Source organism: Vibrio sp. Vb0937 (assembly GCF_033338855.1).
Genome location: NZ_JAWOTK010000002.1, coordinates 1 through 57,671, shown reverse-complemented (window position 1 = coordinate 57,671; position 57,671 = coordinate 1). Strand labels below are relative to the sequence as shown.

Genomic DNA, 57,671 nt, shown 5'->3' with positions numbered 1-57,671 from the left:
ACGAATGCCTGCGGAGAAGACAATCACATCCACTTCGAGAGGATCTTTGTCTTTAAACACCATACGATGCTTAGCCGTTTCACCATCGCAGATTCGTTCCGTACCCGTTGAGGTGTGAACGGTTAGCCCTAGTGCTTCAATCTTCTCTTTTAGCACTAAGCCAGCACCATCATCTAACTGCACGGGCATGAGGCGAGGTGCAAACTCAATAACATGAGTTTCTAGCCCCAATAGTTTGAGTGCGTTTGCCGCTTCTAAACCCAACAAGCCGCCGCCAATCACTGCGCCTGTTCTTGCGCCTTCACATGCCTTTTTGATTTGTGAAAGATCATCAAGCGTGCGATAGACAAACACGTTGTCTCGGTCTTTACCTTCAATTGGCGGCACAAACGGGTAAGAACCGGTCGCGAGCACAAGTTGGTCGTAACCCAGCACATCTTCACCATCAAGCAGAATGCGCTTTTGCTCTCTGTCGATGCCTGTTACTTGGCTGCCAAGTACGAGTTGGATGCCATGCATGTCGTACCATTCTTGGTTACTCAGCATCAAATCATCATGAGACTTACCCGCAAATAAAGAAGAAAGTTGTACACGGTCATACGCGATAAAGCGCTCTGCACCAATCACGGTAATTCGGTGCTCCAAATGCGCGTTTTTCTGCACTAATTGCTCGACGAGGTGTTGCCCGACCATACCGTTGCCTACCACAACGATGTGGCTCAATGCGTTCTTTACTGGAATCGTTAAAGGACTGTTCATCGCTGCCTCCTTATGCCGTTTGCGCTGCGGTTTTGGGTTTGTCTTCTTTCGAAGCAGGAATCTCGACTTTGGATTGCTTCTCGTAAAGGAACTTCAGCACCGCTTGTCGACACTTCTGATACTGCGCATCATCCGCCAGTGCGACACGCTCACGAGGGCGAGGTAGATTCACTTCTAACACTTCACCAATGGTTGCTGCCGGTCCATTAGTCATCATCACGATTTTGTCGGATAGCAGCACCGCTTCATCCACGTCATGGGTAATCATGATGACGGTATTGTTTAGCTCGGCTTGAATCTTCATCAGTGCATCCTGTAAGTGCGCACGTGTTAACGCATCCAACGCGCCAAATGGTTCATCCATCAGCAAAACCTTTGGTTGAAGTGCCAGTGCTCTCGCAATGCCGACTCGCTGCTTCATACCGCCCGAGATTTCATCCGGCTTTTTGTGCGCAGCATGCTGCATTTGAATCAACTCCAAGTAGTGATTCACTTGTTCCTGAATCCACTCTTTGCCCTTTTTGACGGCAATTTGTTTTACAGCTAACTCAACGTTTTGATACACGGTTAACCAAGGCAATAATGAATGGTTTTGGAACACCACTGCGCGGTCAGGTCCCGGCCCTGCCACCTCTCGTCCATCGACGATCACGCCGCCGTCTGTTGGCATGTGTAGCCCTGCGACTAAGTTCAATACCGTTGATTTACCGCAGCCAGAGTGGCCAATCAGCGATACAAACTCACCTTTATTGATTTGTAAATCAACGTTCTTAAGCGCGATGAACTCGCCATCTGGCGTTGGGAATCGCATCCCTAAACGCGTCAGATCTAATAATGCTTTTTCCATGATCGTTTCCCTTATCTCAACGCTTGTTGTTTATTCCAAGACAGCCACTTTTGAAGTTGCAACATGCCTCTATCGAGCATCAAACCGATAAAACCAATGGTGATGACTGCCACCATGATGCGCCCCAATGATGCCGAACTGCCGTTCTGGAACTCATCCCAAACGAATTTGCCTAACCCTGGGTTTTGCGCGAGCATCTCTGCCGCAATCAATACCATCCAAGCGATACCTAAAGAGAGACGTAAACCGGTGAAGATCATTGGAATGGCAGAAGGTAAAACGATGGTGCGTATGTGCTGCCACCACGAAAGTTGGAGCACTTTGCTCACGTTGATTAAGTCTTTATCAACGCTCGTTACACCCACAGCGGTATTAATCAGCGTCGGCCATAAGCTACATAGCGCTACTGTGATCAGAGAGTTAATGAACGACTTAGCAAACATCGGGTCATCACTCACATAAGTGGCACTTACAACCATAGTAACGATAGGCAGCCAAGCTAGAGGTGAAACAGGCTTAAGCAATTGAATGATTGGGTTGAACGCTTGATACAGCCCTTGATTAAGACCAAGCACGATGCCAAGCGGAATCGCGATAACCGTCGCCAGCAAAAAGCCCGCAGTTACGGTCACTAAGCTTGTTATGATTTGGTCGAAGAACGTCGGTTTACCTGTGTAGGGACGAATCTTCACTTCCGCGTCCGGATTCTTGGCTAACTTCGCAGCATTACGTTTTTCCTGACGTTCGATAAACGCTTGTTCCTTTTCTCGCTCTTGCCAATGCTCATCGACAAGGTTGCTGAACTGCTGAAAAGTTTGCACAGGTCCCGGTAGCGTACCTAATGAAGTTTGCACTTCTCTCGCTGCTAAGTGCCACATTGCCAAAAAGATCAGCAAGCCAATGACGGGCAAAAGCACCAGCCGACTTCGGTTCACTACCTGCTTAGCAGGAAACAGGGAAATGACATTACTAGACATACTCACTCCTAAGAAATTTACATCCTTGTTGCCACAAGCGAATTCCCTCGCCTGTGGCGTTTATCGTTATGGTTAAACCTTGTCTTTTCCTTTAAGCCCGATAGAGAACTTCTCTAGATATTTATTTGGCTCGCGACCGTCATAAACGATGTTGTCGATAAAGTGTGTTTGTGGCGCACGGAAACCATCTTCAGCACTGAAATCTGGGAAGTCTTTTTTGCTCAACACTCCATCTTCAATTAGCGCTTGAGCTGCTTGTTGGTAGATATCTGGACGATACACCTCTTTCGCCACATCCATGTACCAATCATCGGATTTCTCGCTTGAGATTTGCCCCCAGCGACGCATTTGGGTCAGGTACCAAATCGCATCGCTGTAGTACGGGTACGTGGCGTTATGACGGAAGAACACGTTGAAGTCTGGCACGTCTCGTTTGTCGCCTTTCTCGTATTCAAATGTGCCCGTCATCGAGTTGGCGATAACTTCGGCATCGGCTCCAACGTATTCGCTTTTTGATAGCATCTTCACTGCTTCTTGGCGGTTGGCATTGTCGTTTTCATCCAACCAATGTGCCGCTCGAATCAAGGCTTTCACTACGCGAATGTGCGTGTTTGGATACTTCTCAGCCCAAGCTTTGGAAACACCAAACACTTTCTCTGGGTTGTTCTTCCAGATCTCGTAATCGGTCACGACTGGCGTACCAATACCTTTGAATACGGCTTGTTGGTTCCATGGTTCGCCTACGCAGTACCCTTTGATCGTGCCCGCTTCCATTGTTGCTGGCATTTGTGGTGGCGGTGTAACACTCAAAAGAACGTCAGCATCCAACTGGCCACTGTTGTCGCCTGAGTCTGGTGCGTAAAAGCCTGGATGAATCCCACCTGCCGCTAACCAGTATCGCAACTCATAGTTGTGCGTCGATACAGGGAACACCATCCCCATGTTGAACGGTTTGCCTTTATCCAGATAGCTGTCGACCACAGGCTTCAGTGCATCCGCTTTGATTGGGTGAACTGGCTTGCCATCTGGTTGCTTTGGAATGTATTGCTTCATCTGCTCCCAAGTATCATTGGAAACCGTGATTGCGTTGCCGTTCAAATCCATACTGAACGCAGTAATCACTTCTGCTTTTGTGCCAACACCAATCGTTGCGCCCAATGGCTGACCAGCAAGCATGTGCGCGCCAGCAAGCTCACCGTCGATGACTCGGTCTAATAGCACCTTCCAGTTTGCTTGCGCTTCTAAAGTGACGTACAAGCCTTCGTCTTCAAAAAAGCCTTTCTCATAAGCAACCGCCAGCGGTGCCATATCGGTTAACTTAATAAAACCAAACTTCAGGTCTTCAATTTCTGGTTCACCCAACTCTGCCTTTACGCTGACCGTGGTGAATACCGATAACGAAATTGCTGACACTTTCAGCATCGAACTCCATTTCATTGGTTTGCTCCCATAAAAAAAGCGCCACTACTCCGAAGAGCAGTAGCGCCGTTGCTAAGTCTACAATTACCGCCGTTGATAATTGAGATAAGCGATTCAACAATAAACCCAATTCTACTAATCCAATTACTGTGCCAACTTATTTTTCACAGTAAATACAATAAATTAGTATATATTGCCGTTTGTTATTCCCTGTTATTGCTTGCTGATAGTGCAACACGCACCACGTTAGAAAACGCACCCTAACCCCAAAGTGGTAGAGCAACTAATCCAACACTTCCAAAGTAGTTATCAAATTCTTGGCAACTTGTGCGAGCGTTTGGCTCGATTGCATGGCCGAATTTCTAAGTGCTTTATAAGCCTGATCTTCATCAACGCTGTGCATCTTCATCAGCAGACCTTTGGCTTTTTCCACCAGCTTGCGCTCTTCAATCTTGTGGGTCAGCGATTCAATTTCCGATTGCATACTTTCGAATTTCGCTCTCACTAATGTCGCATGTTCAATCCAAGGTTGAAGTGCAAACTCACTATCATGTGGCATGAGAACATAGTCCATTTTTTCTGATAACCGATTGATATCATTGGATGATAATTGCTTTAAGACGATAAGAAGTGGTGCCGATTTTCTGCGGCAGAAATCGACGATCAAACGCAGCTCCGCGGTTGGTTGCTGCCATCCAACCACAACGCTTGCTGACGGTTCTCGCTGCATAAGCGTTTCTAATTGTGCCAATTGGCAACCCATGATGTTGTCGTAATCTTTGCTCAATAAGCCGGACAATCGAGCCTGCTCTAGGAGGCTATCGCAGCATACTATGATGGGTGTTTTTGACGTTGATTGAGTCATGCACATTCCTTGTTTATATCTCACTCACTAAGAGAGACATAACAAGGAATGTGCCAACTAAAGTAGACGCGCTTTAACTAGAGGCGAGATGTTCTTTGAAGAAGCCGAGTGTGCGCTCCCAAGCGAGTGCTGCTTCTTCCGGTGCGTAGCGTGCTGTTGAGTCGTTATGGAAGCCGTGGTTGACGTTCTCATACATTAACGCTTGATACTGTGCGTCGGTTGCGATCAATTGCTGCTCATAAGCAGGCCATGTGTCGTTAACACGCTTATCGAGCCCTGCAAAGTGAATCATCAATGGCCCTTTGACTTGCTTTTGGATCTCTTGCGCCGCGGGTGTTCCATAAAAAGGCACACCTGCATCGAGTTCTTCTGGCATTACCGCCGCAAGCATGTTGACAATGTATCCACCGAAGCAGAATCCAACCGCGCCCAATTTACCGTTGCCACCCTCGTATTGTTTGAGAAAGTTAGCGGCTGCGATAAAGTCTTGTTCGATCTTTGCTCTGTCCATCTCTTTCTGCATGGCGCGACCCTCATCGTCGTTCCCCGGATAGCCGCCGAGTGGATAAAGTGCGTCTGGAGCGAAAGCAATAAAGCCATCTTTTGCAAGTCGTCTTGCGACATCTTTAATATAAGGGTTCAGACCTCGGTTTTCATGAATCACCAACACGGTCGGCGATTTTAAGGTCTTCTTCTGTGGCATCACCAAATAACCACGCCCTTCTCCATGCCCATTTGGAGATGGAAAGGTTTCGTAAGTTGCTTTGATGTCAGGATCGTTAAATGAAACTTGTTCTGCGAGTGCGTAATTCGGGGTTAACGCATCGACCAGTGCTGTCATGCTAAAGCCAAGCACAGCAAGGCCACCCAGCCTATTTAGAAACTCACGGCGCGAGATTTTTCCGTGGGCGTATTCGTCGTACCAATCGAAGGCTTCTTGCGGGATCGGATGAGAAGCCTTTTCACTAGGAGTGGTATGCTTTAGAACCATTATCCATGTCCTCTGTGTCTTACCATATGGGATTTTCTCATTCTCAAACGCGAAGCTAAAAACGAACGCGATTGAGGCTAAAACTGCGGTTTCACCACTCTGATACGGAGCAAGGTGGTGAAACACATCATTGGCGAGCTAGGATCTTTTACCTTCTTCAAACAATAGATAATGGATTCAGATTCAACAACTTTGCGTCGTTGGTTTTACATTAATTGACAATAGTATCTTATTGCTGGCCGCAATAGGCTTGCCAGTACGAGAAAGCTCGTTCGAATGCTTTTTCCCTGTCATGCATTTGTGCAAATAGCACCACTGTCATGGTGGCAAGAACCGTATTTGCCATTTGGTTCATGTCGTCTTCTGACGTTCCAAACGGGCAGTTTGCAGGCATTGGCACCTCAGACAGCATTTGTTCCGTCCAGTAATGCGATGTCACGCCGCTTGTTTGGCTTAGCCATACCGTTTGGCTTACTTTCGGGTTGTATTCGGACTCACCCGATTGTCCTTTGAATGACACAACGGCATGAGCGGTTTTGCCAATCTCGAATTCGACTTCAGCATGAAGTTGTTGGAACCCGGGATGAAAGCTACCACGAATACCAACCGTCGCCTGCCCCGGATTCAGTGCTCGTACCACGGTATTAATCGGCGTTCTAAGCCCATAACGATTCTTCCAACCGATCATGGTTTCTGCTTGAGGAGCAAACGCGCTCAGCGACAGATACACGATGTTTTGTGTTTCTAACACACGCTTTGCGTCTTCTGCTGATTCCGCTTTCTTGATAGCGAACTTGTCGAGGTAATCTTCGGCATGCAAACGACCAGATTGACGGTCATGATAGCCGTGCATCAACACTTTATGACCATTATCGGCGAGGATCTTCGCTGCCAACAGGTGCCAAGGTTGACCTGCCGCTTCACGTTTACCTGCATAACAAGGCCAGTCGATGTCTGCACCAATAGCAGGCATGCGGGATTGGAATGCTTTCACAAAGCCAGCGATTTCTTGTTGAGTCTCGTTCTGTACACGGATCAGCATCAATAACATTGCCATCTGATCGTCGTCGCACTCACCGTTTAGGTATTCATTCATAACTCGAAACGCTTGGTCAAAGTTCAGTGGTTTTCTACCACGTTCGCCACGACCGACTGTTCTAATACATTCCAAAATGCTGCTCATATTCCCTCGTATTCCGTCACTGACTGTACGGTTTCTATTAGTTGTTCGCGCAGTTTGACAACTTCTCCCATCACAATCAATGCTGGGCTCACGCCTTTAAGTGTAATCGATAAATCATTGAGCTGATTGAGTTGTGTAACATGCACTTGTTGTTGAGGGCTGCAACCATGAGTGATGGTCGCGACTGGGAAATCTTCTCTCAAACCGGAGTTGATTAATCCCGTTTGTATTTGCGATGACTTTTCTAACCCCATATAGAAGACTAACGTTTGTCCGCTTTGCATCAGTTGGCTCCACGCTTCAAATGCGCCTGTTACCACTTGCCCCGTCACAAAGGTAACGCTACGAGCAACGCCACGATGAGTCAGCGGAATCAAGCTGTTTGCTGAACATCCAATCGCAGCAGTAATACCGGGGATGACTTCGTACGCGATTGAGTGTTTGACGAGTGCTAACGCCTCTTCACCTCCACGGCCGAATACAAAAGGATCTCCCCCTTTTAAGCGTACAACTCGCTTTCCTTGTTGAGCGAGCGATACCATCAAGTCACAAATTTCTTCCTGACCAATGCTAGGTTGTCCGCATCGTTTGCCCACGTAAATCCAATCGGCTTGTGGCGAAGCCAACTCCAAAATATCTTTGTTAACCAAACGGTCGTACAGCAGAATCTCTGCCGACATAATCGCTTTCACAGCCTTTACCGTTAACAAGTCAGGATCGTGCGGCCCTGCTCCTACAATCGAGACAAAACCTTTGTGGTTCGCGTCCAGGTCTACTGAATGGTCTTCTAAAAGTTGGTTCAGTTTGCTTGCTTGATCATGCTTAGAAAAACGAGACGAGCGTTCTTGTTTCTGACTCGCTTGTCCTTTCTTAAACCAAGACTTTTGATAAGGCGCTTCCATGTGCTTATCCTCTTTATGACTTACTTTATTTGAATAGCCAGACTTTGCTGGTTCGCTTGCTGTTTGCCCTTTTGATGCTGATGGCTGTCGACCATTTGTTTGATTTGAGAGACGCACGAGCCACAGTTAGTGCCGCATTTGAGTTTGTTTTGAAGTTGGGTCAATGAAGTGCAGTCTTGTTTCTCCATCGCGTCATGTATTTGTTTATCGGTGACGCGGAAACAACTACAAACCAGTTTGGCGCAGCTTTGCGATTGAGTGATGGTAAGCAGTTGCGATAGCTCCATCGGCTTGCCAATCAAGCCAGTAAAGTTGATGTAGTCAGTTTGAATCGGTTCGCTAGACACCACTAAAACAGAGCGAATGATACGAACGTCTCCAACAAGGTCGTAATCCACCGCGAGCCAACCCTGGGCAATATCTATCGTAATTCTGCGGCTCTTTTCCGTTCGACAAAAACTCTGCTTCTTTGGTCCCTTATCGTGTGCAAAGCGCCAAATGCCCAAATTGCTTTCTGCTTGAAATGCGCTGTAGAGAAACTTGCCGGAATCAAACTGTGTACCGATGAACATACCGTAGGTTTTTACCGCTGCGTCTTGCACTTCAACATAAGATGACTTAAACGCAGGCTGCCCGGAAATAGGGTCTTTTGCACTATTTACTATCGCGTTAACACTGCTTTCACCGCCATATCGACCCGCCCAGTGCATTGACATAAACAGCTCCTGAAAACCTAAACCTTCATCAATGGCAACTTTGGCATAAATACCGGTGTTTGAAGTAGGCTGAAACAGCTTGGTGAGTTGTCCTGCTTTTAAGCGATTTTGAGTAGCAGAGAGTGTGTTCATGTACACGGTTGGTTCTAACTCAGAGGCGGCAAGGTGTGCGATATGCCCTGTGCGCGTCATGGTATGCCATTGGTCGCGTTGTCTGCCCGTATTGAGCCACCAGCCTTTTGTTCTCTCTAAACGCGTTGGAGATTCACTGGTCACGACAAAACGCGCTTTACCATCTGGGTGCGAATAGATGCCATCAGCAAAAGGGCGCTCTCCTCCCCATTGTGTCGGCACCCACTCTTCGTATTCTTGCTCGGTTAAGTTGGCGTATTGAGAAAGATCTAGCTTCAATGGTGAATCTGCATTCATGCCTGTCATCGCTGCATATTCCCTGAATACCGCCCGCTCTGAAGTAAACGAAAAGCCATTTTGTGTCTTTTCCAGTGCACACAGAGCTTGTCCAACTTGGCTTATCGCCCACCAATCTGATTTTGCTTCACCGGGAGGCGTTTGAAACTGGCGCTGCCTTGAAAGTCGACGCTCAGAGTTAGTCACCATACCTTGTTTCTCCCCCCAACCAGCGGCGGGCAGCAACAGGTCTGCGTAATGGGCGACATCCGAATCCGCTGTGATATCGGAAACAATCACAAACGGACAAATCTCTAGTGCACGTTTCACCAATTGGTTATCGGGCAAAGAGACAACCGGATTGGTTGCCATGATCCACAGAACTTTAATCTCACCACGTTCTACCGCCTCAAACAGTTCAACAGCTTTTAAACCGGGCTGAGTGGCAATTTCTGGTGAATCCCAAAACGCCTGCACTTGCTTTATAGACTTTGCGTCAAAAGCACGATGAACCGCTAACTGGTTTGCCAATCCACCGACTTCTCGCCCACCCATCGCATTGGGCTGACCTGTAATAGAAAACGGCCCACAACCTGACTTGGCAATTTTACCCGTCGCCAAGTGTGCATTAATGATTGCATTGCCTTTGTCGACGCCATTTTCGGCTTGGTTTACCCCTTGGCAAAACAACGTAATTGCGGTTGGGCTTTGCGCAAACCATTGGAAGAATGTCGTGAGTTTTTCTTCTGAAATGCCAATGGAAGACGTCAAATTAGTGACATCGTAACGCAAATCAGAAACTTCTTCTCTAAGTGCATTAAATCCGTCGGTATAAGAATTTATGTATTCAGAATCAATCAATTGTTGTTCAATAAGAAACTTGAGCAGCCCATTGAAGAGTGACACATCACCATCGTTTTTAATCGGTAGATGCAAATCCGCTTGCTGTGCGGTGACCGTTTCACGCGGGTCAATGACCACCAGCTTGAGGTTAGGATTGTTTTCTCTCGCTTGTTGAATACGTCGGAATAAAACAGGGTGCGTCCAAGCGGTATTAGCACCGCAAATGATCAATAGCTCAGTCTTATCAATATCGTCGTAATTGACGGGAACGACATCTTCACCAAATGCTCGTACATGAGCCGCAACCGCCGAAGACATACACAAACGCGAGTTCGTATCGATGTTTGCGCTGCCAACATAGCCTTTCATGAGTTTGTTGGCGACGTAATAGTCTTCCGTTAACAACTGCCCTGACACGTACATCGCGATGGAATCCGGTCCAAACTCCGCTTTCGCTTGATGAATCTTTTCAGCAATCAGATCCGTGGCTTGTTGCCATTGCACCTCTTGCCCTTGAGGTCGTTGCTTGGTGACAAGCTTTGGATACAACAAGCGCGAAGGCATATTCAAGCTCTCTGCCAGCGCGACACCCTTCACGCACAGTGATCCCGCATTTGCAGGATGACACGCATCCCCAACGATTCCTTTCGCATTGACCTCGACACCACATCCAACACCACAATAGGGACAAGTGGTTTTTTTGCATCCTTGCGACATAACACCTCCAGTGCGATTCAGCCCAACTTACTAGCAAAAAAAAGCCTCTCCCGAATCGAGAGAGGCAGCAATGCCTTTAACGCTGTTAGTACATTTTCAAAAAGTAATACCCTATACCGCTCTCGCCTGCTATTAAGAGCGGCGCATCGAGTTATCGATGAACGTTTATGTAAAGCAAGTGAGGTGCCAAGATTAAAAACCCTTACCATACAAAGGGTTAGCTTAAAACCAATTATAGCAACGTAATGCTACGCACTGATTGTGTGCAAATTTCGGTCATTATCGTGCAGTATTACTTTACTAATTCCATAACTAACCTGGATTCTTCGTCACCAAAATAATGCGCTTCTTCTTCTAACGTTTTAAAGCCAAGGGAGAGGTATAAAGACAATGCAGGTTGGTTCTTAGGATCGACAGTCAATTTCACGCTTGAGCCTAACGTCAACGACGCAATAACGTTTTCTAGGAGGGAACGCGCAATACCTTTACCTCTATGTTGAATATCGACGGCCAATGACATGATCCAATATTGATGTGCATTTGTGCTAGTCGTTAGCAATATATACCCTGCGACCTGCTCTCCCTCTTTTGCTACCAGTAAACTCTCTCCCCAACAATCAAAAGCTTGCCGAAAGAAAAATTGAGGATAGGCGTGTTCTCCAAATAAAGTATTTTCGAGCTTATATATGGCAAATAAGTCCTCTTTTTGCGCAGACAAGATGTCCATTCAATGACTCCTTCTTTAACATGAATGGCAGCAGTATACCTAAATCTCATCTAAATGACGGGACACAAACATCTCAATTAAGTGCTTAAGAAATGTAATATTCTTCCTGAAAATTAGGCCTAACTCACTTAGAACATACATCCGTGATTAAGTTTTAACCGCAAAATCAAAAACCACACAAGATGAAAATTTCAATACATATAACCATTAAATGCATCACATTTAAGAACTTTATTCTGGTTTATTGAAAAATTCATAGTTGGATAATTTACAACCACCCCAAATTCACAGCATTATTCACCAAGCTTCGCGTGTGATAATAAACACTAAAACCTTTACCATTTTCAGCATTATTATTTTTATAAAAGCGAGTTTTAAAGTGAAAGAATCTCGAAATGCCTTAAATCCTAGTGAAATAAACACAACCACAGCTTGGTCAAAACATGATACACATTGGGTTCTTAGCCTATTTGGAACAGCCGTTGGCGCAGGCATCCTGTTTCTGCCAATTAACCTTGGGATTGGTGGTTTTTGGCCTTTAGTCGCGATGGCAGTACTTGCTTTTCCAATGACCTATCTTGCGCACCGTGGCTTAGCTCGTTTTGTACTATCTTCTAAGATCAAAAACGCAGACTTCACTGATGTAGTGGAAGAGCACTTCGGCGCAAAAGCAGGTCGTTCTATTTCACTGCTGTATTTTCTTTCGATCTTCCCGATCCTGTTGATATATGGGGTTGGAATAACAAACACAGTAGATAGCTTCATGGTAAATCAGGCTGATATGGCTTCTTTACCTAGACCTTTGCTTTCTGGCGTACTAGTGTTTGCACTAATTGCTATTATGATGGCGGGTGAAAAAGTAATGCTACGGGCCTTTGCCATCATGGTGTTCCCACTTGTTGCCATTCTTGCCTTTCTATCATTTTACTTAATACCGAACTGGACCATGCCTGTCATGGATGTGCCAGAAGCGTCAGCTTTTGCTAGCACTATGTGGTTAGCAGTTCCTGTAGTGATTTTCTCGTTTAGTCACGCAGCTGCAATTTCAAGCTTTGCAAATGTACAACGTCGCCATTACGGTAAGCAGGCAGATGCCAAATCCGAAGTTATTCTTCGTCGCACTAGCATTATGCTGATTGCCTTTGTTCTTATTTTTGTATTTTCCTGTGTACTAACACTGTCACCTGAACAATTGGCTCAAGCAAAAGAACAAAACGTATCCGTATTGTCTTACTTAGCGAACGCAACCGATAATCCATTTATTGCAACACTTGGTCCTTTAGTAGCGTTTGTTGCTATCACTTCATCTTTCCTTGGGCATTTTTTAGGTGCGCGTGAAAGCTTAAATGGTTTAATTAACAAGCATTTTAACCTATCTGAGAAGCGTGTTGATCGTATCAGCGTGGCAGCACTGTTCTTCTCAATCTGGGCGGCGGCGATCATGAACCCAAGTATTCTTGGTATGATGGAAGCATTGTCAGGGCCTGTTATTGCAATGATCTTATTTATTATGCCAATGTTAGCGGTGTATAAAATCGAGGCGATGAAACAATATCGAGGAAATATCTCTACTTACTTTGTTCTAGCAGCAGGCATTGTGGCGGTAAGTGCATTGATTTTTAGCTTCTTCAGCTAATAACTAAAGACTAGCTTGGATTTTCAGGGGAATACCTTACACAAAGTTAAGGTGATTCCCTGAATTTTCTTACTCTTTAAAAGGTAATCATCGTTACCCTTGACTCTTAAATAAGAGCGAAAACACCCGCAATCATAAGTACTGAAGCAATGCAGGTACGGCCGATAATGCCGAAGTGCGAAGGTTGAATCATTTCATTATGCATAGTTAATCTCCTATTTATTATAAAAGCCATTTTTTATTGGCTTAATAACACTATGTCTAATATCCAGTTTTTTAACAACCCATACAAACATTAAATATTTATGACAGAAACGTAATTTTTTACACTTCACCCTGATTTCGAGCGATGAATCCGCGGCTTAAACCACTAGATTGAGTCCACCGAATATGCTCACTTACCTTCCATCGTTACCCTACCTATGCCATCTTCCAATCATTACATAAGTTTTCAATAGATTTTGTTTTTATAAATCATAATATTATAGAGATCCTTCTCGTATCTCACTCCCAAAACATTTTGCCACTGGGAATCCATCCGCACTTAACCAACAAGAAATGGTAGACTTAACTGGTATTCGGTTAAGAGATCACATTTTATTAATACGCTCATGCACTTCTCAATTAAAAAACTGGCTTACGCACTTTGTACTGCACTTGGACTTTTCTTGCATCCCACCAACGTACTGGCGAGTACCGAAAAGCAAGCTTATCTGGAAGAACACATTTCAGCAGAAAGCAAGCCCATGTTAAAACTCTACTTTCGCTCGATGGGTAAGCCGCGATCAATTCAAAAAGATGAGTTAAATGCGCCACAGAATGCATCAGCGGAGTCTCTTGCTCTGTATTACTTTGCACGAAAGTACCTTAAGCGTTACGAAGGCGTTCCATTACCGAAAGATATGCCCGATTTAATCGAATTCGGTAAAAAGCACCATTTGGAATGGGTCGTCGCTGAAGCACAGCTCAATAAGGCTGTAACAATGATTGAGCAAGACGATAACTGGAACGCAGAATTGTTACTCCATGACGTTGTTTCTACAGCCCGTGATCTTGGTTATCTAGCATTAGAAGGCCGTGCTTACCGCTGGTTAGGCAATCTAGAAGTATCTCGAAATCAACTACGCAGTGGCCTAAAATATTATCGCAATGCCTATGAGTTATTAGAAAAAACAGTGTTTGAAATACAAGTCGCGATGACACTGAACAACATTGGGACGGTCTACATCGACGCATCAGATTGGGCTCGGGCCAACAGTTACCTAACGCAAGCTCTCGACACTTACCTAGAGAGCGAATATCAATACGATAATAGCTTTTTTATGGGGGTTATCTACGCAAACCTTAGCATCGTTCACTCGAGCCTCGGAGATAACAAAAAAGCGGAATATTATTTCAATGAAGCCATTCGACTTTCAATGCAAACGGGGTCTGACACAGTCAAGCACCACTCTTTATCCAGCTTTTCACAAATGTTGAGCTCGGTAGGAAAAATTGATGATGCATTAATGGTCGCACAACGTTGCGTAGACCTGCCCATTCCAAAAAATCTAGAAATGCTAAAAACGTCTTGTTACGAGGCATTTGCAGAGGCTTACCTCGCAAACAAACAATACGATAAAGCTATTACAACAGCGCTTAACGTTCTAGAACAAACCAAGTCAACCAGTGAATTAGAGCTGCGGCAGCGTATTGATATGCTTTCGGTACTGGTAAACGCTCATCAAATTCTTAATGACTATGAAGCCGCTTTTCATTATTTAACCCAATTAAGAGAGCTGGAGGCTGAGTTTTCTCATCATATTCATGGTGAAGAGATGATTAACATTAAGTTTGATCTCGAAGCTAAGTTAGCCCAGAAAGAACTCAAATTGCTAGAAACAAAAAATGCGCTACAAGCGTCTGAACTGCGTTCGCAGCGCTATCGAGAAATGTTCTACTTTATCGCTATTACGGCAATTGGTGTCGTTGGTTTTCGTTACGTACTGCGCGTTAGACGTATTAATAAAGCACTCACTCAAGAAAATACTACCGATCCGTTAACTCAACTGCATAACCGTCGCTATCTTCACATTTGGCTGGACAAAATGGCTCGTAGAAGCCCAGATAGAACATTTGCCTTAGCAGTTTTAGATGTTGATCATTTTAAAACCTTTAATGATCAATATGGACACGATATTGGCGATAAAATGCTGACTCATATTGCCACGCTATTTAATGAATCCACTCGCTCTGGTGACCTACTCATTCGTTGGGGTGGAGAAGAGTTTGTCCTATTATTCGAAGTACAGCGAGCTGAAGATTGCGCTAAGTTTTTGGAGCGATTGAGATATACTGTTGAAAACACGCCATTGGTGGTTGACTCTAAACCATTAAACGCGACAATTTCCCTTGGAGCAGTGGACAAACTGTCGGCACAAATAATTAAACAAGAATGGGATCAATGGTTTTTCTTGGCAGACCAAGCTTTGTATGATGCGAAGCAAGCTGGTAGAAACCAGTTCGTCATTCATCCTACATCATAAAAAAGCACACATGAAAAAAAATCTAATCATTATTACTTTTGCGCCTCTATTTCTTATGGCGTGTAGTAATCAGCAAGCATCTCAACTGGGAATGCGCAGCAGCAGTGTCAACGTATATGCCCAGCAAATGAGTAACACTCAACTATGTGAAACTCTCTACTACAACCGTGCAACTAACCAAACCAAAGTGGCGATTGGTGCTGAGTTCAATCGACGTGGATTAAACAAAAAGTGGTGTGATAAAGAATTCGATAAGTTGTACATTAAAAAGTGGATTGATAACGTGCTGCCTAAGGAAAAAGCCGAACCTAAGAAACCAATGGCAACTATTCAACCCGCTCCAACTAAATAACCCCCCCTCTTGAAGCAGACGGTACACTCGTATTTTCTGCTTTTCACTTTTCATGCATGTTCGATGCGACATATAAAAACCTCATAGTTTCAGTAAATTAACAAAGACTTATGTTGTCCATCGAACTTTTAATGTAAACAAGTTGTAAATGGTTTTCGTCCTTATTCTTTGTCGTTAGCTTTGTTTGTTCCTGTTAGCGGAATATGAAACAGGAACTAAAAAATTCCAAACAAAGACATGAGGTCAAAAATGGAAATACGCATTAATCGCCTATTTGCTGCTATGTTGGCAGTAGGCATTGCACCTGCCGTCTCGGCGTTTGATCCACTCTATTCTGAACAATGGCACTTAGACAACACGGGGCAAACTGCGTTTGCGGCTAATCCTGCTGTTGCTGGGAACGACTTAAACACTAAGCTCACTCAGGCAATGGGGATTGCAGGTGTTGGTGTGAAAGTTGCTGTTATTGATTCTGGAGTGCAGATCGATCACCCCGACCTTGCAGGTAATATAGTTACAGGTAGCAGAAACTTCGTCGAAGACTCTTCATTCCCACCAAGTTATCCGGTTGATACTAATGGTCATGGCACTGCTGTAGCCGGTTTGATTAGCGCCGTCGGCAACAACGGTGAAGGCGGACGCGGTGTCGCTTATCACTCTTCCCTCATCGGTTTTAACTGGTTAGCCAACCAGACATTAGAAGGCTGGTTAATCTCCCATGGCATGGACCCAGCAACACGCGATGTTCGCGTATTTAACCAAAGTTACGGTTTCAGCCCTATAAACCCGATTACTTTTGATGAAAGCGACCCTCAGCTAAAACTTGAAATGGACGTGATGAAAAACGTCAGCGAGAGTAACGCATGGGGTCGAGGTGCTGTATTTGTAAAGTCAGCAGGTAATGGTTACCGTTATTTCAATGCAGGGCGATTCTTCGTATTGCCAAGTAACTTCTTTGCTGGTGGAGACAATCAAGGCTTACCGATGCACAACTCTGCTCAGTCTTATGATAACGCCAATTACTTCAATCTAGTCACTAGTGCATTGCGAGCGGATGGTACGAGAGCGAGTTACTCATCGGTGGGGTCGAACGTGTGGGTTGCAGCACCAGCAGGTGAATATGGGCAAGATTTCCCTGCTATGGTCACCACTGATTTAATGGGTTGTGAAGAAGGGCAAAATACCAGTGATGGCCTTGGCATTAATGGGTTACACGGCGGAACGGAGCTCGATCCGAACTGTAACTATACCAGTACGATGAACGGAACCTCATCGGCTGCGCCAAACACATCGGGTGCCATCGCGGCAATCATGTCAACCAACCACGCACTTTCTGCTCGTGATGTACGTGCTTTACTAGCGGAAACAGCAAAAGTAACGGATAAAGCGCATCCAGGCGTACAGCTTGAATTTACTAACCATAAAGGTGAACAGGTTAGCTACGAGGCAATTGCCCCTTGGCAAAAAAACGCAGCAGGCGTAGATTTCCATACTTTTTATGGCTTCGGCGCTGTAGATTTAGATGAAGCGATGCAACGTGCTCGCATGACGAATCGTGTTTTGCCAACTCAAGTCATTACGCCATGGGTTAATAACGCTACAGAAGTAAGTGTACCCGATGCAAGTCTAGTTGGTGGTTCTTCAAGTATCGCCATTGCCGATGAGCTGACAGTAGAATCCGTTCAAGTGACATTGACACTGGACCACGCTCGTCTGCCCGACTTAGCTATCGAGCTCATTTCGCCATCAGGGACTCGTTCCGTTTTGCAAACACCGCGCAATGGTCTTGTTGGTCAATCTCTTGATTCATCGATTACTGGCTACAAAGATCAATTAATGTTGTCTAACCAATTTTATGGCGAAGATGCAAAAGGCGAATGGACGTTGCGAGCAATAGATACGAACGGCGATGAAGTCTATTCTTACATTGCATATTTCAACTCTTCCACCATCTATGACGTTCCGATGGCAAACAACGCTCAGCCCGGTGTTATTAAGAACTGGTCGATGCGCATATTTGGACACTAAGGAGTCAATAACATGAAATACAAATCATTTTCTATGCTGGCTCTCGTTATCATGACGTCGAGTGTATACGCTGAGCAACAGCTCTCTCAACAGCCTGCACCAGAACTGTTTGTGCCATCAGAAGCGGTTGAGATTAATGGCCAAGATTATCGAAAAGTGCAAACTGGCACTATTAGAACCCTATCTGAAGACGTAAAGCTTCAAGCGGGTGATGAGGTGTTTAAGAATGCGTTTAGTAACGTATCCAAAGCCACTGGACTGGTTTATATCACCGTAAACAATCCTAACGAAGCGAAAGCAGTCGCCAAAGAGTTAAAATTAGAAGTTATCTTCGCAGAGGGGGAATCAGCGGTGTTAAAAGCATCTCAAGATCAAGATCTGCTAAGTATTAGCGACTACCTAAACGCAGACAGCCGGGTAAAAGCGTCTAAAATTGAACTAAACAGCGGTAAATACCGTGCACAATAATTCTCTAACAAGAGAAGTTGGCCTGTAAAACCATGCCTCAGCGATTGCTGAGGCATTTTTATGGGTAGGAACAGATAGGCTATTATTCTTTAATAACATTTCGCATAACCAGTATGATACCTAAACACCCTACTCGCCTGCGCCTGTCATTTCTTAAACAAAATAATTTCCGTTCTTAGCTCTTCTTCCGTGGTTTCCTTCGGGCTATTCAGATAGCGTTCGATTCCTAAAGGACTGGTTTTGACTTTCATACCACTCTGACGAACCAAGTTCATCGCTAAAGCCCATGCATTTCCCAAAAACTGATATTCACCTCGGTGTTCAACGACAAATGTTTCACTCTCAGGAATGGTACCGGTAACCGCCCCTTGAGGCGCTGGTACTGAGTTATGAAGAGGAAAGCAAGTGATAAACTCGAATGTACCTTTCTGCATATCCATCGACTGGTAATAACAAAACAATTCACCATTCACGGATAGGGTTTCGTCACTAATTAACTGTTCTAGTTGCTGAACATGCTTCTCAATTACTGAACCTAATTCCTGCAAGCTAGCCACACCCTTGATCCCAATGTAATGAATTTGAGGCAACGTTCGGTTACCTATTTCGACTAAGTCTGAATGCACTCTTCCGGTTTCAAGCTTACTTTTGAGCATGCGTAACCCACGTTGATAATCCATCTCTATCATCGACTTAAACATACTTTTCAGAAAGAACAGATACCAAGGGACGCGAGATTGCATTTGCCATTCGACTAAACAGCCATTTTGTGACGGCGTCACGATTAGAGTCACCTTTCCATGGCTCTTGATTGGGCGAAAGAAATGTAGCTCCATATCTAATCGATGCTCTTGAGTACTTTCCAGTACAATCGCGCCAGTCCCAATACGCTGACCATTCCATTGATAACCAGCTCCAACGTGGCCCTGATTATCACTGAATGTCAGCTCGCAGCTTGGTTCAAGAATGATCCATGGTGACCAGCTGGGCCAGTTATTGAAGTTCTTGAGATAGCCAATAATTTCACTTTGATTCTTATTAATTTCAATACTTCGGCTGACCTGATAAGAGAGCATAACGGTTCCTCGAGTTTCCGCTTCACTAACTTCAGTCTAATTCAAATTCCAGTTTTTTCTTGTTTGACTACGGGTTAGATGCGTACGACAAGAAAAATCCAGAGCGTTAATTCTCACTTGAATCAATACGCGCAAAGCTAAGAGCAGAACTCCACTTTTGCACTAAATCGAACACCATCATCGTCCAGTACTAACGCCCACCCCATCCGTTCACATATTCGTTGTACGATAACAAGCCCACAACCATAACCAGCGTTGTACGTCTCGTTGCCATCGTGACGGTTTAGGATCTTAAGCGCATGACCTTTCAACTCAATTTCAATATCTCCCACACTATAGCTAAAGGCGTTTTTAATCAGATTGTTGATAACAATGGTCACAAAACTCTCTGGTGCCTTCACTACACCACTATGTTGTTCGTGCAAAGCGTAGTTCGAATCTTGCTTGGCAAATAAAGGAGCCAGCTCTTCCAGTTGTTTTTGTAAACAAGTAAGAAGCTGATGCTCTCCGTAATGTTGAGGCTCTATTTTCTCTTTACCAAGTAAGAGAAACGCTTCTGTCAGTACACGCATCTCGTCACAAGCTGACTGCATCCTCGTGATGGCTTTTTGCGCAACTCGAGGTTGATCAGGGAGACGCGTCAGAATGTCTGTTGAGCCTTTAATCACCATGATTGGCGTTCTCAACTCATGCGATGCAAAACGGCTAAATTCTTGTTCTCGTTTGAAATAGCCCGCGATATCGTTCTTATTATCCAGCAAAGTCTGCTCTATCTGGCGTGTTTCGCTGAACTTAGTTTCAACTTGGAAAGCGGGTTGATCCGGTGACATTTGGCTAATTTTGTCTTCAATTTGCGCTAATGGCCGAGACAATATTCGCACCATGTAAATGCCATACCCAACCATGACAAATGAAAACAAACCACCGAGCAGCAGCGTAAACTGATGCAGCGAGCTTTCGTATTCGTCCAAGTAATCATCGGAGTCATCTTGAAATACAATGTACATAAGCCCCTTCCCTGAGGGGTGGTTCAATACAACAAAGTGTTTGTCTTCTTCACCAAGCAGGTATTCGTAAAAACCAGGTGAAGTAAAAGAGAGCAACCAATCGGGTGTCGGTGCTTCACTCCAATATGAGTTGAATTCCAATACGTTTGGCAATGGCGCATCCCAGCCCTGTTTCTCGAAATTCTCACTATAAAGCGCAGCTTCAGTATCTAGCCAGTGATGTAAACTCAGCACTTCCAGTTTGTTTTCTGCCACATAAATCAGCGACCAAAAAAGAGTAAACATCACAAACGTCATGACCCCAAAACCCCAACGGATCTTGCGATAAATGCTTGGATATTCGTTATGCTTTAAGTCGGTAACCTTGTCCATGAATAGTCTCTAATCGTGATTCTTCAAAACCTTTGTCTAGCGCGGTTCTTAAACCGTAAATATGGCTACGAAGTGCATCACTTCCGGGTGGTTCGTCTCCCCACACACTATCGATCACTTCTGTGCGCGAGACCGCTGCTGGAGCACGTTGGAGGAGCAATTTTAAAATTTTAGTTTGAATTCGACTCAGCTTAATTTCTTTGTCTTTTCTCGTTACTTTTCCTGTCCGCGCATCTAAACAAATATCTGCAAATTTGAGCGTTCCGATATCTTGTCTTGGACCACGATTAGCCAAAGCATGAACACGCAAACTGAGCTCTTCCATCGCAAATGGCTTCATTAAATAATCATCTCCCCCCGCTTTAAAAGCCGCGATTTTGTCCTCTAGCGTATCTTTTGCCGTTAGGAAGAGAATTGGCGTTCCACATAACTTATCTTGTCGAAGCTTCTGTACCGTACTGATGCCATCGAGCTTCGGCATCATGATATCCATGATGATTACATCGTAATGATTTTCCTCGATTAACTTAATCGCAGCCTCTCCATGAAACGCACAATCGATAATCATGCCTTCTAGCTCAAGATAGTCTGCAATCGTCTCCGAGACGTTATGGTTGTCATCTACAATTAAAATTTTCATAAAATCACATTTCTTCACGATCTCTTCACGATATGCCCAATAAGATACAGGCAATTTCCTAAACTCGCTCGTAAATTGAGGTTAATACAATGAAAAAACTCGCTCTTATTTCTGTAGTAGGTTTGGCATTGTCTGGTTGTGGTGGTTCAGGTGGTGGCAGCAATAGCGATAGCACATCAACTCAACCAGCAGTGAAACCAAGTGTAGCGATTGGCTCTGTTGAAGCGGTCAACGCTGAAGAAAGCACGTTAACCGTCAATGGACATACGTATCGTGTGTCTGAGGTGGTTTATGACGACACACAAGTGCAACTGGCCGATGTAAAACCAAAAATGGTGGTTCGCGTGGGTTCAGATATTCGGCAAACTTCGGACAATGGCGTCCGAGTCATACTTGAACCAACCATTACTGGACGTGTGACAGCAATTGATCATGTGAAGAAAAAATTCACGGTAAACGGCGTAGAGCTGCAGTTTGACGATTTAAGTGATGATATAGAGGTCAACGACTGGGTGATGGTGTCATCATTGCCAACTGCTGATGCGGGTTATCGAGTGTTGTCTGTGGTCGAGCTCGACGTAGATAACGATTACCCAGCACTTGATAACGACTACGAACTGGAAGGCCGTATTACCAGTATCGATGCAAATGCTGGAACATTTAAGTTAGGTGGAAAAGTAACGGTGACATATAACAACGTTAACCAGCTTAGCATTGGTCAATGGATTGAAGCCGAAGGTGAAATGCAAAACGGTATCTTCATGGCACATGAGGTAGAAGTTGAAGGCTACGACGTCATAAGCAATGACAGCGATGTGGAAGGCATCGTCACTTGGGTTGCAAATGACTACAGTGAGTTCTCACTAAACTACCGAGGTGCATTCTTCATCGATAACGCAACACGATTTGAAGATGGCAGCAAAGCGAACCTAAAACAAGGCCAAGAAGTGGAAGTAACGTCTGTCATGAAAAATGGCAAACGCATCGCTACCGTTATTGAGTTTGAGCAACCAGACTTTGACGATAACAACCAATGGCAAGGTAAAGAATTTGAATGTGAAGGATACGTATCAAACTACGATGCTGAAGCAAGAACATTTGAAATCGAGCATTGTGAGAATGATGCTGATCAAGTACTAACTAACACCACCGTTGTGATTGATGCACAAACACGCTTCCAAGGCATTGAAGAACTTAACCTAAATGGTGCTCGTGTCGAAGTCGAAGGTGTGATCATTAACGAGCAAAATATTGCCCGTGAAGTGGAGTTAGACGTTTACGACAACTAATCCCTTCTACGCTTAAGAAAAAGTGTCACTTCGGTGGCACTTGTTCTTTTCACCTTACTTTGCTTCCCAAGCTCAAACCAACAAATTCTCAGTCAAAGCCTTTTCTCTCCGTTACACTTTACCTATGTTTCACAACATTGGTGACGAATATGAAAAAACGCAACCTCATTTTGTTAATCTTGTTTTTTGGTTCAGCCACGAGCTTAGCTAGCGTTATGGATCCTGACTGCGATGCAGAAAAGGCAGCTAAAGCCGCTGCGACAAAAGCCGTGGTTGGTGTTGGTGGTCGCTGTACGCCTAAAGAGGCACTGAAAGATACCGCAGTTGATGCAGGAAAAGACAAATTGCCAGATGAAGGGGTGGCGGGTAAAGCTGTTGATGCAATGACACCGGAAAAAGAGAAGAAAACGGTGAAAGACGTAACCAAAAAGCTCAATAAAGATTGATACGCTTTCTTGTAGTTAACTTTAATAGCGAAAATCCCCCCCCAAAAAAAAGAGCGCCGATTGACGCTCTTTCCGATCTCTAATAGATAACCAATTATGCGGTCTCTGCTTCACCTATCCAATGATAATGGTGGTTGGCTTTTTTCCCCACTAAACCGAGCTCTGCCAATTCTTCAAATACCTGGTCTACCTCTTCCGCAGACAGCCTAAACTGTTTAGCAACAGCTTTTTTGGTGCACGTAATTTGATGCGTTTTAAGTGCATCGCTAACTTGCTCTAACAAAGTTTTCGGTTCCTTTGGTTCTTCTGGCTCCGGCGCTACTGGTATTTCTTGCTCTTCTTCCTCTTTTATATGAGGAAGATAACCCGCAGGCGCTGGATCTATATCGCGAACTGTTTTCAATATCATGCCCTCATTTCTGCGATAGAAATATCGGAACCGTTGCTCTTCACCAATCAAGCCAACAAAAAATGCAGCAAAGAAGTCCAAAAGAATCGAAAGAAATATAACCAAGCCAAGCTGAGCTTGCTGAGAGGTGGTACCAAATGCGTTAGCTAGACTATCAATTAAACCAATCACTGAGCCTTGCGTCACCGGCGGTAAACTATCACGCTCCATAGCCAAGCGTTGCTGCTCTTCACGTAAGGTTTTGTTTTGCTCCTGGATGCGAGTTACACCAGTCGCGATACGTTCCATCTCGATGTATTTCTGCGCTGCCATATTGTTGAGCTCAATCTGCTTATCGATTGCCGCAATCTGACGATTAAACGCTTCCACTTTCGCCTGCTCTACCGAAATATGACTTTGTGCACTATTGGTTGCACTATTAATCCCACCAATACTACCGCCAATGGAAATCGCAGCTAAGACTAAATAAAACACGAGAGCGGTTGCTGCTCCTGTGTAGTTGCGATGGGCTCGGCGCTCACCGTATTCATACCAAGCGTAAAATTTACCTGCTTCAAAAATGATCGCTAAACCACCAAATAAGGTTTGCATCATCGGGTTTTCGTCGATAGACAAAAACAGCAATAGAGAAAAAATAGTCGATGCTAAAATCGCAGCACCGGTGAATGCATATACACTCACCATGGCAAATCGACCTTTAGGGTATCGATATCCAATCTGTTGTTCGTATTTCATTTGAGAAATTTCTTAAGATTAATCGCCCCTCCGACTAAGTAGGACGGACGTTTCTGGCATGTACAAAGGAGCGCAGAATACCGTATCCTTTATTAAATTACTGTCATAATTCCGTTAATCGAAAACAAGTGAAGATTCGGTGTGCATTTTGAATCGATATCAGCCAAATCTAGCACGTAAAAACACCACCACGACACCCACTAACCGAAGCTTCAGTGACATATAAGAGAGATTAATTCGGTATCTTCAGAAGCGACTAAGCAAGACTGACAAGTTGAATTGGAGGTTGTGAATGTCAGCCGAATCAAGACATTAAAGCGTTAAAAATAGGCAACAAAACAAATAATGCACACTTGCATCACCTTTTAGTAAACTGATAATTACATTGTTTGGTTAATTTGTTAGTATCCCGCGCCGAAGAAGATAAGCACTCAATTGTATGGAAAACACTCTAATACAGCACAAACACCATCGCTTGCACGCTATTGCGGTTATTATCGCGGTGTTGTTTCAGTTGTATTTAGCGTCCACAGCCGCTCTTAATCCTACACAAGTTCACAGCACAACTTGGCTCAACAAAGTCCAAAGTGAAAAGGTTTTACTGTGTACCGCAGATGGTTTCAAATGGGTGGAGATCAATACGTTGATTGAGGCTAACGCTCAATCTTCTTCTAAGCTCATCCAAGATCTTAACTTACACGACGGCTTTCAGTTTGAATGTCCGCTTCTTCAAGCTGTTCAATTCTTTCTTCTGGTTGCGATTGGGCTTTACCTGACAACCATCCATTGGCTGCGCCGAGTAAAGTATGCACTGACGACTTATCATTTTTCAAAATGCGATAAGCTCGTTTACAAACACATCGCGCCTAAGCACTCTCCGCCGAGTGTTTTTCCTGCCTAACAGGCATCTAATCATTGACAACTTTATTCAAAAATAACGATGACTCTGTTTGTTGTCCATTCAGAGAAGCTATTCATTCAAAAGGAAAAACACATGCTTAAATCATTTAAAACCGCCGCTATCGCGCTTATTGCTGTCATCGCTAGCCCACTGAGTTTAGCGCACGATTATGAAGCAGGAAAAATTCATATCGACCATCCATGGAGCCGCGAAGCGCCACCAAACGCACCTGTTATCGGTGGTTTTTTTCAATTAACCAACCACGGTGACAGTGAAGATGCATTGATCGCAGCAGAAAGCCCAATCGCAGGACATGTCGAAATTCACACGCATAAGAAAGAAGATGGTGTGATGAAAATGATTAAGATTGACGAAGTGCGCGTTCCAGCCAATGACTCAGTGCTGTTTAAGCCAGGCAGCTTCCATTTAATGATTTTTAACCCGACACAAACTCTTAAAGAAGGCGACCGCTTCCCTATGACGTTAACATTCAAAAACGCGGGTAAAGTGGAAGTAGAAATGGCGGTTGAAAAACAAGGTCACATGGAAAAACACATGCACCATTAATGACGTAAACAAAAGTGCCCGCTGATTTAGCGGGCATTTTTATCTCAGCTTAGTCAAAATCATTATTCCGGTAGATCCTAACTCGACTCTTCAGAATAATGGTGATGAATAACGCTCGGCGAAACGGGGTCACATATCATAACAGCGTGCTCGGGCAAGAGATTCTAAATCACGCTCGTCCCTCGCTATTCAGAATGACCTTGAAAGACTTAAGATCCTAAAAAGGTTCCCTACCCGCTTAAAACTCAACCTCTCGACAAAGTTCTCCAACCATCACTTGGCAAGCCTGAATGAAATCATAAGTTTGGCAACAAAGACCCACGGTTAATCAGCTTTCTTTCTACTTGAAACAAACCTCAGCCCAACGAGCTAAGCCGGCAGCTATATGCTCAATTGTTTATATATCCCGATTCTCCTGACTAGATACAAATCATGCACGACCGTAAAAGTCGATATATGCCACTGGATGAGTCAGCATCTCAAAAAAGTACGTGATCGACTTCTCATTGTTGGTGTTTCTCTGTTTATCAAAATCATTTGTATTACAATAATACTCTATGTTAAATAAAAAATCCTTTCCAACTCTACAAACATGAGAGAACACCATTATGTCTACTAAAATTGCATTTATTTCTGGTGCTACTGGCGGTATCGGCTTCCAAGTAGCAAAGCGTCTTGGTCAGGATGGATACACGGTCATTCTAAACGGCATTGAAGATGAAAAAGGTTCGGAGTGTGTCTCCAAACTACATAACGCAGGAATTGAGGCTGAATACTACGGTTTTGACGTTACAGATGAACATGCCGTCGATGAAAACATCAATGCTATTGGTGAAAAATACGGCAAAATCGATGTTGTCGTTAATAACGCAGGTGGTCTTGGTGGTCGTAGTCCTATTGAAGGTATGGAAACTGCTTTTTTCCGTAAAGTCATGGCTTTAAACCTCGATAGTGCATTCTTCGTATCACGCGCAGCGATTCCATTTCTAAAAAAGTCTGATAACGCATCAATTATCAACTTCACTTCAAACGCTGCTTGGAATGCAGGTGGTCCAGGTGCAGGTATTTACGGTACATCAAAAGCCGCCGTTCATACATTAACTCGCGCTTTAGCTAAAGAGTTAGCTCCGGCTGGAATTCGAGTCAATGCAGTATCTCCTGGCACTATCGATACACCATTCCATGCTCAAATCAAAGCAACCAAGCCTGAAGTATTTGCTTCTTGGGCAGACAGTATTATGCTTGGACGCCTAGGCAAGCCAGAGGAAGTCGCCTCTGCTATCTCTTTTCTGGTAAGTAAAGATGCATCATTCATTACCGCAGAAACACTGCAAATTGGTGGTGGTCAAGCTTTAGGCATTTAGTACCAATAAGTCTTTTTACCTATCAGTAAGTGCGCTTTAGTACTGATTTGATAACGGCCGCAGTATGTTTGTACTGCGGCTTATCCTTATACCACCTCGCCTTTCACCCCATTTGTAACGTTTCACCCATTTTTTGGTATGGACAGTATTCCTCTAGCTGAAACAAAATCACTTGTATTACAATAAATTTTATTTTTTACGTTATTTAAGCCTCCTAAAGGCTTTGTTCACGATAAAAATGGAAGCGTGATGAATCCGCTTTTCTTATATACACTGATGAATAAAACCCTCACAAACCTTACTTACATCTCACTTTTAGAAAAAATCCATCCCAAGCCCGCTATGCTCATAATTTTCAATTGCAAAAGCCACAATAGTCATTATGATTATCAACAAGCAATATAATCATACAATAGTATTTTTGGAGTTAAAATGACTAAACCTATCATTGGTTTCATCGGCCTAGGCTTGATGGGCGGAAACATGGTTGAAAACCTACAGAAACGTGGTTACGAAGTTGCTGTAATGGACCTCAATAAAGATGCTGTTGACGCAGTACTAGCTCGTGGAAACGCTTCTGAAGCTTCTTCAGGTAAAGAACTAGCAGAGAAAAGTGATATCGTGATGCTGTGCCTAACAACATCTGAAGTTGTCGAAAAAGTTGTTTACGGAGACACTGGTGTTCTAGCTGGCATGTCAGAAGGTAAAACACTCATCGACTTCGGTACATCTATTCCAGCTTCAACGAAGAAGATTGGCGCTGACCTTGCTAAGAAAGGGGCTGGTATGATTGATGCGCCTCTAGGTCGTACACCTGCCCACGCAAAAGATGGTTTACTGAACATCATGGCCGCAGGCGACGTCGAAACATTCAATAAGGTTAAGCCAGTACTGGACGATCAAGGTGAAAACGTATTCCACCTTGGCACACTAGGCTCTGGTCACGTAACTAAGCTTGTGAATAACTTTATGGGTATGACAACCGTAGCAACCATGTCTCAGGCATTTGCTGTTGCTAAACGTGCTGGTGTTGATGGTCAACAATTATTCGACATCATGTCTGCAGGACCATCAAACTCACCATTTATGCAATTCTGTAAGTTTTACGCCGTAGATGGCGAAGAAAAATTAGGCTTCTCTGTCGCAAACGCAAACAAAGACCTCGGTTACTTCCTTGCTCTATGCGAAGAGCTTGGTACAACTTCCCTAATTGCAGAGGGCACTTCTAAGAGTCTACAAGCGGCAGTTGATAAAGGCCTTGGTCAAAATGACGTTCCAGTCATCTTCGACTACTTTGCAGACCTAGAAGCTTAGTCACACTCAGTTGTAACTAAAAGCCCAGCTACCAATGTAGCTGGGCTTTTTTTGTTTTTCCTCTTCCCCAGACGCTCATCACTCCTTGATACCCTAGCCACTCCTTTAAAGTTTTGCAGGGCAGCCTCTTCCAATTCTCTTATATATTTTCCACTAACACTTCAAAACCTCTCTCCTATTTCTGGCGTACGCCTCATTAAAGCTACGTCTGATTTAATGCTTTTTCTTTGCTAAGAAGGCACACATATTTATTTAAATAGACAAAGCATCAGGTTTGGGGTGTAAAGTGTAAACACAGCGTGCAAAGAAAGTTAGATTGCTTTTTCGCTTTAGGCTGACGACTCTAATGCGAATATAGTCGCACCTTATTGGGAGTTCCCCAATACAACGAATAACAACAAACGATGCGCCACGCTTTCTCAGTCAGCGTGATCAAAAAATCCCACGGCTTTAACACCGCGGGATTTTTCATTGAGAGTCTTTAACTTTGGTTAGCTTTTCGCGTTAGCTAACTTTGGGCTTTTAGGCCCTCGGGCTGCGTTCACCAATAGAACACCCACCGAGAGAACAATCGCACCACACAAGATAAACAGTAGTCGACCAGATGGTTCATTTGGAATTAGAGCCATAGCTAGGATACCGAAGCCCGCTACGCTGATAAGCTTACCAAGCATGCCGCGCTGTTTTGTATCTAGGTTCTGCTGCTCTTCGCTATCAGCCACAAGTGGCGTATTCCAGTTCTCGAACAATTGGTCCACTTCTTTCTCACGTTCAGGTGATAGACCTTTGTAGAAGAGAGTTGTCAGCAAGAAGAAACCACCGGTGAAGATAACGTGTGCCGCTAAGCTCAAGCCAACTTTTAGGTCTGCCCACTCACGTCCTGTAAACGCTTGCTCTAGACCGAATAGGCGCTCTACATCTTCTGCTTGTAGTGAGATACCGAAGATGTAAGAAACAAAGCCACCAACAACCAGTGTTGCCCAACCAGCCCAATCCGGCGTCTTACGAATCCACATACCAAGTAGTACAGGAATCAGCATTGGGAAGCCAATTAATGCACCGACGTTCAGTACGATATCGAACAGGCTCAAGTGACGTAGTGAGTTAATGAATAGACCGATACCAATGATGATGAAGCCCATCACGATAGTCGTTGCTTTACTCACGATAACCAGTTCTTTTTGCGACGCTTGTGGACGCACAATCGGGCTGTAGAAGTTCATCACAAAGATGCCCGCGTTACGGTTAAGACCAGAGTCCATTGAAGACATGGTCGCCGCAAACATTGCTGACATAAGAAGACCCACCATACCTGCTGGCATTACGTTTTGTACGAATGCTAGGTATGCTGCATCACCACCTACTGAGCCGTATTGCTCTGCGAAATCAGGCATAAATGCCGCAACGTACCAAGGTGGTAGGAACCAGATGATAGGACCAACAATCATCAGCACACATGCAAGACCTGCAGCTTTACGTGCGTTTTCACTGTCTTTTGCACATAAGTAGCGGTAAGCGTTGATGCTGTTGTTCATGACACCGAACTGTTTAACAAAGATGAACACAACCCAAAGGATAAAGATACTGAAGTAGTTCAGGTTGTTACCCAGCATGAAGTCGCCGTGAAAGTTCGACACGATGTTTCCAATACCGCCACCATGGAAGTATGCCGCCACCGCACAAGTGATCGTCACTGCCATGATAACCAGCATCTGCATAAAGTCAGATGCAACAACCGCCCAAGAGCCGCCTGTTACCGCCATTAGCATTAGCACTAAGCCCGTAACGATGATGGTCGCTTCCATAGGAATGTTGAAGACCGCTGCCACGAAAATCGCAAGACCATTCAACCAAATACCGGCCGAGATCAAGCTGTCTGGCATACCAGCCCAAGTGAAGAACTGCTCTGAAGTCTTACCAAAACGTTGACGAATTGCTTCAATCGCCGTCACTACACGTAGTTGGCGGAACTTTGGAGCAAAATAGAGGTAGTTCATAAAGTAGCCAAATGCGTTGGCTAAGAATAGGATTACAACAACGAAACCGTCGTTGAACGCGCGTCCTGCGGCACCTGTAAACGTCCATGCTGAAAATTGCGTCATGAAGGCGGTAGCACCTACCATCCACCATAACATCTTACCGCCCCCTCGGAAGTAGTCACTGGTTGAGGTAGTGAACTTACGGAACATCCAACCAATTGCAACTAAGAAGAAGAAGTAGGCAAGAACAACAAGAGTATCAATAGTCATTTTTTCAGCCTTTCAAGTTTGATCATTTTCTAACGTCTAGACTACTCTTCTCATAACCCCATTTGTACTACAATAAGCTTTAATTGTGATCTAAAGCATAAGTTATTTAACGAAAAAAACACGTCAAATCCCTTACTTTCTTAGACCAATGGCTTTCTAGGAGATAATTGCCACTCAGAACGCCTCAACATATTGTAATACAAATTGTCTAATTGAAATTTATTAGAGTATGGAATATTTTTCTTCTTCGCGCTTTGTCTGAAGATCAAAAATGCGCGGCATTTCTTTGAAGGAAACGTAATGAGATGTTTCGAAAAAATTGGATAGAAAGTAGGATTTATATGAATGCGATTCTTAACTCTCGCCTCTTTAAAGCTTTCAAACACAAATAAGCGAGCACTGAGGCTCGCTTTTCATTCTTTTCGCTAGTTTTATCGGGGTGTTACGACACTTATGCTACGTGAGCTACTGCGTCGCGAACCAGTGTCCCTAGTTCATCCCACTTACCTTCATCGATAAGTTTTGTTGGAACCATCCAAGTACCGCCACATGCCAGTACTGAAGGGATAGACAAGTACTCGTCTACGTTACCTAGGCTCACGCCACCTGTTGGCATGAATTTCACAGGGTAAACCGCCGTAAGTGCTTTAAGCATACCAACACCGCCAGATGGCTCAGCAGGGAAGAACTTAAGTGTACGCAGACCCATTTCCATCGCTTGCTCAACTAGGCTTGGGTTGTTTACGCCAGGTACGATAGCCACACTTTTGTCTAGGCAGTATTGAACCGTGCGAGGGTTAAAGCCAGGGCTTACTATAAAGTCCACACCAGCTTCGATCGCTTGGTCAACTTGCTCGTTAGTTAGGATCGTACCTGCACCGATCAGCATTTCTGGGAACTCAGCGCGCATAGCACGAATCGCTTCTGCAGCACACTCTGTGCGGAACGTGATTTCAGCGCAAGGCATACCGTTTTCAACCAAAGTGCGGCCTAGAGGAATCGCATCTTCTGCTTTGTTAATGGCAATAACAGGAATTACTTTTAGGTTTGCTAGTTGTTCGTTTAATGTCGTCATAAGAGTGTACTCGTCGTCGTTAACTTGAGTTCAATAAATCACTGCGGAGCGCCGATTACTCAACGCTCCGCAAAAGAATTACAAAGGAAGATCTGGCATCACTTCACGTGGAATGATGGCACCTTTATGTTGAATTACCGCGCCAGCCATACAGTGGCCAGAGTAAGCCGATTCCGCTGCATTGCCGCCAGTCAAACGCTTCGCCAAGAAGCCTGCACTGAAAGAATCACCAGCCGCTGTTGTATCAATCACGTTGTCGACTTTGTTTGGCGCCACATATTGCGCTTCGCCATTCGCGACAACCAAGCAATCTTTGCTACCACGTTTGATGATGATTTCATCCACGCCCAGTGCAGAGGTTCTCTCGATGCACTGTTCTAGATGCTCGTCACCGTAAAGCATTTGCTCATCTTCAAATGTGAGCAGTGCGATATCTGTGTGCTTAAGGATCTTAAGGTACCAAGACATGGCATTCTCGCGGCTTTCCCACAATTTAGGACGGTAGTTGTTATCGAAAATAACCTTACCACCTTGTGCCTTGAAGCGCTCAAGGAAGCCAAACAGTTGCGTCTTACCTTCTTCAGTAAGGATCGCTAATGTAATACCGCTCAAGTAAACCGCATCGTACGAGTAAAGTTTGTCGACTAATAGCGGAGACTCGTTTTGTTCGAATAGGAACTTAGCGGCCGCTTCGTTACGCCAGTAGTGGAAGTAACGTTCGCCAGTTTCATCGGTTTCGATGTAGTAGATACCTGGTTGCTTTTCTTTAACAGAAAGAACCAGACTAGTATCGATGCCCTCTTCTTGCCATGCTGATAGCATTTCTTGGCTAAAAGGATCGTTACCCAGAGCCGTTACATAGCTGGTTTTAATATCGTGAGCTTTGGTCAAACGAGATAAATACAGTGCGGTATTCAACGTATCACCACCGAATGACTGCTTTAGCTGACCTTCCTTTTTCTGTAGCTCAACCATACATTCGCCAATGACCGCGATGTTTAATGATTTCATGTTGTCACCTTAGCAACTGAGGTTGCGCTATAGATTATTTTAAGAAATCTTCACGTGCTGGGTTGAAGATGTCTAGAAGAATGCTGTCTTGCTCTAGTGCAACCGCACCGTGCATCATGTGCTTACGAGCAAAGTATGCGTCGCCTTCTTTTAGTACTTTCTTCTCGCCTTCGATTTCCGCTTCAAAGCTGCCACGTACTACGTAACCGATTTGATCGTGGATTTCGTGAGTATGCGGAGCGCCAATCGCGCCTTTATCAAAACATAGGTGAACCGCCATTAGGTCATCTGTGTAAGCAACAATTTTACGTTTGATACCGCCGCCTAGCTCTTCCCACGGGTTCTCATCTAATACAAAGAAAGAATTCATCGTCATACTCCTAAAAAGTCTCTATTAAAGCGAACCCTACGGCACTTCATTCTTAACCATGCTTAATTAAAAGGTCCTCTTAAAAAAGCGTCGTATTGATAAAAGTGAAACGCGAAGCGAAAGGGTCTGCTGTCGAATTGGTAACGAGCATATCCGATCTATTTTAATTGTAATACAATATATCTAAAAATATGTGATATTCATCAAACGGTGCTAGCTAAAGCATTCCACTTAACGATTGATAACGCCGAAACATCAGTCACAGCAAGGATTACCACAACAATATAAATCAATGGGTTAGCTAAATTCGCGTGATTTCACTCTCCCTTTTTGCCACAAAAACTACACCCAAACTTAATATTGTATTACTTTATAGAAAGTTTAAGAAAACAACACACTTCATCTGAGGGTGGTAAAGAAATGACTACACAACCGATTTTGTTGACTGAAGCAGAAGTCGAACTACTAAGAAAGGAAGTCGGAAAGCCGAGCTTAATGGGCAAATCCATTGAAGCGAATCGCAAGGAACTTGAAGCCTTCATGCGTCTACCTCTAGACGTACCAGGTCACGGCGAAGCGGGTGGCTACGAGCACAACCGTCACAAACAAAACTATACCTACATGAACTTAGCGGGTCGTTTGTTCTTGATCACTCAAGAAGAAAAGTACGCGCAGTTCGTTAAAGATCTTCTCGCTATTTACGCAGAGAAGTACCTCACTTTTGATTTCCACGTACAGAAAAACACTAACCCAACAGGTCGTCTTTTCCACCAGATCCTTAATGAACACTGTTGGTTAATGTTTACTAGCCTTGCTTACTCTTGCGTGGCATCAGTGATGACAGAAGAAGAGCGCACAGCCGTTGTTGAGCGCATTTTCGAACCAATGCTAGACATGTTCACAGTGAAATACGCGCACGATTTCGACCGTATTCACAACCACGGTATCTGGGCAGTTGCTGCTGTTGGTATTTGTGGTCTAGCTATTGGCAAACCTGAATATCTAGAGATGTCGGTATACGGTCAAGACCGTGATGATACCGGTGGCTTCCTAGCGCAAATCTCACAACTGTTCGCCCCTTCTGGTTACTACATGGAAGGTCCGTACTACCATCGTTATGCGATTCGTCCAACTTGTGTATTTGCAGAAGTAGTGCACCGTCATATGCCTGAAGTAGACATTTACAACTACAAAGACAAAGTGATTGGCAACACAGTACAAGCGATGCTGGCAACGGCTTACCCGAATGGTGAGTTCCCTGCCCTAAACGATGCATCTCGTACCATGAGTATTACCGACATGGGTGTTCAAGTTGCAGTGAGCGTTTACAGCAAACACTACGGTATGGATGACAACATCCTAGGCATGGCGAAGATTCAAAACGCCGTTTGGATGCACCCTTGTGGTCTTGAGCTTTCTCAAGCCTATGATAAAGCCATCGCAGACCGTGAAATCGGTATGCCTTTCTGGCCAAGTGTGGAACTAAACGAAGGTCCAACGGGTAACAACGGAGCGCAAGGCTTTATCCGTATGCAGGATAAAACCGGTGATGTGTCACAGCTTGTGATGAACTACGGCCAACACGGCATGGGACATGGTAACTTCGATACGCTTGGCATTACCTTCTTCAACCGTGGTCAAGAAGTGCTGCGTGAATACGGCTTCTGTCGCTGGGTAAATGTAGAGCCTAAATTCGGCGGTCGTTACCTAGACGAAAACAAATCGTACGCACGTCAAACTATCGCGCACAACGCGGTAACGATTGATGAGCAATGTCAGAATGGTTTCGATGTAGACCGCGCTGATTCAGTGCACGGTTTGCCTCACTTCTTTAAAGTAGAAGGCACTGAAATCAACGGTATGAGCGCGTTTGCGAACGACCATTACCCGAACACAGACATGCAGCGCAGTGTGTTCATGCTTAACCTAGATGAGCTTGAAGCACCGCTATTGCTAGACCTTTACCGCATCGAAGGTGAAGGCGGGCATCAGTACGACTACTCTCATCAATACGATGGTCAAATCGTACGTACTAACTTCGATTACCAAACCTTTGGTGAACTGAGCACGCTTGGCGATGACTTCGGTTACCAACACCTTTGGAAAGTAGCAAGCGGCAAAGTGCAAGATACGGCGCTGGTTAGCTGGCTACAAAACAACACCTACTACACTTGGTTAGGCACAAGCAGCAGCGCGAAACAAAACGGTGATAATGAAGTAATCTTCACTCGCACTGGCGCCAATGACCCAAGCTTTAACCTACGTAGCGAACCGGCATTCATTCTACGCAGCAAGGGCGAATCGACGCTATTTGCTTCTGTGCTAGAAACACACGGCTACTTCAACGAAGAGTTTGAGCAGTCTGTGAATGCACGTGGTCAGGTGAAAGATATCCGCGTCGTGGGTTACAACGCCGTTGGCAGCATCGTAGAAATCACGACTGAAAAATCACTAGTTACTGTGATGATCAGCAATGTGCTAGGCGCTGACGACCAAACCCCACACCAAGTAGAAATGAACGGTAAAACCTACAGCTGGAATGGCTTCTACTCTCTAGAAGTGAACGCACTCGGGCAGGAGAAATAATAATGAGCTACCAAACCCAGTCTTACCAACCGCTATTAATGAACTTTGAAGAAGCGGCAGAACTAAGCAAAGCACTTGGCACGGATAGCCTATTAGGAAATGCATTAGCACGTGACATCAAACAAACTGACGCTTACATGGCAGAGGTGGGGATTGAAGTACCAGGTCACGGCGAAGGCGGTGGTTACGAGCACAACCGCCACAAGCAAAACTACATCCACATTGATCTAGCGGGTCGCCTATTCCTTATCACTGGCGAACAGAAGTACCGTGATTACATCGTGGACATGCTAACGGCTTACGCGAAGGTTTACCCGACGCTAGAGAGCAACACCAGCCGTGACTCTAACCCTCCGGGTAAGATCTTCCACCAAACTCTGAACGAGAACATGTGGATGCTATATGCGTCTTGTGCGTACAGCTGCATTTACCACACATTGGAAGAAGAGCAAAAAACACTGATCGAAAACGACCTGTTCAAACAAATGATTGAGCTGTTCGTAGTCACTTACGGTCACGACTTCGACATCGTACACAACCACGGTCTGTGGGCAGTAGCAGCAGTCGGTATCTGTGGTTACGCAATTAACGATCAAGATGCAGTAGACAAAGCGCTTTACGGCTTGAAACTGGACAAAGTTAGCGGCGGCTTCCTAGCTCAGTTAGACCAACTGTTCTCGCCAGACGGCTACTACATGGAAGGTCCTTACTACCACCGTTTCTCGCTACGTCCAATCTACCTATTCGCAGAAGCGATTGAACGTCGTCAGCCTGAGCTTGGTATTTACGAGTTCAACGACTCCGTCATCAAGACCACGTCTTACGCAGTATTTAAGACGGCATTCCCAGATGGTACTTTGCCAGCATTGAACGATTCGTCGAAGACGATTTCGATTAACGATGAAGGCGTAATCATGGCAACGTCAGTATGTTTCCACCGTTACGAGCAGTCTGAAACGCTACTTGGCATGGCAGACCACCAACAAGACGTTTGGGTTCATATCTCAGGCAAAACATTGTCTGATGCGGTTGCAGCTGCAGACAACATCAAGCCATTCAACTGGGGTAGCCTATTCGTAACAGACGGCCCAGAAGGCGAAAAAGGCGGTGTAAGCATTCTTCGTCATCGTGACGAACAAGACGACGACACCATGGCGCTTATCTGGTTTGGTCAGCACGGCTCCGATCACCAGTACCACTCAGCGCTAGACCACGGTCACTACGATGGTCTGCACCTGAGCGTGTTTAACCGCGGTCATGAAGTGCTGCACGATTACGGCTTTGGTCGCTGGGTAAACGTTGAGCCTAAATTTGGCGGTCGTTACATCCCAGAGAACAAGTCTTACTGTAAGCAGACAATCGCGCACAACACAGTTACGGTTGACCAAAAAACGCAAAACAACTTCGACACAGCGCTAGCAGAAACCAAGTTCGGTTCTAAGCACTTCTTCAAAGCTGATGATGAAAAGCTGCAAGGCATGAGCGGTCGTATTTCTGGTTACTACAACGGTGTAGACATGCAGCGCAGCATCATTCTTGCTGAATTGCCAGAATTCGAAAAACCGCTTGTGATTGATGTTTACCGCATCGAAGCAGATCAAGAGCACCAATACGACCTGCCGGTGCACTACTCTGGTCAAATCATCCGTACGGATTTTGAATACGATGTAGAAAGCACACTGCGTCCAATGGGCGAAGACAACGGTTACGAGCATCTATGGAATGTGGGTTCAGGCCAAGTTCAAGGCAGCTCGCTTGTAAGCTGGTTGCACGACAACAGCTACTACTCGCTAATCACAAGCGCAACAAACGGCGGCAAAGTGTTCTTCACTCGCACTGGCGCAAATGATCCAGACTTCAACTTGAAGAGCGAACCAGCACTGATCCTACGTCAATCTGGTCAAAACCACGTGTTTGCTTCTGTGTTAGAGACACACGGTTACTTCAACGAGTCTATCGAAGCATCGGTTGGCGCTCGTGGTCTAGTAGAGTCAGTAACCGTCGTTGGCAACAACGAAGTGGGTACCGTGATTCGTCTGCAAACCACCACAGGCAACGCTTACCACTTCGCTATCTGCAACCTAGACGAAGACAAGCAAAACGCGGCACATCGCGTTGAGTTCGACGGTGTGACTTACACTTGGGAAGGCGCATTCGCACAAATTTAATCTTTAGATAGTCACTAAAAATTAATGTAAAAATCGGGAACTAATTCAAAGCCGGACGTCATGTTCGGCTTTTTTTGATTGTTTACATGACTCTACATGAGCTTATCAATTAGCGTTTAATCATAGTAAAACCGTTAATAACTCTTAGGAAAAACAAACATAACTTAACCTTACGCCTTATCAAAGACACCACTTATAGATATAGAACTCTTCTGAGATTTAATTAACACTTTTACTATTTAACTTATGACTAAACTACTCCCCAACAACACTAAAATGATATTGTATTACAAATATTGGATGGTGTAAGAGACGTACTACTGTGTTTATAAAATCAACTAAATTGCTTCTAATAAGCTTCTCTGGGCTTGGATTAATAGGGTGTGGAGGAAATACCTCCCCTACAAGCCAAGATGATAAACCAAATATTCCACACCAAGAGCATGTAGCACCATACTCAATAGCAAAATTTCAAAACATATTGAGTAATTCAGATTTACAAGTATCAGATCCCAATGGGGAGGAGGGAAACAAAAACAGTGACGTCAAAAATGGAGCATTCTCGGATTATAAGAGTGGCCACTTTTACGCAGAAAATGATTCCAATTACCTTGTCTTTAAAATGTCGAACTACAAAATGCGCTCAGAAGTTCGTGAGCGAGAAAACTTTAACATTTCAGAACAAGGCGTCTTTAGAACTTTGTATGCAGATGTTCGATTACCAGAGATTAACCTTGCAATGGCTAGCTCCCCTGCAAACCACGATGAAGTCACTTTCCTGCAAATTCATAACAAAGGCACAGATACTTCTGGTATAGGTGCTATCCCACACCCTTTGTTACGAATCGTTTGGGAACAAGAACGAAACAGTATCACTGGTCATTACTGGGCGGTAGTAAAGAACAATGCCATAGATTGCAGTCTACCTTCTAGCGCATCAGATTGTTATGCAACATCATACAATCGTTATGATTTAGGAAAAGCCGATCTCAACGCATTCACGCGATTCGAAGTAAAAATCGGAGAAAACACATTAACCATTAAAGTGAACGATGAGCAAAAGGTAAATGTAGATGTATCCTACTGGCAGCACCTCCTGAGCTACTTTAAAGCCGGAGTTTATAACCAGTTTGAAAACGGTGAAGCAAAGGTACAATTTAAGCAGTTAGGACTAACCAAAACTGACCATACTGATTCAATAGCTTGGAATATTGACGATTGGAAATTAACCATTCCTGCAAGCAAAAATGATTGGTATGGTTTTGGCGGTGACAGCGCGGCTGAATTAGAGCCTGAGCGTTGTAATTCAAGTAAAGATCTTCTGTCTAACGAAGAGAGCGTTTACCAACGCGAGATTGATTTATCATACTTCAATGTTATTGACGGTAGCATGCATTTCCGCGCCGATATGGGTTACGGCACGTCAACGGCCAACTCCAGTTACATCCGTTCAGAATTGCGAGAGCTCTACATCAGTACTAACTCCCCGGATTGCAGCACCAGCGATGAAGAGACAAGTTGGTATATTGAAGATAGTCGCACCGGTGCAACTTCGCATACGCTAAACGCAACACTAAGAATTAACGAATACCCTAAAATCGACGGTCAATTACCAAAAGTCGTGGTAGGCCAGATACATGGTTGGAAAATCAGCCAAGCACTCGTGAAGTTACTTTGGGAAGGTGACAATAAGCCAGTCCGAGTTATTCTGAACGATAACTACAAACTTGATAACAACAAAGACTGTACTGATTGCAACGCATTCAGCGTTAAGCTTGGTACCTACGCGGTAAACGAAGACTGGCAATATACGATCCGTGCCGATAAGGAAGGACTGTTTTTAGCCACCTACGATGCAGATGGCAGTAATATGGTCTCGCACACACTGAAGTGGGGAGAAGCATACTCAGACACCGCTAGCAACAAGTCCTATACTCTTACTGAAAGATGGGCGTCGCCTGATATTGCGTTTTACTTCAAAGCCGGAATTTACCCTCAGTTTAAACCTGATAATGCATATCGAGGAGAAATCTTTGATGTGAGCTTTAGTGCTTTGAGCACTCTTCATCAATAGTCATTTCAATCTCTTAGCAATAGGCTTGCTACTTTGCTCTAAAGCAACGAACAAAGCTCATACTGCCGCCACGGGAAATTTATTTTCTCGTGGCCTCTTCTTTTAGAACACCACAATTCAACTCGCTTCACGCATAGTGTTTCCTTCTACGATAAATATATAAATCAACCTCCACTTAGGCAGCTTAAAAACAGCTTCTATAGTTTCGTGAGATATTTATCTACCCTAACGCTGAGTTATTTTAAATTTAACCAATTAAACTACTCTAATATACATTAGCACTTAAAAATAAACATTGTCAGAAGATAAAAGCAATCAATAATTATTACCTATCTATGGTGATAAATTTTTAAATTAATTTATCTATGTCAATTAAAATAATATTTGAGCTGTTTTATTCTTCTATAGAAAAAAAGCCCTCAGCTACAAAGCTGAGGGCAAAGGACTTCAATCAACTAAAAGTGATAGAACTAGCCTTGGTACTTACCAAAAGATTGTTTTAATTTATAGAAAGTAGCTTGTGCGTAATCATCTGGATTACCGTACATATTCTGGTTATAGACACCGGCTTTAAAGTACATATATCTGCCACCTTCGTCATAGCCACTGTCACTCATATCTACGACTTGAACAACATCATCTTTACCATCACGTTTTACCGTAACTGTCATTGTGTTGCCTTTCACATCAATGATGTAGCTGAATTTTTCACCTAGCGCGATGCCATCGTCACCGATTTCACCAGTCATATCACCCACTAAGCTGTAGTAATCCTCTGTTCCAGTTTTGGTTTTTTCGTGAGCAAAGTAAACTGTACCTGTTGGTTGGTCTGGTAGCTTACGATAATAAAGACGAATTGGCTCATCATCTTTGTCATGAATCTGGCCGATAATAAAGCGGCCAACTTCATGCGACTGACCAGTTGTGGTTGCGTGGTCAATCTTCAGAGTCGCTTCAAGCGTACCGTCTACACCACCCGCTTCTTTTTGATCTTCAACTGGTGCAGAACTGAATACCCAGTTATTAGGATTTACACCTTTTGTGCTGTAAGACTTATCACCAGCACGAAGCATGGTACGTAACTCAGTTCGCGCGTATTTAGTGTTTTCAGAAGTTCGAGCGCCTTTCACATAGCTCTTGAATACCATTCCGCCATCATCTGCTGTGTAGAATATATCAGAGTGTTGGAAGCCGTTAGCCAAGTCCCACTCATCAATATCATCAGCACGACCATCTTTGTCATGGTCGAAAGGTGTCGTCAGTTTCCAACGTGTTAAGTCAAAGTTTTCACCCGGTGCATTTGTAGCGAGTGGCTCTTTCGGTAACGTAGGGTAAGGCATCGCTTTAGAAAGATCACACGTCACAGTCGTTTCACAAGGACGGACGATTGGTGCTCCAAAGTCGCCTTTACGATTCTTTTTGAGTAAATCCTTTTGTGCCTTTTGCTCCGCTTTCATTTGCGCAATCATAGCCGCTTCAACGTTAACGACGTCATCAGTAATGATGTGACTTGCCGGACAGGCATTAATTCCGCAATTAACTGCAGCTAACTCAGTAACTGAGTTCCATTGGTTTTTGCTATTACCGTGGCCAACGTAACGAACATAGCGTGCTTTTACTGCAGGCTCAAACTGGAAGCGCTCTAAGCCAAGTGCGCGACCAGAGCTTTGCGCACCCTCAATAACCGTCACCCAGTTTTCACCATCAGTACTAAACTGAACATCAAATTTGCTGACGCGTTCGTTACCTTTGCTGAACGAGGCTTGAATTGCGTCGAACTCATAAACCGAGCCGTAATCCAACATCGCCCACTCACCATCACCATTTGCTGACCAACGTGTCATAATATCTTGGTCAAACAACTGCTCTGGAACATTACCATCATGACTACTCGCCGTTATCGTAACGGGAGTCAGAATATCAGCACCAGTTTCTTGGTTGTTTGGAAATGGATCTACCATGGTCGTCGTACTATTACAGCCCACAGCAAGTAAAATAGAAGAAGCTAACAAGCTTTTGAAGAAAATATGCTTCATGTAATCTAACACCTACAATATAAAAATGAATTAACAGCTCTTTTGCTGTAACAACAATTAGGCAATAACACTCGGGTTAAAAGCTGTATTTAAGGCCAAGGCGTGTTCTCAATTGGCGGTCATCCGTGGTTGAACCATCCTTACCTTTGACATTCCACAATTCAAAGTAAGGACGGAAATCTCCCATTTGGTAACCAACAATTAAGCCAGCATCCCACTCAGAATCTTTCCAATCAGATAAACGCACTTCGTCATAGTTTTTGTTGTAGTTGATCTCATAGCTCAGCTTGACGTTATCAAGGTACTCGTTATCAAACTGACGCATATCGTAAGAGCCTGTCAGTGTCCACTTACCTTGTTCAACTGTTTTCCCAGCAACGCTTACCGAAGTACCATCCGTTAGTGTTTTGTTACCTGCACCATCTGAATAAACTTGAAATTCGTGTCGGTAACGTAAAGCGGTACTTAAGCCAAAAGAGGATTTGTAACCAACACGAACTTGTGGTTTATAAGTGGTTTTTTCGTCATCATCACCAAAAGTAATAGGCATCCCTGGTTGGATAAACCATTGTTTATTTATTTGGTAGCGAACTCCCCAATCAAACTCAGAATCACCAGCAACGAGTTGATCCCAAAAATGCGAGTTGTCGTAACTATGGAATTTTTGTTCAACACCAAAGTTCAGTTTGGTCTGATCGTTAATTTTAGAACTACCACTAATTTTGATACGTTGGGCATAAGTTTCACTCTCATGCTTATATTCTGCGCGATAGTCTAAAGTTGCTGCGGAAACCGCTCCCGCCATTAATGTGGAAGCAACGAATAGGGACATTGTTGTAACTGCTTTCATGATTATATCTCTCTGTATATATTTTTTGGGATACCACTTAAATCCCTGGACCTGATTCAACACTATTGAATTAATGTATGACAAATACTAGTTAATTCATCATGAGAGTTCTGTGATATTAATCATGTAAGTGCCCCTCAACTGACAATTTGTATTATTATATATTCAAAAGTGTTAGCTATGTCTGATTCTAAAACGACCTTTGTAGACATCACTTACAGAGAAATGTTTTAACTCGTTTCATATGATAAAGAAGAAGATTAAAAAATATAAAAAACAGTAAATTCAATGATTTAAAATCAAAAATCTTGATGTGAAATCAAATTTCTTTCCTAAATCACCTTTAGTTTTTGCTGTTTCTCTATAAAGAAAGCCCTCAACCTCATAAACGTTCAGCTCTTATTGATGTTGATATTCAACTATTTTGTGTGACTTATTCATCACTTCAGTGAGCAATCATTGTATCTAGTGTGAGTCGGATCATTCTATTGATAAAACCATCTAGATGACAGAAACTATTTGTCTAACAATATTACATAAATAAAAACACATAGAAGTGAGTACCTACCATGCAAGTAACAAAAATTGCAGCAGCAATTGCTATTTCCACAGGTTTGTTAACCGGATGTAACACTGATTTAAGGGATGCACCATCGGCTCCCCCACCAACAGAAACTGAGTCTGAGTTGAGCCAAGGTATGTGGGATATTTCAACACCAGCCACTGTGGCGAAATCCGATGATGAGCACGACCTGCCAAACGTCTATGTCTTTGAAGACGGTACGCAAAAGTATTATAACGATGATGATAACTTCGGTACTTACACAATCTACACTTCAACTTATACCGAAGATAAAGATACAGAGACGCTTACATTCAACCTTTATGACGAGAGCGATCTAGGTAACCCTACCGAGTTAACAGGGACTTATGAAGTTTCAAACGGCATGTTAACCATCTCAGGAACAAATGACGGAAACTTCACCGGTAACGATGAATCAGAAAACGATGCGGTGAAAGATGCAGTTGCAGCGGCAAATAATGACGCTGGCGATAACAACGTCGTACAAATTTTGGATACCAATAAAGGTGGAACAGAAGAAGACACCGGTGAGTTACGAATCAAGCTGTCTGATTCAACGAGTGTTTCAGAAATTTCAACAGGCCGACTAACTGTAGATCTAACTTACCAGCATCATGAAGAAACAGAACAGGAAGCCGACGGTTCTGGTGACAATGCTTACATCTCATTTTATGCAGCAAAAACCTCGAATTCCAACTTGCATGGCGAAGTGGCATTTGAAAACGGCAAAATCAAATACCGCGATGCAAGTGGAAACTTGACGGAAACAGGCGACACGTTTGAGTTAGGTGAAAACCTCGCGATAGAAGTCAGTTGGATAGAAAACTTCTTCTCTTTTTCGGTTAACGGTAAACAAATAGGTGAAATGTTACCTGTCGCTGATGGCACCGCTGTAACCTATGTATCACTGAGACTAGGTGATAATGGCAACACTACAAACTTTGAATTAAATGCAGACAACTTGAAGATTTACTCTAGTGATTCGGGCTCTGAAGTGTTGGTTCTAGAAGAGGATTTTGACAACTACATTCCAGGCTTAGACCTTGCGACAATTTACAATAGTGCATCAAGCGAAGCGGTTGTCATTTCAGACGGAAGTTCTAATCCTGATAAACCGTCAGAAGACGTGAGTGAAAACTTTGACTCATACCCAGTAGGAACAAATATCAGTTCAGCAAACTCTAGTTGGAAAGAATACAATACGGTTGCTGATGACTCCTCCACCTTGACCTCCGTGGCTGTAGTAAGTGATGACGTATCAAAGAGCGGCACTAACTCTCTGCTAATATCCGACACAGATACGACCAACAAACCATACGTTACGCGCGAGTTTTCAAACGGAGCAACATCAAACGGTAGCGTGTCATTCGATGTTTACATTCCGTCAGACAACGAAAAAACTACATACATTAATGTTGGCTCAGGTAAAAACAACTCAGATCGTTACTACGAATTGAGAATTTCGGGCAGTGGTAAAGTTGAAGCCGAAGCAGGATCAGATGACGTAGAAATAGGCACTATTACGACTGACGCTTGGAGCTCAATGTCCCTAGCTTGGGATGGTGATGAGATTAACGTTTCTATTAATGGAAAAACGGTTGATGCGCCAAGTCAGTCCGAAACAGGCTTAGACGCAACGAATACACCATCACAACTGACTATTTATGTAGGGGACACAAGTGGTGCTTCAACAAAAGCATATTTCGATAACATCGATTCAAAGCAACTCTAGTGTTATTTTGTAGCACTTGATACTAGGCCAGGCTTTCGAGCCTGGCTTTATTTTTTTACCTCTTCAGAAGAACAAAATTCAACACAATACTCTAAATTCAAGCCAGTCCCAGTGATTGCTTGCTCTATCTTGTTTCTTACCTTTTAAAGAATTCCACTGAAAACAAAAGCCTCATCAAATCGATGAGGCTTAAGTAGAAATCGAGTAGCTCTTAGCTTTCTATTAGTTTCAATTTTGATTTAGCTTGAGCTTAGAAAATGTCACGCTGTTATAGTCACCGTTTTTCTTGTCGACTGAAAAATCACCGGTGCCCGCACATCCTGTACCCCACACAGGGTGAGACTCACTGACGCTACATTGACCATAAGCTCCTGCTTTAAAATAGAACATGTCTTCTGCGTAGCCATGCTCAAAGTCCTTACTATCAATCCCCTTACTGAGATCTATGGAATAAGTCACTGTCTCGTGGCGTTCTGTTTCAAACGTCAAGTTCATCATAGTTCCTTGAACTTCTATCTTGTAGCTGAACTCTTCACCAAGAGCGATACCTGCTTGGCCTGGTTCTTCAAGGTTATCCCAAGTATTTCCCCATACTGGATATGCAATATCAATACGATTTGGATCTTCCTTCGCTAGGTTACGCTCGTAGTTCCAAAATACAGAGCCCATTTTGTGTTCTGGGAATTTTTTATAGAAGATTTTAATGGGTTCATTTCCATGTCCATAACCTTTACCCTCTTTTATTTTTGCATCAATTTTTTTCGCGTGGATTTGACCGACAACAACAGAATGAGCAGGCCCTTTCTCTGGAAATTTGGCGTGTTCAGAAACATGGTTCACTTTCAAGGTCGCTTCCAACGTTCCACCTACACGACTGTGTTTAGCAGCCTGAGGGTTGCTCGATAAAGCCCAATGGTTTGCTAAATCATCGGTTTGAATAGAAAAGTCAGCGCCACGAGGCATTTCACGTAGTTCAGAGCGTGCATTCTTCGAGTTTTTTGTCGTTACCGCTTTATTCTGCACTTCAAACACCAAGTTGCCTTCTTCGTTCAAGAAGAAGAAATCTTTGTGTGAATAACTCAGCATCGCCACACCCTCGATTTCGTCCACTTTTCCGTCTTCATTGATATCGGAAGGAATAGTGATCTTCCAGTTTCGCATATCAAATTTATCGGCAGGGACTGGATAATCAACGCCATTATTTAAATCAGAAGCGATAGCAAGAGTTGGTAAGGTAACAGCCATTGCGGCTACGAGTAGATTGAGTTTCATGTTCAAACCTTATTATATGTAATATTGTCATACATATAATAAGGTTTGCAAAGGAATGATTCGAGGAAAGAAGTTATGATGTGCTCTATTGATCACAATTTATAAACTCGATAAACGCCAAAATGATAAGCTAGACATACTCCTCTTTAGTCCATAGCATCTACGAATATTTTCGACCTAATCCGAAAGTCATAGGATCAATCGTACATTAGCTTGTCTGCCTTATTAATATCGAAACCTTTCAGAGACTTACGTGCTAAATGCCTAAATGGCCATGCCTTAACAATTTCTTCAAACGGCATGATTGCAAACACCCAAAACACTGAAAGGTCCAAGTATAAAATCATCAAAGCACATAACGGTATTGAGATTACCCACTGACCGGTAAAGTTAATCTTAAACACCTCCGTTGTTTTACCTAACGCTCTCAAAATATGACCATGAACGGTGTTATAGCCACGTACTATCGGTAGCAGTATGTAAAGTGGAGCAATCGCGGATAACGCTTTGTAAGTACTCGGGTCTAAGTCGGGATACAAATCAGGAAGAACGAAACTAAGTGCAAAAAAGAAAAATGCTGAAACGAACGAGATCATCACGGCCATATCAATACTAATATCGACATTGTTACGCAGCTCATCCATTTTTCTTGATCCAATTGCTTGGCTAATCGTGATTGCCGATGAATGCGCCCAAGCAGTAATGAACTGAGTACCCGCTTTGATCCAAGGCATCACGATAGTCATAGCGACATAAGCATTTAAGGTCAGTTGCGAGTACAGCAACATGTATATCGTTGCGCCAGTTTGTAACATTGTGACGTTCGCCGCGACGGGGAAAATCTCTTTAAAATGCTTATGTATATTGCTTTTCAATGACGCATCAAGCTTCTTAATAGACAAGATGATAGAATCATCAAGCTTAATGCACATGGTTAAATATAACAGCCGAATACTAATAGCAACCAAACTACCCGCCGCGGCGCCTTGAACGCCAATACCTTCAAAATTAGTCAGGCCGTGAATCAGAACATAAGACATCGCCACGTTGACTGGCAATTCAATCAAATAGCCTTTAAATGGAACTTTGGTCCGTCCAAGCGCATTGAACACCGCAATCATAACCTGAGTAATGGCATTGAATATGACGATGAACTTAGCAATTGCAAGGTAGCATTTTGTCTCCGCATAGAGATCAACGTTATCCGTCAACTTACTGATTAACGCTTCATCAAAGACAGTAATCAACAGCCAGAATAAGGATGCGACTAGAACGTTGATAACTAAAGCTGCCCAGAAACCTTTATTTAACGATAGATAATGACCAGAGCCTACGGCACGGCTAAGTACCAATTGAGACCCATTTGCTAGAGCCATTTGGATACCTAAAACAAAAGAAACTATTGTTGTAGCAATCCCCATAGCAGCAAGTGAAACTTCACCTAATGGCGTAACAAGCAGCGTATCAATCATAAGCATTGATTGCATCAACAAAGCATTAAGAGCAAGCGGCCAAGCAAGAGATAAGTTTTTCTTTATATATGGTTGGGAAAACATTAGTAAACCTTTGTAATGAGGTTAAACGTTTAAACTAAAGAGCTCTGTCATTAGGCAAAGTTCATGACAAAAAGAAACGACAGAAAACTCTTTTTAGTCAATAAAATGTACGCAAGCTCTTAACTATTCACGGCGTCGGAAAGCCTCTGATTCTCATCATTTAACAGCGTTTGAGAGGCTAAACGAGCTTGAAATGAGTTTCCGACCATAATTGCATCATAAATTGCACGGTGCTCATTAAGGCAGAACCTCCCTCCTTCAACTGACTTGTCAATAAACACCTTAAATATGGTCGAAAGTATATTGCTGAAGGGAACGTAGAAGTGATTATCGGTACAAAGGAATATCGTTTGATGAAACAAATGATCGTTAGCAATCCACTCATCATAATCGTGACATCGTGCTGCCATCGTCATTCTTTGAAATACAATTGACAACAGCTTTCTTTGCTCAGCATTGGCATTTTGGGCTGCCAGCGCACACGCCTCTGGTTCTATGGCTTTACGCAATCCTAAAAACTGAGATAGAAACGGCTTAGTATCTTCTAAATCTTGGATCCACTCTAAGAGTTGAGGATCAAGAAAATGCCAATAATTTCTTGGTAGTACCGTAGTTCCAACTTTTGGTTTAGAGATAATTAAGCCTTTAGCAGACAGCAACTTCGTCGACTCTCGTAGTGCTGTCCGACTAACACCAAACAACTTACACAGCTCTATTTCACTCGGGAGTTTCTCATTTTGACTTAATTCTCCTGACAATATTTTGCGAGAAATCTGTCTTGCTACTTGTACATGTATCTTGTGATTTGAATTCCCGAGAAGTGAAAACTCTGCCATCTATATTCCTCATTGCCAACAGCCTAAACGACTTGTTTAACTAATAATTAGAAAAGGCCAAATGAAACACGCTTTGAAGGCGGAGACTTTCTGTGTAAATGTAAAGCACTGTTATTTAGCGTCTAAAATCTAACGATCTTATGAATATGATTTTTACTCGCGAGGTATATTGGCCAAACTCAATATTGAATGGTCGAGTAGTAACATCATGCACACCGATCTTTAGTATATAATAATACAATATCACTTTATTTAACAAGAAACCTGATCTTCTATTCAAATTGTGTGCTGTGTATTGAAAATCAGTGAGTACAATAAGTAGGCGCGACTAGAGTTAACTAACATATTGAGCTAACAAATAAATAAGGAATGATGTAAGAATCGGTGGCCTCATCTGTTATACGCTAAGTATCATAATCATGAAGGCTTCATAAAGCAGTCGGAGATTCAAAATGGATTTGTGAAGACAGCTGTTATTACGTAAACATCTTCTTGGTGAGCTACACTTTGGATGATATAGTCCAAGCTTAAATAATACAATTTTAACGATAAGTGATTTTATGTCTGGTGAATTTCATTCTATCTCCGGTTCCAAGCGCAGCTTACATGTGCAAGTAGCTCGCGAAATTGCTCGTAGCATTTTGTCAGGCAAGATCCCTCAAGGGTCCATTCTTCCAGGAGAAATGTCCCTGTGTGAACAGTTTGGTATCAGTCGCACAGCTTTGCGTGAAGCCGTAAAACTTTTAACATCAAAAGGTTTACTCGAGTCACGTCCAAAAGTTGGTACTCGAGTCATCAACCGAGCGTACTGGAACTTTTTAGACCCACAATTAATTGAATGGATGGACGGTCTAACAGAGATAGATCAGTTCTGTCATCAATTTTTGGGGTTACGACGCGCGATAGAGCCTGAAGCTTGTGCACTCGCAGCGAAAAATGCCACTGCGGAACAGCGAATTCAGCTATCAGAAGCATTCCAAGATATGTTGGAAGTCGCTAAAGCAGACGAACTGGACAAAGCGCGCTGGATGGATGTAGATATTCGTTTCCATAGCATTATTTTTAACTCAACCGGAAACGACTTTTTCTTACCGTTTGGGCATGTTCTGACTACAATGTTCATTAACTTTATTGCTCACTCATCTGAGGAAGGCAATACGTGCATCGAAGAACATCGTGAGATTTATGAAGCAATAATGGCAGGCAATGCTGAAAAAGCACGTCAAGCTTCGGCTAACCACTTGTTGGAGTCAAAACATCGCTTACCTGAAGCCAGTTAAGCTTAGGGCTTGGGCGATCTAATAACTAGGCAAAAGCACGCATCTCGCGTGCTTTTTTAATTTCGTTTCCTCCATTCTTTATGGCACACCATCAACATTTTGATATATAGTAATACAAATGTATTTTGAGAATGTTGTGTTATGACCGACTCGCTACTGCCAAATATCATACAGTTTATCAGCCAGATTGATCCGTTTGACAAGGTACCTAAAGGTGCACTTCGCGAGCTTGCTTCATCTGTTAAGATCACTTATTTAAGCAAGGGGGATGTTGTTGATCAGTATTCTTCTAAGAACGAAAAGTCACTTTATATTATTAGAACTGGCTCTATCGAACAGCGTAAATCTGATGGCATATTGAGAGCTAAACTTGGTCCGGAAGATTTGTTTGGCTTCACTTTTCTTGGTAACGAAGTCGAAAGCGGAAAAGAATACAAAGCAATTGCAATCGAAAATTCATTAGTTTATGTAATTCCAAATGCTGCGCTGAAAAAGTTGTGCACTTCTCATCCTGAATGTGCTGAACATTTTGCATCACAAGCTCAAGTACGGCTAAAGTCAGCATTAGATGTCGTGTGGTCTAACAAAGAAAAAGGGTTGTTTATTCGGCGTGTAGAGGAAGTTGCTAGTGGTCGAGTTGCAATTGTAACCGCTGAGCAATCCATTCAGTCAGTCGCCAACGAGATGATCGATAAGTGCTCTCCCTGCGCTGTCGTTTATCGTGATAATAAAATAGTTGGACTGATTACCGACCGAGATATGACAAAGCGAGTCATCGCCAAAGGATTAAGCATCTCAACACCAGTCGTCGAAGTCATGTCGCCTGATCCTAAAACAATTCATCCTGACGATTTAGTTCTACACGCAGCCTCCATTATGATGCAGTACAACATAAGAAATTTACCCCTAGTCAGAGACAATAACGTCGTTGGCGTTTTGACAACAACGCACTTGGTTCAAAACCATCGAGTCCAAGCTATATTTTTAATTGAAAAGATCAAATATGCTGGCAGTGTCAAAGCTTTGTCTAGTTTTACGTCCGAGCGCCAAGCTATTTTTGAAGCATTAGTCGAAGGACGGGTTTCACCAGAAATCATTGGTAAAGTGATGACCATGATTATGGATGCGTACACTCGTAGGTTAATACAAATAGCCATTGATAAGTTGGGAACACCTCCCTGTGACTTCTCTTGGATTGTGGCAGGATCTCATGCTCGCCAAGAAGTACATATGCTGTCAGATCAAGATAGCGCCATCGTATTAGATGATTCGGCAACAGATAACGACCGTATCTACTTCAAACATTTAGCAATGATAGTAAGTAATGGCCTGAGTAAATGTAACTATCCATTGTGTCCAGGGAAATTTATGGCAGCGACCCCTAAATGGTGCCAGCCTCTCTCTGTTTGGAAAAAGTACTATAAGAAATGGGTGGCAAATCCTGAATACGAGCGCCTCCTCAATATCAGTGTCTTTTTAGAAATCCGAACCGTTTATGGAAACAAAGACTTTGAACAGATACTTCGCGATGAGCTTCACTCTAACATCAACGCTAATAGAGAATTCCTTACGATGTTAGTTAACGATGCGGTGAAAACAAACCCACCGCTAGGAATATTCAATAGCCTAGTGTTACAAAAATCGGGAGAGAACAAGAAAACGCTCGACGTAAAAAAATACGCGATTAATCTAATCATTGATCTTGCAAGGATTTATGGTCTTGCAGTTGAATGTGACCTCACTGCAACTGATGAGCGTTTTAAAGCAGCCAACGAAAAAGGGCTGCTCAGCCATGACGCGTACAAAAATATAATAAACGCATATCAATTCATCTTGTCGTTTCGATTTGCCCATCAATTAGAAGCACTAAAAAGTGGAGATGAGCCAAATAACCACATTGACCCCAATACGTTCGGTAGTTTTGAACGTCAACATTTAAAAGACGCGTTCCGCATCATTGCAGATCTACAAGAAGTCGCCAAACTCCGTTTTGGGAGCCGATAATGAAGCGCTTACTTGAGTACTTTCATCCATTGACACGAAAAAATCGTCAGAGACAAAAGCACTCTAAAAAGAAGCACATCCCTCTTTATCTTAAAAAGCTGCTTCGCTCGCCAAATCTGGACATAAATCAACGAGCTTTTGACACTGAGTTCATCGTTCTTGATCTTGAAACAACTGGCTTAGACAGTGAGGAAGAAGTCATTCTTTCCATGGGCTGGGTAGAGATTCGACAAAGCCATATTGACTTAGCAACAAGCCAACACCTTTATGTACATAGCGACTCAAAAATCAAGCCCGAAACCATAGTTGTTAACCATATTACCCAACAAATGCTGACTGATGGAATCTCTATTCATGAAGCAATGCGGACATTCTTTAAAGCAGCAGAAAACAAAGTTATTGTTGCGCACGGATGTATAGTCGAAACTAGCTTTATTAATCAATATTTACAGCGAGTTTTCAACATAAAAGAGTTGCCGCTCATTTGGATAGACACCTTGCGAATAGAAAAAAGGTTACAAAGAGCTATCAATGCTTCCGATGAATCAGATGTGACTCTAGCAGCGACAAGGGAACGTTACGGGTTACCCGCTTACAACGGCCATAATGCACTTGCAGATGCAATTGCAACTGCAGAGTTACTATTAGTTCAACAAACCCGTATCGCACCTCAGACAAAAGCGACAGTCGGGCCCCTTTACCGACTTAGCCTGTAATCATCCAGATCACAGGCCTATTTGCTAAACATGTTCTCTGTCACAATTTGGTATCATCAGCATTTACCTTAATTGATAATACAATATCATTAATGGGGTCGGCGTTAGCAAAATGCAGCGAATAGCCATTGTCACTTGCCAACATCAGAGCGAGTGTAAACTGATTAGTTGCTCCATATCATAACTACATTTTAGAGAGCTTAGCATTGCATGTGCGCAATGATTGTCGAAGATCTAGCAGCGTTACATAAACAACCGAATTCAGGTGATGTCCCCTCGAACGTCATCTGCAGTGGTTAGTAATCATGTAAAGCCGCTGTTGCGAACTTCAGCCGACAGCTCGCGGTACTAGTACCGTTTGGCCCATGCAGTACAGGCTTGCATGGGCTTTTTTTTAACAATCCTACATCAATCGATGTTATATCCCTCTGCCAGATATGCATAAATCCGCGTCCATTCTTATTAGAGGACTTAAGATTCTTTATAAGTATATTCATAGAACCCATACCTAAACTCGACACTTTTAGCAGCTTCAGAGAAAAGCAATATCTGACACCGATCACTTGTATGATTAATTAAAGGGTTTATTACGCCTTACCGGTCACGGTTTTGAGTTATTGTACTACAAATAAGAGGAGCGAACGTTACTATTACTTAGGACAATAAACTACTTCAAAGGTCTAAAGATGGAACTCAATACTCTCATTGTGGGCATCTATTTTCTATTCTTAATCGCAATAGGTTGGATGTTCAGAACTTTTACTAGTACTACAAGCGACTACTTCCGAGGTGGCGGCAACATGCTTTGGTGGATGGTTGGAGCAACGGCGTTTATGACTCAATTCTCTGCTTGGACATTTACTGGCGCCGCTGGTAAAGCCTACAATGACGGTTTTGCTGTCGCTATTATTTTCCTTGCAAACGCGTTTGGTTACTTCATGAACTTCGCTTACTTTGCACCGAAATTTCGTCAGTTACGCGTCGTAACTGTCATAGAAGCCATTCGTATGCGTTTTGGTACAACAAACGAACAAGTATTTACTTGGTCTTCGATGCCAAACAGTGTTGTCTCTGCAGGTGTATGGCTTAACGCCCTCGCTATTATAGCTTCAGGTATTTTTGGTTTTGATATGACAGCAACCATCTGGATTACCGGTTTAGTTGTACTTGCGATGTCGGTAACTGGCGGCTCTTGGGCGGTTATCGCCTCCGATTTCATGCAAATGGTCATCATCATGGCGGTAACGATCACATGTGCAGCCGTTGCTATTGTTCAAGGTGGTGGAGTTACTGAAATTATCTCTAACTTCCCAGTCGCAGAAAGTGGCAGCTTTGTTGCAGGTAACAACCTGAACTACTTAAGCATCTTTAGTATTTGGGCGTTCTTTATCTTCGTTAAGCAGTTCTCTATTACAAACAATATGTTGAACTCTTACCGTTACCTAGCTGCAAAAGACTCTAAAAATGCAAAAAAAGCAGCTTTGCTAGCATGTGTATTGATGTTGGGTGGAGTTTTCATTTGGTTCATGCCTTCTTGGTATATTGCAGGCCAAGGTGTTGATTTAGCGGCAGCTTATCCAGATGCTGGTAACAAAGCAGGCGACTTCGCGTACCTATACTTCGTTCAAGAATACATGCCAGCAGGTATGGTTGGACTTCTGGTCGCTGCAATGTTTGCTGCTACGATGTCCTCTATGGACTCTGGTCTTAACCGCAATTCAGGTATTTTCGTAAAGAACTTTTATGAACCGATCGTTCGTAAAGGCCAAGCATCAGAGAAAGAGCTAGTCGCAGTTTCTAAAGCAACATCGGCGGTATTTGGCGTTGCAATTATTCTAATCGCGCAGTTTATAAACTCTCTAAAAGGTCTGAGTCTATTCGACACTATGATGTACGTTGGTGCGCTCATCGGGTTCCCAATGACAATTCCAGCGTTTTTAGGCTTCTTTATCAAGAAAACTCCAGACTGGGCCGGTTGGGGAACTCTAGTCGTGGGTGGCATCGTTTCCTACCTTGTTGGGTTTGTTATCACAGCTGATATGGTGTCATCGGCGTTTGGCCTTGAGGAGTTGACTAGCCGAGAATGGTCTGATGTGAAAGTAGCAATAGGTCTAATCGGACACATGACGCTAACTGGTGGCTTCTTCATGTTGTCGACTCTATTCTACAAGCCTCTAACTGACAAACGCCAAGCAGATGTCGATAAGTTCTTTGAAAACCTATCAACGCCTCTTGTAGCGGAATCAGTGGCACAGAGAAAACTCGATAACAAGCAACGTCAAATGCTGGGTAAACTTATCGCGGTCGCAGGTATAGGTGTCATGTTTATGGCTCTGCTACCTAACCCAGTATGGGGGCGCTTAGTGTTTATTCTATGTGGTGCCATCGTCGGAGGTGTTGGTCTACTACTTGTAAAAGCTGTGGATTCAAGCGCTGAACAAGCCTCTGAACCTGTGACAGAAAGTTAAATCTCTTATTCTAATAAACGCGGCTATTCTTTGGCCGCGTTTTTTAATTCTAAGTTCCCAGTACGAACACTTCCCCCTTTTACGAAGACATATCATCTTGTCTAGGGTTATCGAATTGCAGCTTTATTTTGTCATTCGATAAGGCTAAACCAGAACGTGATAATCTGATCGAGTTAAAAGTGCAGCCTACCTTGCTTAAGTAAACGCCCCAAAGCCATCCAAATATCTGATGAAGTAAAGATCTCGGCTCGTATACTTTGTTACCGCTTCGTGATTTAGACTCGCTAGTCCTTTACATCACCACCTAGTCTACAAGCCAAACTATTCCCGCTGAACAAACCATCTCGGGATTACTTAGGTACACTATTTTCTCTTTTTGCAGATGGCACAACAACCGCTACCAATAAAGCTAACAACAGGAACACGGGGCTAAGCATTAATCCATGCCAGATTGAATACCCATCATGGAACAGCCAGAATATACCAAGCGTCAGTAGGTACGAAAAGTAGCTGCAAAACACCAAGCTAATCGCGACAAAGCGCTTTTGATTAATAATAAGAATCCGCACTAGATACTGGCTAAGAATACCAGAGCAGCGCATGGCAAGTTGCCAATTAATGATAAAGAAAGCAAGCGCAATAAACCCAGCTACGACCAGTGCATCATGCGTGCTTAAAATGAAGTAGCTACCAAATCGGCTTATGATGACCGGATAATCGCCTTCGTATATCGTTGACCAAGATATTGCGTTCGCTGCTGCTACGTAATTGGCAAAATAAGCAATGGCGTAGAAAGTCGTTTGAGAACTGAACGGCTGAAATACATCCGTACAAAATCCTCGCCACTCTTCTTTGTTGGCGGTAGGCCCAACCCAGTCACGTTTTTTTTGAGCGGTACGCCCGGCAAACGCAGGCCCGTTGCGAAACAACAGCCAAAATATATAGAGTGCAAGTATAACCAAGAGTATTGAAAACATACCCTTCCCCCTCATAAATTATCGGCGCCACTGCCAATGGCGTTGGGGTCGTAAACTGCACTTCCCTGCTATACCTATTTGATTTATCAAAGACTTATTATTTTATTACCACCAAAATTCATTTAATGGCATGCTAAACAGCAACATTTTCACGCTTTGTGCGTGAAGTTCGAAAGCCTACTTTTAGGTTTAGCACAAAAATAACTACAGCAAAGCGTAAGAGAGGGATTCCGCACCCATCAATGAAGATGAGGCGTTAAGCAGAAGCTGCGACCGCAATGAGAAGAGAAGGATTCAAAGCGGTCATGCATGGGCGAGAAGAGCAACTATTTCTCTAACTTTTCTTCAAATACACCAATCTCTCTGCCCAACCAAATCGCGCGTTCTGTGTGATCGAGCAACTCTTCTTCGCTTACTGGGTGAATAAGCACAGAAAAATCGCCTCGAATCGTATCAAGCCACGCCAAGAACTCTTCACTCAATGATTCTAGGTGAATTTCAAACATCGGCATCTTGTGTGGGCCAACTAACCTTCCAACTAATGGAAACACACGCAGCACATCTTGACGCTCTTGACGGATGATCTCGTTCAAGGCTTGCGCTTTATCTTGTTCTCTTAGGGGAAAATAAACATGAGCGTGGTACATAACTTCTCCATAATCACTTCCGCTTGAGCACCACCTACTTTGGATAAGCTCAAGGACTGCCGAGGGTATACATTTGTAATGCCGTCACCCTACCTTGATTCCACTCAGTTGGGAAGAAGTTATGCATTCTCATAAGGTCGAGGCTTCGAGCACAACAAAAATTTGCAATTCATCATATAGCAACTGTTTGAGTTGATTCATTAATAATGACTCACTTTGTCAAATTTTACAGCCAAATTTTGTTGCAAATATGTTTCATTAGCCAGTAATTAAATTCGAGTTTAAAAATACCACCAACAAAATAGCAGCATATTACTCTGCAAAATCAGGGTGTAAGCAAAACTTTACTACTGAGCGAAAGTCAAAATGAAGCATAATTTAACAATTTGTTTACACTTATTGTATCTGGCTATACCACGATTTAGTTAGAGGGTTAGATACAGAAAAGCCTTTCTCTGTATCTTGCGGTGAAATAGTCGCAGCGATGTTATCGACAAATAGTTTAAGGGACGAACAGATGCCTACCGCTATCGAAAGCACACGCAACCTTAGGTATGGCCTTTGCGCTGATATCAGAGTTTGAGTACCCATACAAACTCTGGTTTTGTATGAACAGCTGCAGTCCAAAAGACCCGCAGCGTCAAAAGGAGCTTGAGATGAACGTTCAGGCATTACCCATGCATCGGTTTATCGACCAT

Annotated in this window: 45 protein-coding genes (1 of these 45 running past the window's edge); 19 read left to right on the top strand and 26 right to left on the bottom strand. The window is 43.4% G+C overall.

The genetic code is table 11. The features are described 5' to 3' along the window. From nirB to R7P67_RS03785, 10 genes are all read right to left on the bottom strand, one after another. Window positions 1-759, bottom strand: the 5' end (the start) of a protein-coding gene (gene nirB / locus R7P67_RS03830) for a nitrite reductase large subunit NirB (RefSeq protein WP_318085881.1). 1,761 nt of this gene lie to the left of the window's left edge; the window shows 759 of its 2,520 coding nt (coding positions 1-759); its start codon is at window positions 757-759; its stop codon lies off the left edge, out of view. 10 nt (window positions 760-769) lie between these two features. Then, window positions 770-1,606 (bottom strand): ABC transporter ATP-binding protein, encoded by an 837-nt coding sequence (locus R7P67_RS03825; protein ID WP_213969365.1) that lies wholly within the window; start codon window positions 1,604-1,606, stop codon window positions 770-772. Between the two features lie 11 nt (window positions 1,607-1,617). Next, on the bottom strand, window positions 1,618-2,583 hold the full coding sequence (locus tag R7P67_RS03820; RefSeq protein WP_140156331.1) for an ABC transporter permease: 966 nt from the start codon (window positions 2,581-2,583) through the stop codon (window positions 1,618-1,620). A gap of 72 nt (window positions 2,584-2,655) precedes the next feature. Next, window positions 2,656-4,020, bottom strand: a complete 1,365-nt coding sequence (locus R7P67_RS03815) for a CmpA/NrtA family ABC transporter substrate-binding protein (protein ID WP_005375887.1) — start codon at window positions 4,018-4,020, stop codon at window positions 2,656-2,658. 265 nt (window positions 4,021-4,285) lie between these two features. Then, entirely contained in the window at window positions 4,286-4,867 is a 582-nt protein-coding gene (locus tag R7P67_RS03810; protein ID WP_318085880.1) for an ANTAR domain-containing response regulator, read from the bottom strand. Between the two features lie 73 nt (window positions 4,868-4,940). After that, a complete protein-coding gene (locus R7P67_RS03805; protein ID WP_009704599.1) occupies window positions 4,941-5,858 on the bottom strand; it encodes a dienelactone hydrolase family protein in 918 nt (305 codons plus the stop codon). Window positions 5,859-6,087: 229 nt separating this feature from the next. Next, the gene (locus R7P67_RS03800) at window positions 6,088-7,041 is read right to left on the bottom strand and encodes a glycosyl transferase family protein (RefSeq protein WP_318085879.1); all 954 of its coding nucleotides are present in this window, start codon (window positions 7,039-7,041) and stop codon (window positions 6,088-6,090) included. Further along, on the bottom strand, window positions 7,038-7,943 hold the full coding sequence (gene cobA / locus R7P67_RS03795; RefSeq protein ID WP_318085878.1) for a uroporphyrinogen-III C-methyltransferase: 906 nt from the start codon (window positions 7,941-7,943) through the stop codon (window positions 7,038-7,040). Before cobA ends, R7P67_RS03800 begins: the two co-directional genes overlap by 4 nt. Before the next feature lie 20 nt (window positions 7,944-7,963). Then, complete coding sequence (locus R7P67_RS03790) at window positions 7,964-10,627, bottom strand: nitrate reductase (protein WP_318085877.1); 2,664 nt, start codon at window positions 10,625-10,627, stop codon at window positions 7,964-7,966. A gap of 292 nt (window positions 10,628-10,919) precedes the next feature. Then, window positions 10,920-11,354 (bottom strand): GNAT family N-acetyltransferase, encoded by a 435-nt coding sequence (locus R7P67_RS03785; RefSeq protein ID WP_017634213.1) that lies wholly within the window; start codon window positions 11,352-11,354, stop codon window positions 10,920-10,922. Window positions 11,355-11,733: 379 nt separating this feature from the next. On the opposite strand from R7P67_RS03785, the gene R7P67_RS03780 reads away from it, so the two are divergent. From R7P67_RS03780 to R7P67_RS03760, 5 genes are all read left to right on the top strand, one after another. Continuing rightward, window positions 11,734-12,990: an aromatic amino acid transport family protein gene (locus R7P67_RS03780; RefSeq protein ID WP_130545589.1), complete on the top strand. Its 1,257-nt coding sequence runs from the start codon at window positions 11,734-11,736 to the stop codon at window positions 12,988-12,990. A gap of 611 nt (window positions 12,991-13,601) precedes the next feature. Continuing rightward, window positions 13,602-15,515, top strand: a complete 1,914-nt coding sequence (locus R7P67_RS03775) for a tetratricopeptide repeat-containing diguanylate cyclase (RefSeq protein ID WP_213895308.1) — start codon at window positions 13,602-13,604, stop codon at window positions 15,513-15,515. 10 nt (window positions 15,516-15,525) lie between these two features. Beyond that, window positions 15,526-15,867, top strand: coding sequence for a hypothetical protein (locus tag R7P67_RS03770; RefSeq protein ID WP_017820239.1), 342 nt, complete (start codon window positions 15,526-15,528; stop codon window positions 15,865-15,867). Window positions 15,868-16,116: 249 nt separating this feature from the next. Further along, window positions 16,117-17,895 carry a S8 family peptidase gene (locus R7P67_RS03765; protein WP_054579021.1) on the top strand — a complete coding sequence of 593 codons (1,779 nt, stop codon included), beginning with the start codon at window positions 16,117-16,119 and terminating at the stop codon, window positions 17,893-17,895. 12 nt (window positions 17,896-17,907) lie between these two features. Next, window positions 17,908-18,363 carry a hypothetical protein gene (locus tag R7P67_RS03760; protein WP_005375850.1) on the top strand — a complete coding sequence of 152 codons (456 nt, stop codon included), beginning with the start codon at window positions 17,908-17,910 and terminating at the stop codon, window positions 18,361-18,363. 146 nt (window positions 18,364-18,509) lie between these two features. Here R7P67_RS03760 and R7P67_RS03755 read toward each other — a convergent pair whose 3' ends face one another. From R7P67_RS03755 to R7P67_RS03745, 3 genes are all read right to left on the bottom strand, one after another. Continuing rightward, entirely contained in the window at window positions 18,510-19,439 is a 930-nt protein-coding gene (locus tag R7P67_RS03755) for an SRPBCC family protein (protein ID WP_017820241.1), read from the bottom strand. A gap of 137 nt (window positions 19,440-19,576) precedes the next feature. Next, window positions 19,577-20,818 (bottom strand): sensor histidine kinase, encoded by a 1,242-nt coding sequence (locus tag R7P67_RS03750; RefSeq protein ID WP_017634216.1) that lies wholly within the window; start codon window positions 20,816-20,818, stop codon window positions 19,577-19,579. Beyond that, a complete protein-coding gene (locus R7P67_RS03745; protein ID WP_017820242.1) occupies window positions 20,790-21,458 on the bottom strand; it encodes a response regulator transcription factor in 669 nt (222 codons plus the stop codon). Before R7P67_RS03745 ends, R7P67_RS03750 begins: the two co-directional genes overlap by 29 nt. 89 nt (window positions 21,459-21,547) lie before the next feature. On the opposite strand from R7P67_RS03745, the gene R7P67_RS03740 reads away from it, so the two are divergent. Together R7P67_RS03740 and R7P67_RS03735 are read left to right on the top strand one after the other, a co-directional pair. Beyond that, window positions 21,548-22,747, top strand: coding sequence for a DUF5666 domain-containing protein (locus R7P67_RS03740; RefSeq protein WP_017820243.1), 1,200 nt, complete (start codon window positions 21,548-21,550; stop codon window positions 22,745-22,747). A 149-nt stretch (window positions 22,748-22,896) separates the two neighbouring features. Then, window positions 22,897-23,193, top strand: a complete 297-nt coding sequence (locus tag R7P67_RS03735) for a hypothetical protein (RefSeq protein WP_005375845.1) — start codon at window positions 22,897-22,899, stop codon at window positions 23,191-23,193. A gap of 94 nt (window positions 23,194-23,287) precedes the next feature. On the opposite strand, the gene R7P67_RS03730 is transcribed toward R7P67_RS03735, so the two are convergent. Next, window positions 23,288-24,337 carry a Preprotein translocase subunit SecY gene (locus R7P67_RS03730; RefSeq protein ID WP_262653030.1) on the bottom strand — a complete coding sequence of 350 codons (1,050 nt, stop codon included), beginning with the start codon at window positions 24,335-24,337 and terminating at the stop codon, window positions 23,288-23,290. A 439-nt stretch (window positions 24,338-24,776) separates the two neighbouring features. Here R7P67_RS03730 and R7P67_RS03725 point away from each other — a divergent pair, with 439 nt between their 5' ends. The 4 genes from R7P67_RS03725 (at window position 24,777) to R7P67_RS03710 (ending at window position 28,483) form a co-directional block, all read left to right on the top strand. Continuing rightward, window positions 24,777-25,238: a hypothetical protein gene (locus tag R7P67_RS03725; protein WP_262653028.1), complete on the top strand. Its 462-nt coding sequence runs from the start codon at window positions 24,777-24,779 to the stop codon at window positions 25,236-25,238. Window positions 25,239-25,331: 93 nt separating this feature from the next. Beyond that, window positions 25,332-25,805 carry a copper chaperone PCu(A)C gene (locus R7P67_RS03720; protein WP_042521048.1) on the top strand — a complete coding sequence of 158 codons (474 nt, stop codon included), beginning with the start codon at window positions 25,332-25,334 and terminating at the stop codon, window positions 25,803-25,805. Between the two features lie 608 nt (window positions 25,806-26,413). Next, window positions 26,414-27,169: an SDR family NAD(P)-dependent oxidoreductase gene (locus tag R7P67_RS03715; protein WP_033906984.1), complete on the top strand. Its 756-nt coding sequence runs from the start codon at window positions 26,414-26,416 to the stop codon at window positions 27,167-27,169. Between the two features lie 417 nt (window positions 27,170-27,586). Continuing rightward, entirely contained in the window at window positions 27,587-28,483 is an 897-nt protein-coding gene (locus tag R7P67_RS03710) for an NAD(P)-dependent oxidoreductase (RefSeq protein ID WP_374041267.1), read from the top strand. A 491-nt stretch (window positions 28,484-28,974) separates the two neighbouring features. On the opposite strand, the gene R7P67_RS03705 is transcribed toward R7P67_RS03710, so the two are convergent. From R7P67_RS03705 to R7P67_RS03690, 4 genes are all read right to left on the bottom strand, one after another. Then, complete coding sequence (locus R7P67_RS03705; protein WP_154203897.1) at window positions 28,975-30,732, bottom strand: sodium:solute symporter family transporter; 1,758 nt, start codon at window positions 30,730-30,732, stop codon at window positions 28,975-28,977. Between the two features lie 451 nt (window positions 30,733-31,183). Next, window positions 31,184-31,807, bottom strand: coding sequence for a bifunctional 4-hydroxy-2-oxoglutarate aldolase/2-dehydro-3-deoxy-phosphogluconate aldolase (locus R7P67_RS03700; RefSeq protein WP_262634917.1), 624 nt, complete (start codon window positions 31,805-31,807; stop codon window positions 31,184-31,186). A gap of 78 nt (window positions 31,808-31,885) precedes the next feature. Then, entirely contained in the window at window positions 31,886-32,818 is a 933-nt protein-coding gene (locus R7P67_RS03695; protein ID WP_005437155.1) for a sugar kinase, read from the bottom strand. Window positions 32,819-32,852: 34 nt separating this feature from the next. Beyond that, window positions 32,853-33,188 carry a cupin domain-containing protein gene (locus R7P67_RS03690; protein ID WP_005450851.1) on the bottom strand — a complete coding sequence of 112 codons (336 nt, stop codon included), beginning with the start codon at window positions 33,186-33,188 and terminating at the stop codon, window positions 32,853-32,855. A 420-nt stretch (window positions 33,189-33,608) separates the two neighbouring features. Here R7P67_RS03690 and R7P67_RS03685 point away from each other — a divergent pair, with 420 nt between their 5' ends. From R7P67_RS03685 to R7P67_RS03675, 3 genes are all read left to right on the top strand, one after another. Then, a complete protein-coding gene (locus R7P67_RS03685) occupies window positions 33,609-35,774 on the top strand; it encodes a heparinase II/III family protein (RefSeq protein WP_258650177.1) in 2,166 nt (721 codons plus the stop codon). Window positions 35,775-35,776: 2 nt separating this feature from the next. After that, window positions 35,777-37,942, top strand: a complete 2,166-nt coding sequence (locus R7P67_RS03680) for a heparinase II/III family protein (RefSeq protein ID WP_258650179.1) — start codon at window positions 35,777-35,779, stop codon at window positions 37,940-37,942. 322 nt (window positions 37,943-38,264) lie between these two features. Beyond that, complete coding sequence (locus R7P67_RS03675; RefSeq protein WP_318085876.1) at window positions 38,265-40,016, top strand: polysaccharide lyase family 7 protein; 1,752 nt, start codon at window positions 38,265-38,267, stop codon at window positions 40,014-40,016. A gap of 470 nt (window positions 40,017-40,486) precedes the next feature. On the opposite strand, the gene R7P67_RS03670 is transcribed toward R7P67_RS03675, so the two are convergent. Further along, window positions 40,487-42,052 (bottom strand): polysaccharide lyase family 7 protein, encoded by a 1,566-nt coding sequence (locus R7P67_RS03670; protein ID WP_213871161.1) that lies wholly within the window; start codon window positions 42,050-42,052, stop codon window positions 40,487-40,489. 76 nt (window positions 42,053-42,128) lie between these two features. Then, window positions 42,129-42,902, bottom strand: coding sequence for an oligogalacturonate-specific porin KdgM family protein (locus tag R7P67_RS03665; protein WP_017634227.1), 774 nt, complete (start codon window positions 42,900-42,902; stop codon window positions 42,129-42,131). 569 nt (window positions 42,903-43,471) lie between these two features. Between R7P67_RS03665 and R7P67_RS03660 the strand changes: the two genes are divergently transcribed. Next, window positions 43,472-45,217, top strand: coding sequence for a hypothetical protein (locus R7P67_RS03660; protein ID WP_213871162.1), 1,746 nt, complete (start codon window positions 43,472-43,474; stop codon window positions 45,215-45,217). A gap of 228 nt (window positions 45,218-45,445) precedes the next feature. Here R7P67_RS03660 and R7P67_RS03655 read toward each other — a convergent pair whose 3' ends face one another. The 3 genes from R7P67_RS03655 to R7P67_RS03645 form a co-directional block, all read right to left on the bottom strand. Continuing rightward, window positions 45,446-46,489 carry a polysaccharide lyase family 7 protein gene (locus R7P67_RS03655; RefSeq protein ID WP_262653022.1) on the bottom strand — a complete coding sequence of 348 codons (1,044 nt, stop codon included), beginning with the start codon at window positions 46,487-46,489 and terminating at the stop codon, window positions 45,446-45,448. A gap of 197 nt (window positions 46,490-46,686) precedes the next feature. Continuing rightward, window positions 46,687-47,976 carry an MATE family efflux transporter gene (locus tag R7P67_RS03650; protein ID WP_372584768.1) on the bottom strand — a complete coding sequence of 430 codons (1,290 nt, stop codon included), beginning with the start codon at window positions 47,974-47,976 and terminating at the stop codon, window positions 46,687-46,689. A gap of 188 nt (window positions 47,977-48,164) precedes the next feature. Continuing rightward, entirely contained in the window at window positions 48,165-48,881 is a 717-nt protein-coding gene (locus R7P67_RS03645) for a FadR/GntR family transcriptional regulator (RefSeq protein ID WP_213871164.1), read from the bottom strand. Between the two features lie 560 nt (window positions 48,882-49,441). Between R7P67_RS03645 and R7P67_RS03640 the strand changes: the two genes are divergently transcribed. The 4 genes from R7P67_RS03640 (at window position 49,442) to R7P67_RS03625 (ending at window position 55,349) form a co-directional block, all read left to right on the top strand. Continuing rightward, a complete protein-coding gene (locus tag R7P67_RS03640; RefSeq protein WP_005388529.1) occupies window positions 49,442-50,161 on the top strand; it encodes a FadR/GntR family transcriptional regulator in 720 nt (239 codons plus the stop codon). A 141-nt stretch (window positions 50,162-50,302) separates the two neighbouring features. Further along, window positions 50,303-52,165, top strand: a complete 1,863-nt coding sequence (locus tag R7P67_RS03635) for a putative nucleotidyltransferase substrate binding domain-containing protein (RefSeq protein WP_262653019.1) — start codon at window positions 50,303-50,305, stop codon at window positions 52,163-52,165. Further along, on the top strand, window positions 52,165-52,881 hold the full coding sequence (locus tag R7P67_RS03630) for a 3'-5' exonuclease (RefSeq protein ID WP_053307763.1): 717 nt from the start codon (window positions 52,165-52,167) through the stop codon (window positions 52,879-52,881). Before R7P67_RS03635 ends, R7P67_RS03630 begins: the two co-directional genes overlap by 1 nt. Before the next feature lie 686 nt (window positions 52,882-53,567). Next, entirely contained in the window at window positions 53,568-55,349 is a 1,782-nt protein-coding gene (locus R7P67_RS03625) for a sodium:solute symporter family transporter (protein WP_031781211.1), read from the top strand. Between the two features lie 350 nt (window positions 55,350-55,699). Here the strand turns inward: R7P67_RS03625 and R7P67_RS03620 are convergent, their stop codons facing one another. The 3 genes from R7P67_RS03620 to R7P67_RS03610 form a co-directional block, all read right to left on the bottom strand. Next, the gene (locus tag R7P67_RS03620; protein ID WP_154203902.1) at window positions 55,700-56,326 is read right to left on the bottom strand and encodes a hypothetical protein; all 627 of its coding nucleotides are present in this window, start codon (window positions 56,324-56,326) and stop codon (window positions 55,700-55,702) included. Window positions 56,327-56,652: 326 nt separating this feature from the next. Further along, entirely contained in the window at window positions 56,653-56,973 is a 321-nt protein-coding gene (locus R7P67_RS03615) for a DOPA 4,5-dioxygenase family protein (RefSeq protein WP_005375836.1), read from the bottom strand. A 396-nt stretch (window positions 56,974-57,369) separates the two neighbouring features. After that, complete coding sequence (locus tag R7P67_RS03610) at window positions 57,370-57,564, bottom strand: hypothetical protein (RefSeq protein ID WP_127891143.1); 195 nt, start codon at window positions 57,562-57,564, stop codon at window positions 57,370-57,372. Between the last annotated feature and the right edge of the window lie 107 nt (window positions 57,565-57,671).

Coding starts and splice junctions, on each gene's coding strand:
- R7P67_RS03700 (WP_262634917.1), bottom strand. CDS start 31,807: ATGACGACATTAAACGAACAACTAGCAAACCTAAAAGTAATTCCTGTT.
- R7P67_RS03815 (WP_005375887.1), bottom strand. CDS start 4,020: ATGAAATGGAGTTCGATGCTGAAAGTGTCAGCAATTTCGTTATCGGTA.
- R7P67_RS03670 (WP_213871161.1), bottom strand. CDS start 42,052: ATGAAGCATATTTTCTTCAAAAGCTTGTTAGCTTCTTCTATTTTACTT.
- R7P67_RS03635 (WP_262653019.1), top strand. CDS start 50,303: ATGACCGACTCGCTACTGCCAAATATCATACAGTTTATCAGCCAGATT.
- R7P67_RS03750 (WP_017634216.1), bottom strand. CDS start 20,818: ATGGACAAGGTTACCGACTTAAAGCATAACGAATATCCAAGCATTTAT.
- R7P67_RS03680 (WP_258650179.1), top strand. CDS start 35,777: ATGAGCTACCAAACCCAGTCTTACCAACCGCTATTAATGAACTTTGAA.
- R7P67_RS03800 (WP_318085879.1), bottom strand. CDS start 7,041: ATGAGCAGCATTTTGGAATGTATTAGAACAGTCGGTCGTGGCGAACGT.
- R7P67_RS03625 (WP_031781211.1), top strand. CDS start 53,568: ATGGAACTCAATACTCTCATTGTGGGCATCTATTTTCTATTCTTAATC.
- R7P67_RS03730 (WP_262653030.1), bottom strand. CDS start 24,337: ATGAAATACGAACAACAGATTGGATATCGATACCCTAAAGGTCGATTT.
- R7P67_RS03610 (WP_127891143.1), bottom strand. CDS start 57,564: ATGGGTACTCAAACTCTGATATCAGCGCAAAGGCCATACCTAAGGTTG.
- R7P67_RS03810 (WP_318085880.1), bottom strand. CDS start 4,867: ATGACTCAATCAACGTCAAAAACACCCATCATAGTATGCTGCGATAGC.
- R7P67_RS03655 (WP_262653022.1), bottom strand. CDS start 46,489: ATGAAACTCAATCTACTCGTAGCCGCAATGGCTGTTACCTTACCAACT.
- R7P67_RS03665 (WP_017634227.1), bottom strand. CDS start 42,902: ATGAAAGCAGTTACAACAATGTCCCTATTCGTTGCTTCCACATTAATG.
- R7P67_RS03765 (WP_054579021.1), top strand. CDS start 16,117: ATGGAAATACGCATTAATCGCCTATTTGCTGCTATGTTGGCAGTAGGC.
- R7P67_RS03805 (WP_009704599.1), bottom strand. CDS start 5,858: ATGGTTCTAAAGCATACCACTCCTAGTGAAAAGGCTTCTCATCCGATC.
- R7P67_RS03825 (WP_213969365.1), bottom strand. CDS start 1,606: ATGGAAAAAGCATTATTAGATCTGACGCGTTTAGGGATGCGATTCCCA.
- R7P67_RS03760 (WP_005375850.1), top strand. CDS start 17,908: ATGAAATACAAATCATTTTCTATGCTGGCTCTCGTTATCATGACGTCG.
- R7P67_RS03660 (WP_213871162.1), top strand. CDS start 43,472: ATGCAAGTAACAAAAATTGCAGCAGCAATTGCTATTTCCACAGGTTTG.
- R7P67_RS03770 (WP_017820239.1), top strand. CDS start 15,526: ATGAAAAAAAATCTAATCATTATTACTTTTGCGCCTCTATTTCTTATG.
- R7P67_RS03685 (WP_258650177.1), top strand. CDS start 33,609: ATGACTACACAACCGATTTTGTTGACTGAAGCAGAAGTCGAACTACTA.
- cobA (WP_318085878.1), bottom strand. CDS start 7,943: ATGGAAGCGCCTTATCAAAAGTCTTGGTTTAAGAAAGGACAAGCGAGT.
- R7P67_RS03705 (WP_154203897.1), bottom strand. CDS start 30,732: ATGACTATTGATACTCTTGTTGTTCTTGCCTACTTCTTCTTCTTAGTT.
- R7P67_RS03645 (WP_213871164.1), bottom strand. CDS start 48,881: ATGGCAGAGTTTTCACTTCTCGGGAATTCAAATCACAAGATACATGTA.
- R7P67_RS03820 (WP_140156331.1), bottom strand. CDS start 2,583: ATGTCTAGTAATGTCATTTCCCTGTTTCCTGCTAAGCAGGTAGTGAAC.
- R7P67_RS03785 (WP_017634213.1), bottom strand. CDS start 11,354: ATGGACATCTTGTCTGCGCAAAAAGAGGACTTATTTGCCATATATAAG.
- R7P67_RS03695 (WP_005437155.1), bottom strand. CDS start 32,818: ATGAAATCATTAAACATCGCGGTCATTGGCGAATGTATGGTTGAGCTA.
- R7P67_RS03790 (WP_318085877.1), bottom strand. CDS start 10,627: ATGTCGCAAGGATGCAAAAAAACCACTTGTCCCTATTGTGGTGTTGGA.
- R7P67_RS03775 (WP_213895308.1), top strand. CDS start 13,602: ATGCACTTCTCAATTAAAAAACTGGCTTACGCACTTTGTACTGCACTT.
- R7P67_RS03690 (WP_005450851.1), bottom strand. CDS start 33,188: ATGAATTCTTTCTTTGTATTAGATGAGAACCCGTGGGAAGAGCTAGGC.
- R7P67_RS03735 (WP_005375845.1), top strand. CDS start 22,897: ATGAAAAAACGCAACCTCATTTTGTTAATCTTGTTTTTTGGTTCAGCC.
- R7P67_RS03715 (WP_033906984.1), top strand. CDS start 26,414: ATGTCTACTAAAATTGCATTTATTTCTGGTGCTACTGGCGGTATCGGC.
- R7P67_RS03650 (WP_372584768.1), bottom strand. CDS start 47,976: ATGCAATCAATGCTTATGATTGATACGCTGCTTGTTACGCCATTAGGT.
- R7P67_RS03745 (WP_017820242.1), bottom strand. CDS start 21,458: ATGAAAATTTTAATTGTAGATGACAACCATAACGTCTCGGAGACGATT.
- R7P67_RS03620 (WP_154203902.1), bottom strand. CDS start 56,326: ATGTTTTCAATACTCTTGGTTATACTTGCACTCTATATATTTTGGCTG.
- R7P67_RS03640 (WP_005388529.1), top strand. CDS start 49,442: ATGTCTGGTGAATTTCATTCTATCTCCGGTTCCAAGCGCAGCTTACAT.
- R7P67_RS03725 (WP_262653028.1), top strand. CDS start 24,777: ATGGAAAACACTCTAATACAGCACAAACACCATCGCTTGCACGCTATT.
- R7P67_RS03615 (WP_005375836.1), bottom strand. CDS start 56,973: ATGTACCACGCTCATGTTTATTTTCCCCTAAGAGAACAAGATAAAGCG.
- R7P67_RS03740 (WP_017820243.1), top strand. CDS start 21,548: ATGAAAAAACTCGCTCTTATTTCTGTAGTAGGTTTGGCATTGTCTGGT.
- R7P67_RS03755 (WP_017820241.1), bottom strand. CDS start 19,439: ATGCTCTCTTATCAGGTCAGCCGAAGTATTGAAATTAATAAGAATCAA.
- R7P67_RS03720 (WP_042521048.1), top strand. CDS start 25,332: ATGCTTAAATCATTTAAAACCGCCGCTATCGCGCTTATTGCTGTCATC.
- R7P67_RS03630 (WP_053307763.1), top strand. CDS start 52,165: ATGAAGCGCTTACTTGAGTACTTTCATCCATTGACACGAAAAAATCGT.